44 protein-coding genes and 1 pseudogene are annotated in these 44983 nt (G+C 74.9%); 25 read left to right on the top strand and 20 right to left on the bottom strand.

Annotated elements, in window-relative coordinates; translation table 11 throughout:
* Positions 1-130: 130 nt before the first annotated feature.
* On the bottom strand, positions 131-1003 hold the full coding sequence (locus tag AB0L25_RS37440; RefSeq protein ID WP_500177930.1) for an alpha/beta fold hydrolase: 873 nt from the start codon (positions 1001-1003) through the stop codon (positions 131-133).
* Positions 1004-1059: 56 nt separating this feature from the next.
* On the opposite strand from AB0L25_RS37440, the gene AB0L25_RS37435 reads away from it, so the two are divergent.
* Complete coding sequence (locus tag AB0L25_RS37435; protein ID WP_500177928.1) at positions 1060-2994, top strand: AfsR/SARP family transcriptional regulator; 1935 nt, start codon at positions 1060-1062, stop codon at positions 2992-2994.
* Between the two features lie 17 nt (positions 2995-3011).
* Here the strand turns inward: AB0L25_RS37435 and AB0L25_RS37430 are convergent, their stop codons facing one another.
* A complete protein-coding gene (locus AB0L25_RS37430; protein ID WP_500177927.1) occupies positions 3012-3518 on the bottom strand; it encodes a nuclear transport factor 2 family protein in 507 nt (168 codons plus the stop codon).
* Positions 3519-3614: 96 nt separating this feature from the next.
* On the opposite strand from AB0L25_RS37430, the gene AB0L25_RS37425 reads away from it, so the two are divergent.
* On the top strand, positions 3615-4055 hold the full coding sequence (locus tag AB0L25_RS37425) for an archease (RefSeq protein ID WP_500177925.1): 441 nt from the start codon (positions 3615-3617) through the stop codon (positions 4053-4055).
* Positions 4056-4080: 25 nt separating this feature from the next.
* On the opposite strand, the gene AB0L25_RS37420 is transcribed toward AB0L25_RS37425, so the two are convergent.
* Genes AB0L25_RS37420 through lhgD form a run of 3 tightly spaced genes read right to left on the bottom strand, consistent with a single transcriptional unit; the run spans position 4081 to position 7430 of the window.
* On the bottom strand, positions 4081-5502 hold the full coding sequence (locus AB0L25_RS37420; protein WP_500177923.1) for an RtcB family protein: 1422 nt from the start codon (positions 5500-5502) through the stop codon (positions 4081-4083).
* Positions 5499-6161, bottom strand: a complete 663-nt coding sequence (locus tag AB0L25_RS37415; protein ID WP_500177921.1) for a dienelactone hydrolase family protein — start codon at positions 6159-6161, stop codon at positions 5499-5501. Before AB0L25_RS37415 ends, AB0L25_RS37420 begins: the two co-directional genes overlap by 4 nt.
* A gap of 60 nt (positions 6162-6221) precedes the next feature.
* Positions 6222-7430, bottom strand: a complete 1209-nt coding sequence (gene lhgD, locus AB0L25_RS37410; RefSeq protein ID WP_500177919.1) for an L-2-hydroxyglutarate dehydrogenase — start codon at positions 7428-7430, stop codon at positions 6222-6224.
* 278 nt (positions 7431-7708) lie between these two features.
* Here lhgD and AB0L25_RS37405 point away from each other — a divergent pair, with 278 nt between their 5' ends.
* The 5 genes from AB0L25_RS37405 to pgfA all read left to right on the top strand — a co-directional run bounded on the left by AB0L25_RS37405 (position 7709) and on the right by pgfA (position 12393).
* The gene (locus tag AB0L25_RS37405; RefSeq protein ID WP_500177918.1) at positions 7709-8518 is read left to right on the top strand and encodes a CoA transferase subunit A; all 810 of its coding nucleotides are present in this window, start codon (positions 7709-7711) and stop codon (positions 8516-8518) included.
* Entirely contained in the window at positions 8515-9261 is a 747-nt protein-coding gene (locus AB0L25_RS37400) for a CoA-transferase subunit beta (protein ID WP_500177917.1), read from the top strand. Before AB0L25_RS37405 ends, AB0L25_RS37400 begins: the two co-directional genes overlap by 4 nt.
* Positions 9262-9285: 24 nt before the next feature.
* The gene (locus AB0L25_RS37395; RefSeq protein ID WP_500177916.1) at positions 9286-10083 is read left to right on the top strand and encodes an IclR family transcriptional regulator domain-containing protein; all 798 of its coding nucleotides are present in this window, start codon (positions 9286-9288) and stop codon (positions 10081-10083) included.
* Positions 10084-10201: 118 nt separating this feature from the next.
* Positions 10202-10999: a class I SAM-dependent methyltransferase gene (locus tag AB0L25_RS37390; RefSeq protein WP_500177914.1), complete on the top strand. Its 798-nt coding sequence runs from the start codon at positions 10202-10204 to the stop codon at positions 10997-10999.
* Positions 11000-11403: 404 nt separating this feature from the next.
* Complete coding sequence (pgfA, locus tag AB0L25_RS37385; RefSeq protein ID WP_500177913.1) at positions 11404-12393, top strand: cell envelope lipid trafficking protein PgfA; 990 nt, start codon at positions 11404-11406, stop codon at positions 12391-12393.
* A gap of 40 nt (positions 12394-12433) precedes the next feature.
* On the opposite strand, the pseudogene AB0L25_RS37380 reads toward pgfA, so the two are convergent.
* Positions 12434-13257, bottom strand: a pseudogene (locus tag AB0L25_RS37380) (SDR family NAD(P)-dependent oxidoreductase).
* A gap of 124 nt (positions 13258-13381) precedes the next feature.
* Positions 13382-14050 (bottom strand): PaaI family thioesterase, encoded by a 669-nt coding sequence (locus AB0L25_RS37375; protein WP_500177912.1) that lies wholly within the window; start codon positions 14048-14050, stop codon positions 13382-13384.
* Between the two features lie 588 nt (positions 14051-14638).
* Here AB0L25_RS37375 and AB0L25_RS37370 point away from each other — a divergent pair.
* From AB0L25_RS37370 to AB0L25_RS37360, 3 genes are read left to right on the top strand one after another with little or no spacing between them, the layout of a single operon-like run.
* Positions 14639-15844 carry a cytochrome P450 gene (locus tag AB0L25_RS37370; protein ID WP_500177910.1) on the top strand — a complete coding sequence of 402 codons (1206 nt, stop codon included), beginning with the start codon at positions 14639-14641 and terminating at the stop codon, positions 15842-15844.
* Between the two features lies 1 nt (position 15845).
* The gene (locus AB0L25_RS37365) at positions 15846-16925 is read left to right on the top strand and encodes a TIGR03857 family LLM class F420-dependent oxidoreductase (RefSeq protein WP_500177908.1); all 1080 of its coding nucleotides are present in this window, start codon (positions 15846-15848) and stop codon (positions 16923-16925) included.
* Between the two features lie 4 nt (positions 16926-16929).
* Complete coding sequence (locus tag AB0L25_RS37360; protein WP_500177906.1) at positions 16930-17958, top strand: phosphotransferase family protein; 1029 nt, start codon at positions 16930-16932, stop codon at positions 17956-17958.
* Between the two features lie 12 nt (positions 17959-17970).
* On the opposite strand, the gene AB0L25_RS37355 is transcribed toward AB0L25_RS37360, so the two are convergent.
* Positions 17971-18450: a nitroreductase family deazaflavin-dependent oxidoreductase gene (locus AB0L25_RS37355; protein WP_500177904.1), complete on the bottom strand. Its 480-nt coding sequence runs from the start codon at positions 18448-18450 to the stop codon at positions 17971-17973.
* Between the two features lie 5 nt (positions 18451-18455).
* Positions 18456-19388 carry an SDR family NAD(P)-dependent oxidoreductase gene (locus tag AB0L25_RS37350; protein WP_500177903.1) on the bottom strand — a complete coding sequence of 311 codons (933 nt, stop codon included), beginning with the start codon at positions 19386-19388 and terminating at the stop codon, positions 18456-18458.
* 91 nt (positions 19389-19479) lie between these two features.
* On the opposite strand from AB0L25_RS37350, the gene AB0L25_RS37345 reads away from it, so the two are divergent.
* The 7 genes from AB0L25_RS37345 to mftR all read left to right on the top strand — a co-directional run bounded on the left by AB0L25_RS37345 (position 19480) and on the right by mftR (position 25443).
* The gene (locus tag AB0L25_RS37345; RefSeq protein ID WP_500177901.1) at positions 19480-20223 is read left to right on the top strand and encodes an SDR family NAD(P)-dependent oxidoreductase; all 744 of its coding nucleotides are present in this window, start codon (positions 19480-19482) and stop codon (positions 20221-20223) included.
* 27 nt (positions 20224-20250) lie between these two features.
* Positions 20251-21084, top strand: coding sequence for an SDR family oxidoreductase (locus AB0L25_RS37340; protein WP_500177900.1), 834 nt, complete (start codon positions 20251-20253; stop codon positions 21082-21084).
* 72 nt (positions 21085-21156) lie between these two features.
* Positions 21157-22281 carry an NAD(P)/FAD-dependent oxidoreductase gene (locus AB0L25_RS37335; RefSeq protein ID WP_500177898.1) on the top strand — a complete coding sequence of 375 codons (1125 nt, stop codon included), beginning with the start codon at positions 21157-21159 and terminating at the stop codon, positions 22279-22281.
* A gap of 166 nt (positions 22282-22447) precedes the next feature.
* On the top strand, positions 22448-22933 hold the full coding sequence (locus AB0L25_RS37330) for a fluoride efflux transporter FluC (RefSeq protein WP_500177897.1): 486 nt from the start codon (positions 22448-22450) through the stop codon (positions 22931-22933).
* Complete coding sequence (gene crcB / locus AB0L25_RS37325; RefSeq protein WP_500177896.1) at positions 22930-23304, top strand: fluoride efflux transporter CrcB; 375 nt, start codon at positions 22930-22932, stop codon at positions 23302-23304. The genes AB0L25_RS37330 and crcB overlap by 4 nt, the downstream gene beginning before the upstream one ends.
* 57 nt (positions 23305-23361) lie before the next feature.
* On the top strand, positions 23362-24783 hold the full coding sequence (locus AB0L25_RS37320) for an aldehyde dehydrogenase family protein (protein ID WP_500177895.1): 1422 nt from the start codon (positions 23362-23364) through the stop codon (positions 24781-24783).
* Positions 24784-24816: 33 nt separating this feature from the next.
* Positions 24817-25443 carry a mycofactocin system transcriptional regulator MftR gene (mftR, locus tag AB0L25_RS37315; RefSeq protein ID WP_500177894.1) on the top strand — a complete coding sequence of 209 codons (627 nt, stop codon included), beginning with the start codon at positions 24817-24819 and terminating at the stop codon, positions 25441-25443.
* 6 nt (positions 25444-25449) lie between these two features.
* Here the strand turns inward: mftR and mftG are convergent, their stop codons facing one another.
* A complete protein-coding gene (gene mftG, locus AB0L25_RS37310) occupies positions 25450-26982 on the bottom strand; it encodes a mycofactocin dehydrogenase MftG (RefSeq protein WP_500177893.1) in 1533 nt (510 codons plus the stop codon).
* 186 nt (positions 26983-27168) lie between these two features.
* On the opposite strand from mftG, the gene mftA reads away from it, so the two are divergent.
* From mftA to mftF, 6 genes are read left to right on the top strand one after another with little or no spacing between them, the layout of a single operon-like run.
* A complete protein-coding gene (mftA, locus tag AB0L25_RS37305; protein ID WP_500177891.1) occupies positions 27169-27282 on the top strand; it encodes a mycofactocin precursor MftA in 114 nt (37 codons plus the stop codon).
* Between the two features lie 3 nt (positions 27283-27285).
* A complete protein-coding gene (mftB, locus tag AB0L25_RS37300) occupies positions 27286-27561 on the top strand; it encodes a mycofactocin biosynthesis chaperone MftB (RefSeq protein ID WP_026401609.1) in 276 nt (91 codons plus the stop codon).
* Complete coding sequence (gene mftC / locus AB0L25_RS37295) at positions 27558-28808, top strand: mycofactocin radical SAM maturase (protein ID WP_500177889.1); 1251 nt, start codon at positions 27558-27560, stop codon at positions 28806-28808. Before mftB ends, mftC begins: the two co-directional genes overlap by 4 nt.
* Positions 28809-28829: 21 nt before the next feature.
* Positions 28830-30014 carry a pre-mycofactocin synthase MftD gene (gene mftD, locus AB0L25_RS37290; RefSeq protein ID WP_500177888.1) on the top strand — a complete coding sequence of 395 codons (1185 nt, stop codon included), beginning with the start codon at positions 28830-28832 and terminating at the stop codon, positions 30012-30014.
* 1 nt (position 30015) lies between these two features.
* Positions 30016-30789: a mycofactocin biosynthesis peptidyl-dipeptidase MftE gene (gene mftE / locus AB0L25_RS37285; protein WP_500177886.1), complete on the top strand. Its 774-nt coding sequence runs from the start codon at positions 30016-30018 to the stop codon at positions 30787-30789.
* A gap of 20 nt (positions 30790-30809) precedes the next feature.
* Positions 30810-32294 (top strand): mycofactocin biosynthesis glycosyltransferase MftF, encoded by a 1485-nt coding sequence (mftF, locus tag AB0L25_RS37280; protein WP_500177884.1) that lies wholly within the window; start codon positions 30810-30812, stop codon positions 32292-32294.
* Here the strand turns inward: mftF and AB0L25_RS37275 are convergent.
* The 5 genes from AB0L25_RS37275 to AB0L25_RS37255 all read right to left on the bottom strand — a co-directional run bounded on the left by AB0L25_RS37275 (position 32284) and on the right by AB0L25_RS37255 (position 38129).
* Positions 32284-33090, bottom strand: coding sequence for a mycofactocin-coupled SDR family oxidoreductase (locus AB0L25_RS37275; protein ID WP_500177882.1), 807 nt, complete (start codon positions 33088-33090; stop codon positions 32284-32286). The two genes, mftF and AB0L25_RS37275, sit on opposite strands and share 11 nt — an antisense overlap.
* A 206-nt stretch (positions 33091-33296) precedes the next feature.
* Complete coding sequence (locus AB0L25_RS37270; RefSeq protein ID WP_500177880.1) at positions 33297-34586, bottom strand: alpha/beta fold hydrolase; 1290 nt, start codon at positions 34584-34586, stop codon at positions 33297-33299.
* Entirely contained in the window at positions 34586-35671 is a 1086-nt protein-coding gene (locus tag AB0L25_RS37265) for a 2,5-dihydroxypyridine 5,6-dioxygenase NicX family protein (protein WP_500177878.1), read from the bottom strand. Before AB0L25_RS37265 ends, AB0L25_RS37270 begins: the two co-directional genes overlap by 1 nt.
* Before the next feature lie 14 nt (positions 35672-35685).
* Entirely contained in the window at positions 35686-37341 is a 1656-nt protein-coding gene (locus AB0L25_RS37260; protein WP_500177876.1) for an OPT/YSL family transporter, read from the bottom strand.
* 14 nt (positions 37342-37355) lie between these two features.
* Positions 37356-38129, bottom strand: a complete 774-nt coding sequence (locus AB0L25_RS37255; RefSeq protein ID WP_500177874.1) for an IclR family transcriptional regulator — start codon at positions 38127-38129, stop codon at positions 37356-37358.
* A gap of 223 nt (positions 38130-38352) precedes the next feature.
* Here AB0L25_RS37255 and AB0L25_RS37250 point away from each other — a divergent pair, with 223 nt between their 5' ends.
* Positions 38353-38991, top strand: a complete 639-nt coding sequence (locus AB0L25_RS37250; RefSeq protein WP_500177872.1) for a TetR/AcrR family transcriptional regulator — start codon at positions 38353-38355, stop codon at positions 38989-38991.
* Here the strand turns inward: AB0L25_RS37250 and paaE are convergent.
* The 5 genes from paaE to paaA are packed head-to-tail and all read right to left on the bottom strand — an operon-like array spanning position 38979 to position 42767.
* Complete coding sequence (paaE, locus tag AB0L25_RS37245; RefSeq protein WP_500177870.1) at positions 38979-40061, bottom strand: 1,2-phenylacetyl-CoA epoxidase subunit PaaE; 1083 nt, start codon at positions 40059-40061, stop codon at positions 38979-38981. The two genes, AB0L25_RS37250 and paaE, sit on opposite strands and share 13 nt — an antisense overlap.
* A gap of 1 nt (position 40062) precedes the next feature.
* Positions 40063-40575: a 1,2-phenylacetyl-CoA epoxidase subunit PaaD gene (gene paaD / locus AB0L25_RS37240; protein WP_500177868.1), complete on the bottom strand. Its 513-nt coding sequence runs from the start codon at positions 40573-40575 to the stop codon at positions 40063-40065.
* A complete protein-coding gene (gene paaC, locus AB0L25_RS37235; protein ID WP_500177866.1) occupies positions 40572-41501 on the bottom strand; it encodes a 1,2-phenylacetyl-CoA epoxidase subunit PaaC in 930 nt (309 codons plus the stop codon). Before paaC ends, paaD begins: the two co-directional genes overlap by 4 nt.
* 13 nt (positions 41502-41514) lie before the next feature.
* A complete protein-coding gene (paaB, locus tag AB0L25_RS37230; RefSeq protein ID WP_500177864.1) occupies positions 41515-41808 on the bottom strand; it encodes a 1,2-phenylacetyl-CoA epoxidase subunit PaaB in 294 nt (97 codons plus the stop codon).
* The gene (paaA, locus tag AB0L25_RS37225; RefSeq protein WP_500177862.1) at positions 41805-42767 is read right to left on the bottom strand and encodes a 1,2-phenylacetyl-CoA epoxidase subunit PaaA; all 963 of its coding nucleotides are present in this window, start codon (positions 42765-42767) and stop codon (positions 41805-41807) included. The genes paaB and paaA overlap by 4 nt, the downstream gene beginning before the upstream one ends.
* A 107-nt stretch (positions 42768-42874) precedes the next feature.
* Between paaA and paaZ the strand changes: the two genes are divergently transcribed.
* On the top strand, positions 42875-44926 hold the full coding sequence (gene paaZ, locus AB0L25_RS37220; RefSeq protein ID WP_500177860.1) for a phenylacetic acid degradation bifunctional protein PaaZ: 2052 nt from the start codon (positions 42875-42877) through the stop codon (positions 44924-44926).
* Positions 44927-44983: the final 57 nt, after the last annotated feature.

Genomic DNA, 44983 nt, shown 5'->3' with positions numbered 1-44983 from the left:
CGCCCCCCGCGCGGGCGGGGCCCCCCGCGCCGCCGCCCGCCCCCGCCCGGCGGGGGGCGGGGCCGGGGGGGGGGGGGGGGGCCCCCCCCCGGCCCCCGGCCGTTCCGTGCCCCGGCCTGAGGGCGCCGGGTCAGCGGGTGAGGAGGTCGCGGAGGGTCTTGGCGACCTCGGCGGGGGCCTCTTCGGCCATGAAGTGGCCCCACGGGACGGTCGCGTGGACGAGGTCGGACGCCCAGGGGCGCCAGAGGGCCTCGGCGTCGTAGCCGAGTGCGGTGCCCCAGTCCTGCTGGAGGACGGTGACGGGCATCGCGAGGCGGTTGCCCGCGTCGCGGTCGGCCTGGTCGTGGGCGATGTCGATGTTCGCGGACGCGCGGTAGTCGGCGACGATCGAGGGGATCGCGGCGCGGCAGGCGGCCAGGTAGGCGGCGCGGACGTCGGCGGGGATCGCGTCCGGGGAGCCGGCCCACAGGTCGAGGAAGTGGCCGAAGAACGCGTCGGGGTCGCCGGCGATCAGCCGTTCGGGGAGGCCGGGCGGCTGGGCCATCAGGTAGAGGTGGAAGCCGACGGCGGCGGAGACGCCGTGCATCGCGTCCCACATGTCGAGCGTGGGCAGGACGTCCAGGGTCGCGAGGTGCGTGACGGCGCCGGGGTGGTCGAGGCCCGCGCGGAACGCGACGAGGGCGCCGCGGTCGTGGCCGGCGAGCGCGAAGCGCTCGTGGCCGAGGGCGCGGGCGGCGGCCACCACGTCGGCGGCCATGGTGCGCTTGGAGTAGGTGTCGGGGGACGTCTCGGCGGGCTTTTCGCTGTCGCCGTAGCCGCGCAGGTCGGGGACGATGACGGTGTGGTCGGCGGCGAGGTCGGCTGCGACATGCCGCCACATCAGGTGGGTCTGCGGGAAGCCGTGCAGGAGGACGATCGGGGTGCCGGTGCCCGCGACGGCGGTGGTGAGGTGGACGCCGTCGGCGACGGCGATCCGGTGGTAGTCGAAGCCTTCGATCTTCACGTTCGGTCTCCTTCGTTCCGTGTGCCTCCAGGTTGGGCGGCGCGGATGAGCGATCGATGAGCAGCTATAACCGAAGGGTGCGGTTCGGGGTGCTGGGGCCGGTGGCGGCCTGGGACGACGCGGGGAACGCGGTCGGGCTGCGGGGGCCGCGGCACCGGGCGGTGCTGGCGCGGCTGATCGTGGCGCGACGGCGGGTGGTGCCGGTCGGGGTGCTGGTCGACGACCTGTGGGACGATCCGCCGCCGGACGCGGTGGGCGCGGTGCGGACGTTCGTGGCGGCGCTGCGGCGGGCGCTGGAGCCGGACCGGCCGCCGCGGGCGCCCGCGCGGCTGCTGGTGACGGAGGGGCCCGGCTACGCGCTGCGGGCCGAGGACGTCGACGCGTGGCGGCTGGAGCGGATGGTGGGCGAGGCGTCGTCGGCGCCCGCCGGGGAGCGGGTCGGGGTGCTGGACGCGGCGCTCGGGCTGTGGCGCGGTCCCGCGTACGCCGACTTCGCGGACGAGGACTGGGCACGGGCGGAGCGGAGCCGGCTGACGGAGCTGCGGCTGCACGCCGTGGAGCGGCGGGCGGAGGCGCTGCTCGAGGCGGGGCGCGCGGCGGAGGCGGTCCCCGATCTCGACGCGCACGCGGCGGCGCATCCGTGGCGGGAGGACGCCTGGCGGCTGCTGGCGCTGGCGCTGTACCGGACGGGACGGCAGGGCGACGCGCTCGCGGTGCTGCGGCGGGCGCGGGGGCTGCTGGTCGAGCAGCTCGGCATCGACCCCGGGCCCGGCCTGCGGGGGCTGGAGGAGGACATCCTCCGGCAGGCGGACCGGCTGGATCCGGCGGGGGCCGCGGAGCGGGTGTGGGCGGAGGCGGCGGCCGCCTACGACCGGACGGTCACCGCGCGGGCGCGGCTGGAGTCCACCGTGGGGCTGCTGCGGGACCTCGCGGTGACCGGCGGGGACGGGCTGCTCGCGGCGCGGCGGCACCGGGTGGACGCGGTCCGCGCGGCGGAGGAGCTGGGCGATGCCGAACTGACCGCGCGGGTGATCGGCCTCTACGACGTCCCGGCGATCTGGACGCGCGTGGACGATCCGGGGCAGGCCGCCCAGGTCGTCGCGGCCGCCGAGCGCACCCTCGGCGCGCTGCCGGACGGGCGGGACGCGACGCGGGCGCGGCTGCTGGCGACGATCGGGCTCGAGCGACGGGGCGACCGCGGCGGGCGGGGCGCGCGGGCGGCGCGGGAGGCGGCGGCGATCGCGCGGCGGCTGGACGATCCGGCCCTGCTGGGCTTCGCGCTCAACGCGGTGTTCATGCAGACGTTCGGGCGGGCGGGCCTCGCGCCGGAGCGGGACCGGATCGGGGCGGAGCTCGTCGGGCTGGCCGCGCGGAACGGGCTGGTGACCTATGAGGTGCTCGGGCATCTGGTCCGGCTGCAGGCGCGCGCCGCGCTGGCCGACTTCGCGGGGGCCGACGGGCACGCCGAGGCCGCGGACCGGCTGGCCGAACGGCACGAGCGTCCGCTGGTCGAGGTGTTCACCCGCTGGTACGGGGCGTTGAAGGTCGCGGCGGGCGGGGCACCGCCGGAGGAGGCCGAGGCGGCCTACCGGGACGCGGCCGCGCTGCTGCCGGGGGCCGGGATGCCGGGCATGGAGGCGGGCCTGCTGCCGCTCGCACTGCTGAGCGTGCGCGTGCTGCACGACCTCCCCGCGCCGGTCGACGTCGGCGACTGGGGCCCGTACGAGCCGTGGGCGCGCCCGCTCGTCCTGCTGGCGCTGGGACGGGACGCGGACGCGGCGGCCGCGCTGCGGCGGGTGCCCGAGCCGCCGCCCGACCTGATGCAGGAGGCGATGTGGTGCCTCGCGGCCCGGGCGGCGGTCATGGTGGACGACCGGGCGGCGCTGGCGCGGGCCCGCGCGGCGCTCGCCCCGGCGGCGGGCGAGCTGGCGGGCGCGTGCAGCGGGGTGCTCACCCTGGGGCCGGTCGCCCGGTACCTGGACGGGCGCTGATCACAGCCCCCGGGTGCTCAGGCGAACAGGCCCTGGAACGTGACGCCGTCGGGCAGCGGGCGGGCGATGCGCCACAGGACGGTCACGTGCGACGAGCGGATCAGCCACCGGCCGTCCTCGATCGCGTAGCGGTCGTCGTACTCGATCGCGCTGACGGCCTCGGTGCCCGCGACCCGGTCCACCTGCCGGAAGCGGAGGGTCCACGCGCCCTTCGCCCGGCCGTCGCCGAGCAGCTCGATCACCGGGTGCATCGCGTGGTGCATGTCCAGGACGACGTAGCGGCCGTCGTCGTCCCGGGCGAGCCCGACGTTCCGGAAGACCGCGGTGAGGGCGTCGCGGTCCTCGAAGGAGCCGGTCGGGCCGTAGTCCATGGTCGCGCCCTCGGCGACGAAGCAGTCCCGGAAGGCGTCGGCGTCCTTGCGGTCGCAGGCCCGCAGGTACCGGTACTTGAGCGCCTTGATCTGCTCGACGGCCTCGAGCGCGGCCACGCGCTCCTCCAGCGTCCGGGCGGCGGTGGTCTCCATCCCCCGGACGCTAGGCGGCCGGAACGCGGGGCGGGATCGGCGTTCCCGCCCAGCGGGACGGGGTTTCGCCGGCCAGTCCGCGGGTAGGCGACGCGGGTGGCTTGTGGCGGCCCGTCCGGGCGGGGGCATCGAGGCGTCCCGCACACCGCCGACCTGCGGATCGAGGCGTGGGCGCCGTCCCGCGAGGCCTGCATCGCCGAGGCGGTGACCGGGCTGGTCGAGGGCTTCGCCGACACCTCGGGCGTGCGGCGGCTGCGCACCGTCGAGTGGGCCGTCCCGCCGGGGCCGGACGAGGACCTGCTGGTCGCGGTGCTCGACGAGGTGATCTTCCGGCTGGAGGTCGAGGGCGACATCGTGCTCGACGCCGGGTTCGTCCCGGCGGACGGCGGCGGCCTCACGGCGCGGCTGACGGTCGGGGACGTCGTCGAGGCGACGGCGGTCGGGGCGGTGCCCAAGGCGGTGTCGCTGCACGGCCTGCGGTTCGGCGCCGATCCGGACACCGGCGGATGGTCCTGCGCCGTCACGGTCGACGTCTGATCCGGGGGCGTCCGAGCCGGGGCGGCTACCCCTTCACGACGCCCACGGGGACGAGCCGGGCGACCTTCCGGCAGAGGCCCGCGCCCTCGGCGGCCTCGACGACCGCCGACACGTCCTTGTAGGCGCCCGGGTGCTCCTCGGCGAGCCCGCGCCACGACGAGGCCCGCACGGCGATGCCGTCCCGCTCCATCGCGGTCCGCAGGTCCTTCCCGCTGACGCCGCGGGCGGCCTGGTGGCGGCTCTGCGCGCGGCCCGCGCCGTGGCAGGCGGACGCGAACGCGGGGGTGCCCGCGACGCCCGTCAGCACGTAGGACGAGGTGCCCATCGTGCCCGGGATCAGCACGGGCTGGCCCGCGCTCCGCAGGTCGTCCGGCAGGTCGGGGTGGCCGGGCGGCAGCGCGCGGGTGGCGCCCTTGCGGTGCACGCACAGCCTGCGGCGGCGGCCGTCGACGACGTGCTCCTCGAGCTTCGCGAGGTTGTGCGAGACGTCGTAGACGAGGTCGAGGCGGGCGCCCGTGGCACGGCGGAACACCGCGCGGGCCGCCTCGGCGAGCAGCTGCCGGTTGGCCCGGCCGTAGTTCGCGGCGGCGGCCATCGCGCCCAGGTAGGCGCGGCCCTCGGGCGACTCGACGGGCGCGCAGGCGAGCTGCCGGTCCGGCACCTCGATGCCGTGGCCCGGCATCGCCCGCTCCATCTCCCGCACGTGGTCGGTGCAGATCTGGTGGCCGAGGCCGCGCGACCCGCAGTGGATCATCACGCAGATCTGGTCGCGGCGGATCCCGAACGCCGCGGCGACGCCGGCGTCGTACACCTCGGCGACCCGCTGCACCTCCAGGAAGTGGTTGCCCGACCCGAGGCTCCCGACCTGCCGGGCGCCGCGCTCGACGGCCCGCTCGCTCACCCGTCCGGGGTCGGCGTCGGCGACCGCCCCGGCGTCCTCGCAGCGCAGCAGGTCGCGCTCGTCGCCGTGCCCGTGCTCGACCGCGTACCGGGACCCGCCGGTGAGGATGCCGGTCAGCTCGGCCCGCCCGGGCAGGTGCCAGACCGCGCCGCGCCCCATCCCGCGCGGGATCACCGGGTCGAGGCCGTCCATCACGTCCGTCAGGGCGGGCGCGAGCGCGGCCGCGTCGAGGTCGGCGGCCAGCAGCCGGACGCCGCACGAGATGTCGAACCCGACGCCGCCGGGCGACACGACGCCGCCGTCGGCCGGGTCGGTGGCGGCGACGCCGCCGATGGCGAACCCGTACCCCCAGTGCACGTCCGGCATGGCGTAGGACGCCTCCACGACGCCCGGCAGCGTGGCGACGTCCGCGACCTGCCCGATCGCCCGGTCGGCGGCGTCCACCAGCTCCCGGGACGCGAACACGACGCCGGGCACCCGCATGCCGCCCGTCGCCTCGATGCGGAACCGGTACGGCGCCTCCTGCACCAGGTCCACGGCGGTCATGCCGTGACGGGATGCTTCAGGTAGTGGCCGAACCAGCGGACGGCCATGTCCGTGGCCTGCTCGAGGGTGCCGGGCTCCTCGAACAGGTGCGAGGCGCCGGGGACGATCTCCAGCCGGTGCGTCGCGCGGTGCATCCGGTCGGTGGCCCGGTCGTTCAGCCGCAGCACCTCCGGGTCGCGGGCCCCGACGATGAGCAGCACGGGCGCGCCGACCCGTTCCAGCGCCGTCCCGGCCAGGTCGGGACGGCCGCCGCGGGAGACGACCGCGCCGATCAGCTCGGGGCGCTCGGCGGCCGCGGCCAGCGCGGCGGCGGCGCCGGTGCTCGCGCCGAACAACCCGATCGGGGTCCCGGCGGTGCGGGGTTCGGCGGCGAGCCAGTCGACCGCGCCGACGAGCCGGCGGGTCAGCAGGTCGATGTCGAAGCGCAGCTCCCGGGTGGCGTCGTCCGCCTCTCCCTCCCGGGCGGTGAGGAGGTCGATCAGCAGGGTGCCGATGCCCGCCCGGTTGAGGCCCGCGGCGACGGCCCTGTTGCGCGGGCTGTGCCGGGAGCTGCCGCTGCCGTGCGCGAAGAGCACCACGCCGCTCGGACGGTCCGGCAGGGCCAGATCGCCCGGCAGCGCGGCGTCCTCGAGTCCGAGTGTCACGTTCGCGGTTTCCATAGCGCGGGGCTACCCCCGGGCTCGCCGCCCATTCCACCGCCCGGCCGGGGACGCCGCGTCTTACGATCCCGCGCCGCCCTCGATGACGTCGAGGACGTGCTCGGCGATCGCCATCGAGGAGGTCGCCGCGGGGGACGGCGCGTTCCGGACGGTCGTGACCGGGCCCAGCCGGTTGATGCGGAAGTCGTCCACCAGCGACCCGTCGCGGTCCAGCGCCTGCGCGCGCACCCCCGCACCCGCGCGCACGACGTCCCCGGCACCGATCTCCGGGACGTAGCGCCGCGCGGCACGCATGTAGGCGCGCTTGGACAATGACCCGTACATCTCGCGGGCGCCGGTGCGCCAGTGCCGTGCCGCCATCCGCCACGTCCCCGGCCAGCCGACGATCCCGCGCAGGTCCCGCGGCGAGACGTCCGAGCGCCGATACCCCTCCCTGGCCAGCGCCAGGACGGCGTTCGGGCCGACCTCGACCTCCCCCGACACCCGCCTGGTGAAGTGCACCCCGAGGAACGGGTAGCGGGGGTCGGGCACCGGGTAGATCAGCCCCCGCACCATGTGCGCCTTCTCCGGCACGATCGTCATGTACTCACCCCGGAACGGCACGATCCGCGGGCTCGGCTCGTCACCGACCAGGCGGGAGACGGCGTCGGCGTGGACGCCCGCGCAGACGATCAACTCGTCGACCCGCTCGGTCCGCTCCCCCGACCGCACCTCCAGCCCCCCGCCCGCGAGCCGGGCGACGCCGGTGACCGGGAACGATGTGCGGACCTCACCGCCCGCCGCGACGATCTCGTCCGCGAACGACCGCGCGATCAGCGCGTAGTCGGTGATCGCGGTGCGCGGCGAGTACAGGGCCGCCAGGCCCGTGCCGTGCGGCTCGATCTCACGGATCTCCGCAGGTCCGACGCGCCGCATGCCGGGCACCGCGTTCACGCCCGCCCGCCGCTCCAGCTCGTCGAGCCGCGCCACGTCCTCGCCGGTGACCGCCACGACGAGCTTGCCGCACTCCTCATACGGCAGACCCTTCTCCGCGCAGTAGTCACGGATCATGCCGCGGCCGCGGGCGCACAGCCCGGCCTTGAGGCTGCCGGGCGCGTAGTAGATCCCCGCGTGCACGACACCGGAGTTCCGCGCCGTCTGGTGAACGGCGACCCGGTCCTCCTTCTCCATCACAACGACCCGCGTCCCGGGACGCCGCCGGGTGATCTCCCGCCCGATCGCCAGCCCGATGATGCCCGCCCCGACAATGCCGGTGACCTGGTCAGCCATACGCGTCTTCCGTTCCTTCACGATTCCTTCTGGGGGATACCCGCTCAGCCTCGAGAATTGATCACGAAGGTCTTGGCCCGGGTGCAGCACCCCTGTCTACACGTCGGGCCTCGTCACCCGCACCGGCGCCGCCGTCGAGCATCTCTCCTCGGAAGACCGGTTAGGCGGCCGCCCGTAGCCTCGGTGCTGGATTTGACGGGGCCGCGCACGCGTTCGTATGTTCGTATAGCGCACACGCGTGTGCGATGCGAACGTCGAGCGTGGGAGGGACGGCGGGAATGGCGGAGATCGTCTCGCTGGACGAGGCCGTCGGGGAGCTGATCCACGACGGGGACGAGGTCGCGCTGGAGGGGTTCACCCACCTCATCCCGGTGGCGGCCGGGCACGAGATCATCCGGCAGGGGCGCCGCGACCTGACGCTCGTCCGGATGACGCCCGACATCGTGTACGACCGGCTCATCGGTGCGGGGTGCGCGCGCAAGCTGGTGTTCTCGTGGGGCGGCAACCCGGGCGTGGGCTCGCTGCACCGGTTCCGGGACGCCGTCCAGAACTCGTGGCCGGTCCCGATCGAGATCGAGGAGCACAGCCACGCCGGGATGGCGAACCGGTACGTGGCGGGCGCGTCCGGGCTGCCGTTCGCGGTGCTGCGCGGGTACCGGGGCACCGACCTGCCCGCGCACACGGCGAACATCAAGCCGATCACCTGCCCGTTCACCGGCGAGGAACTGACGGCGGTGCCGGCGCTGAACCCGGACGTCGGCGTGGTGCACGCGCAGCGCGCGGACCGGCGCGGCAACGTCCAGCTGTGGGGCATTCCCGGCGTCCAGAAGGAGGTCGTGCTCGCCTCGAAGCGGTCGCTGGTCACCGTGGAGGAGATCGTGGACGAGCTGGAGGAGCGGCCCGGCGCGATCACGATCCCGTCGTGGGTGATCACGAAGGTGGCGGTGGCGCCCGGGGGCGCGCGGCCCTCCTACGCGCACGGCTACTACGAGCGCGACAACGACGCCTACCGCGCGTGGGACCCGATCGGCCGAGATCGGGACAGGTTCCGGTCGTGGCTGGAGAGCGAGCTGGGGGTGCGGGCATGACGTACACGTCGGACGAGATGATGACGGTCGCCGCCGCGCGGGAGCTGCGCGACGGCACCGCGTGCTTCGTGGGGATCGGCCTGCCGAGCACCGCCGCGAACCTGGCGCGCCGGACGCACGCGCCGGGGCTCGTGCTCGTGTACGAGTCGGGGACGCTGGGCGCCAAGCCGGAGCGGCTGCCGCTGTCGATCGGCGACGGCGAGCTCGCCGAGACGGCGGACACGGTGGTGAGCGTCCCCGAGGTGTTCAACTACTGGGTGCAGCCGGGACGCATCGACGTCGGGTTCCTCGGCGCCGCGCAGATCGACCGGTTCGGCAACATCAACACCACGGTCATCGGCGGCTACGACGACCCGAAGGTGCGGCTGCCCGGCGCGGGCGGCGCCCCGGAGATCGCCGCGCACTGCGGCGAGGTGTTCGTGATCGTCCGGCAGTCGCCGCGGACGTTCGTGGACCGCGTCGAGTTCGTGACGTCGGTCGGGTTCGGTTCGGGTCCCGGCGACCGCGAGCGGTTCGGGCTGCGCGGCGCGGGACCGAGGTTCGTCATCACCGACATCGGCGTGCTCGAGCCGGACCCGGAGACCTGCGAGCTGACGCTGACGCGGCTGCATCCCGGATCGACCGTCGAGCAGGCGCGGGAGGCGACCGGCTGGGACCTGAAGGTCTCCCCCGGGCTGCGCACCGGCGAGCCGCCCACCCCGGACGAGCTGGACGCGCTGCGGGCGCTGAAGGCCGCGGGCTGAGCCGTCCGCCATAATGGTGCGCTGATGACCACCGAGGACGAGCGCGGCGCGCACTTCGTGCAGTCGCTGGAGCGCGGCCTGGCCGTGATCCGGGCGTTCGGCGCGGACGCGCCGGAGCTGACGCTCAGCGACGTCGCGCGCGCGACCGGCCTCACCCGGGCGGCCGCCCGCCGGTTCCTGCTCACGCTCGCCGACCTCGGCTACGTGCGCACCGACGGGCGGCTGTTCTCGCTCACGCCGCGCGTCCTGGAGCTGGGGTACGCGTTCCTGTCCGGGGTGTCGCTGCCGGAGATCGCGCAGCCGCACCTGGAGCGGCTCGCCGCGCGGGTGCACGAATCGACGTCGGTGTCCGTGCTGGACGGCGCCGACGTCGTCTACGTCGCGCGCGTCTCGGTGTCGCGGATCATGGCGGTCGGCATCAACGTGGGCACCCGGTTCCCCGCGGCGGCCACCTCGATGGGGCGCGTGCTGCTGGCGAACCTGCCCGACGCGGAACGGGACGCGCTCGTCGACGCGTGGGACCCGGCGCCGCTCACCCCCCGTACCGTCCTGTCGAAGGACGCGCTGCGCGCCGAGCTCGGGAAGGTGCGCGAGCTCGGGTGGGCGATGGTCGACCAGGAGCTCGAGGAGGGGCTGCGCGCGGTGGCGGCGCCGCTGCGGGACCGGGACGGCCGGGTGGTCGCGGCGGTCAACATCTCCACGCACGCGAGCCGCACGCCCGTCGCGTCCGTCCGGCGAGACCTGCTGCCGCCGCTGCGGGACGCGGCGGCGGCCATCGAGGCCGATCTAGCGTCGGTGCCCGCGGCACGGCGCGTCGTCTAGCCGGAGCGCCGCCCGGCGCCGTGTCCCGCGGGCTTTGCCGGGCGGCGGCGCGGTCCTGGGTTTAGTCCGTGGCCCCTCGGGTCAAATTTCCCGAAACCACGCACCGAGGACGAGGCCGATGACCGATCCGCTGCCGCCGACGCGCCGGAACCGCGCGAGCCTGACCTACAAGCTGCGGTACGCCGCGCGGAACCCGGACAAGATCAGGGCCTACCTGTCCCGCATGTCGCGGGACCTGAAGCTGCGCGCGGTCTCCCGGGACCACGTCGCGTACTACCGGGCGGTGATGCGGTCCGACACCGCCCGGAACCCGGAGGCCGCCGTCGGGAGCCGCAGCCACGAACGCTGGCTCGCGCTCGGCCTGATGCAGTTCGACTACCTGCGCGAGCACGGCCTCAAGCCGGACGACCGGATGCTGGAGATCGGCTGCGGCAACCTGCGCGCCGGCTGGCGGTTCATCGACTTCCTCGACGCCGGCAACTACTACGGCATCGACATCTCGCCCGACATCCTGCTCGCCGCGCAGAAGACGCTCGTCCGGCACGGGCTGCGCGACAAGATGCCGCACCTCGCACTCGTCGACGACCTGAAGCTGGAGTTCCTGCCGTCCGAGCGGTTCACGGTCGTCCACGCGCACAGCGTCTTCAGCCATTCCCCGCTCGACGTCATCGACGAGTGCCTCGCCAACGTCGGCCGCGTCCTCGCGCCCGGCGGCTTCTTCGACTTCACCTTCGACCGCACCGAGGGCGCGGAGCACCACGTCCTGCGCGAGGACTTCTACTACCGCACCGAGACGCTGACCCGGCTCGCGGAGCGCCACGGCTTCACCGCCCGCTTCATGGAGGACTGGGAGGAGCTGCCGCACGGCCAGTCCAAGATCCGCGTGACCCGTCCGGAATCCCGGCCGGAGTCGTGACGGCGACGCCGCGGCGCCCGCGATCACCCGGTCAGGATATGCCCTGCCTTAGCAGCAGACCGCGCACCGATTTTCGCTCCCCCGAGGCAGCAGACTTTTGCATGCAACCGCTCTAGAACCGAACCGACGTACCGACAAAGCCCTCGCGGAGAATGAAGTCCTCATCCCCGCCAGTCGTCACTGCGTGCGCCGCGACGCCGTCCGATCGAGCTCGCCGCCCGTCCCGTCGGCATCACCACCGTGTTGTTCACCGTCCGCCGTGCCGGAGGAACGTTCCGGAAGGCATCGGTACCGTGCGGGCACGGTTCGCCTGTGGCGGCGCACAGTCCCGTGAAGAGACGCTGGTGTGCGCGACGGGAGAAGCGCATAATCAAGGCTTCTCTCGGGCGGTCGAGGAGGCCCAGATGCGCGGTGCGGCGGTCGTCGTTCTGGCCGGGTTCGGCGTGTTCCTGCTGGCCACCGGCGTGCTCGTGCGGACGTACGTGGCGCCGGCGGTGGTGCGCGCGCCGACGGACATCTACAAGGTCCAGCGGCTGCGGGCCGAGAACGCGACGTACTTCGACGCCGGGGCGCTGCGGGTCCGGACGGGCGCGCGCGTCGTCGCGACGGCGACCGTGCGCGGGGACGTCGAGGCGAGCGGCGACGACGTCGCGGTGTGGGACATGACCACGGTGATCCAGGACCTCGACCGCGGCTACCTCATCGACGTCGCGACCCGGCGGCTGGCCTTCGACCGGCGGAGCGGCGAACTCGTCCGCTGCTGCCGTGCGGCCGTCCAGGGCGACACGTCCGTGCGGCAGTCGGGCCTCGGGGTGTTCTGGCCGATGGACGTGCGGAAGCGGACGTACCAGATGTTCGACGCCCAGACGCGGCGGACCTGGCCCGTCGTGTTCAAGGGGGTCGAGGAGGCCGGCGGGGTGGATGCCTACCGGTTCGAGTTGCACGTCCCGCCGACGAAGGTGCCCGGCGAGGCGCCCGCCGTACCCGCGCAACTGCTGGGGCTCGACGGCGACGGGGCGGTGCCGGTCGACCGCTACTACCAGGGCGACGCGGTCTTCTGGATCGACCCCCGCACCGGCGCCCCGGTCGACCAGCGGCAGAAGGTGCATTCGACGCTGCGGGCGCGGTCCGGCGCCGGCACCCTCGTCGTGGCCGACCTGGAGATGCGGATGACGTCCGAGGCGCAAGCCGCGCTGGCCGAGACCGCGAACGACGCCGCCGCGCAGGTCCGGCTCCTGGAGACGATCGTCCCGCTGGGCGCGGCGGCGCTGGGAGCCGCGCTCCTGGCGGCCGGCATCGTCCTGGACCGGCGCGGCGGGCGGACGCGGCGCCGCACGGCGCCGCCCGCGGACGGCACGACGCAGCGGCTCCGCCCCGGCACGTCGAGTCCCTGACGCGGTCGAGGCGTGGCCCGCGCGCCCGCCGCGCCGACCGTCAGAGCCCGGCGAGCTGACCGCCGTCCACGACGACGCTCACGCCGGATTGGAAGGCCATGTCCGGCGAGGCCAGGGCGAGCGCGGCCTGGGCCATGTCCTCCGGTTTCGCCATCCGCTTCATTCCGTCCACGTTGGCCTTGCCCCATTCGGTCTTCTGCCGGTCCCACTCGGCGTCGCTCATCGGCGGGTAGAAGGCGCGCTGCGCGTCGACGATCGCGGTGTCGGTGGTGCCGGGCGCCAGCGACACCACCCGGATGCGCGGTCCCAGCTCGATGGCCGCGCTGCGGACGATGCCGCTCACCCCGCCCTTGCTCGCCGAGTACGAGCTGAGGCCCGGACGGCTGACGAACTCGTGCGTCGATCCGGTCACCAGGATGACGCCGCCTCCCCCATGTGCGCGATCTCGTACTTGATCGACAGCCAGACGGCGCGGGTGTTGGTGTTCAGCGTGTCGTCGAACTCCTCCAGGGTCTGCTCGGTGATCGGCTTCATCGTCTGGATCCCGGCGTTGTTGAGCGCGACGTCCAGCGCGCCGTACCGGCGGGCGATCCCGTCGACGAACCCCTTGCGCTGCCGGGGGTCGCGCACGTCCGCGCGGACGTACGTCGCCTCGCCGCCCGCGCGCCGGATCTCCCGCTCCACCTCGCGCCCGAGCCGCTGCCGGCGCCCGCAGAAGCCGACCCTCGCCCCCTCCCGCGCGAACGCGATCGCCGCCGCGCGTCCGATCCCGGACGTGGCGCCCGTGATCAGCACGGTCTTACCCTCGTACCGGCGCTCCCGGCGCGGCGCCGGGGCGGCCGCCGCGGCCGGTCCCGCCGCCATCGTCATGCCGGCCACGCCCGCCGCCACCGCCGCCGCGGCACGGGGCGGCCGGGCGTTCTCCCCGCCTACCGGCGGCCTACCGCTCGATCATGGTGCGGCGGCACGTCGACGGTCGTTCGAGCGGTCAGGGACGGCCGCTCAGCCGGGCGATGTCGGCGCGGTCGAGCATGACGAAGTCGCCCGTGGCCTCGACCGTCACGCGGTCCTCCTGGATCAGCCGGCCGACCGTGCGGATCCGGCGGCCCTCGTGCGACTCGACCTCGCCCTCGAACAGGCACGGCACGTCCAGCAGGGTGGGCCGCCGGTACCTGATCTCGAGGCGGGCCGTCGGGCCGGGCAGTCCCGCGATGACGTTCGCGGCGGCGCAGACGAGGTCGAAGGAGGCCGCGAGCACGGCGCCGTGCACGCAACCGGGCGGGCCCTGGTAGGGACGGGTGAACGTGCCGCGCAGAAGGGCCTTGGGCGGTTCGAACTCGACGGACAGCGGCAGGGCGAGCGGGCTGTGGCGACCGACGACGACGTCGTAGGGCATCCGGGCGGCGAGGTCGGGCGCCTCGTCATCGGCCGTGATCGCGGGGGCCAGCAGCATGGTCATCGGGTGCGGCGGGTCCGGGACGTGGCGTTCCAGCCGGTCCGCGACGGCGTTCAACTCGCGCGCGGCGGCACGGGTGACGTCGGCCGGGGCCGTGGTGGAGGTGCACAGCGCGATGAGGCGCCGCACGGCGTCCGCCAGCTCCTCCGATTCGCGCTCCCGGCCCGCCAGCGCAGGCGGAAGACTGCTCTCAGCCGACATATGCGTCACGTCCTTCGATTTCGGTCACCCTGCTGTCGATCATCGCGGATTTCCGGTGTCCGAGGCCAGGGTTGCGATCCACGGTTCCGTCGGGAACGAGGCGGGCGGCGGACGCGCCCGCCGAGGGGTTCGCGGCAGGGCGCGGTGGCCCATCGGCTCGAGGCGCGGGGCGTTCGCCACCGCAGTCCCGCTCACCGGGCGGGCCCCCTTGCAGAAGGGAGATCGTATATATCATCCAGCCTTCGAAGCGGGCCCCGGCGGCCCCGCACGGTGCTCGGGCGAGCTTGCTGGAGGCGGCACATGCCGGACGACGACACCGGGGGTTCCGGGCGCCGGCGCCCCCGCGCCGTCCGCGCGGAGCCGTGGCGGGGCGATGGCGGGCCCGTCGCCGGGCCCGCACGCGGTGCCGTCCGGCCGGAGACGCGGATTGCGTTCATCGAGCCGCCGATGCGCTTCTTCGACTTCGGTTCCGACGAGACGGGCTCCGGACGGCATCCCGCGTCCGGCGCCCGGAGGCGATCGAGCCCGCGGCCGGCCGGGCGGTCCCCCGGCGGCTGAACCCAGACTCCCGCGACGAAAGGTGCGCGCATGCCCGACCACGCCGTCAACGAGTCCATCAACCTGATCAGCGGGGAGTTCTGGGGGCGGAACCCGCACGACGAACTGCGCTGGATGCGGGAGAACGCGCCGGTCTACCGCGACGAGAACGCCGGGGTGTGGGGCGTCTCCCGGCACGCCGACGTGAAGCGGGTGTCGCGGACGCCCGAGGTGTTCTCCAACGCGCACGGCATCCGGGCCGACGCCCCCGCCCTGCCGATGATGATCGACATGGACGACCCGGAGCACAAGGTGCGCCGGAAGCTGGTCAGCGCGGGGTTCACGCCGCGGCGCGTCGCCGGGCAGGAGGACTACCTGCGGCGGGTCTGCGACGAGATCATCGACGGGGTGTGCGAGCGCGGCGAGTGCGACTTCGTCGCCGACGTCGCCGCGCTGCTGCCGCTCATCGTGATCGGGGACGCGCTGGGCGTGGCGCCCGAGGACCGCGCGATGCTGCTGACCTGGTCCGACGACATGCTGCGGGCCCTCACCGGCGGCGACGACCCGGAGCTGATGGTCCGGGCCGCGGACGCGTTCGCCGGGTTCACCGAGTACGCGACGCGGGCGGCCGAGCGGCGCCGCGACGACCCGTCCGACGATCTGCTGAGCGTCCTCGTGCACGCGGAGATCGACGGGGACCGGCTCGACCTCGCGTCGATCGTGCAGGAGTCGCTGCTGATCCTCATCGGCGGGGACGAGACGACGCGGCACGTGATCTCCGGCGGGATGTACCAGCTGTGCCTGCACCCGGAGCAGCGGCGGGCGCTGATCGACGACCCCGGGAGGATCCCGGTGGCGGTCGAGGAGATGCTGCGCTGGGTGTCGCCCATCAAGAACATGGCCCGGACGGCGCTGCGGGACGTCGAGCTGGGCGGGCAGCGGATCCGCGAGGGCGACAAGCTGCTGCTCCTGTACCCGTCGGCGAACCGGGACGCGGAGGTGTTCGACGAGCCCGACCGGTTCGACGCCGGGCGGACCCCCAACGACCACATCGCGTTCGGCAACGGGCCGCACTTCTGCCTCGGCAACAGCCTGGCGCGGCTGGAGCTGAAGGTGATGTTCGAGCGGCTGCTGGCGCGGCTGCCCGACATCGAGCCGGTGGACGAGGCCGAACCCGCGTACCGTCCGGCGAACTTCGTGTCCGGCTACGACGCGTTCAAGGTGACGTTCACCCCGGCCGCGCGGAAGGCGGTCTGACATGGCGGACGATCTGCCGGAGCTCGGCTTCTACGGGCTGCCGGGGCATTCCGGGTCGCCGCGCGACCTGCTGGACCAGGTGCGGGACGGCGAGCGGCTCGGCCTCGGGTCGGTGTTCCTGTCCGAGCGGTTCACCACCAAGGAGGCGGCGACCCTGTCGGGCGCGGCGGGCGCGGTGTCCGAGCGGCTCGGGGTCGCGACCGCCGCGACCAACCACAACACCCGGCATCCGCTGCTCACCGCGACGTTCGCGACGACGATGCACCGGCTGACCGGCGGACGGTTCGCGCTGGGCCTCGGCCGCGGCTTCGACATGCTGTTCGACGTCATGGGGCTGCCCCGGGTGACGACCGCGCAGCTCGAGGACTTCATCGGCATCGTGCGCCGGCTGTGGCGGGGCGAGGCGGTCGTCGACCATCACGGCCCGGCGGGCGACTTCCCGTACCTGAGCCAGGACGCGTCGTTCGACGAGGACGTGCCCGTCCTGCTCACCGCGATGGGCGGGCGGACGCTCGAGTTCGCGGGGGCCGTCGCGGACGGCGTCGTCCTGCACACGTTCTTCACCGACGAGACCCTCGCGCGGTCGGTGGCGGCGGTGCGGCGCGGCGCGGAACGGGCCGGGCGGGACCCGGCGAAGGTGCGGGTGTGGTCGGTGCTGGCGACCGTCGGCGACCACCTCGACGAGGAGGCGCGGCTCCGCAAGCTCACCGGGCGGCTCGCGACCTACCTGCAGGGATACGGGGACCTGCTGGTCCGCGTGAACGGCTGGGACCCGGCGGTCCTCGCCCGGTTCCGCGCGGACGAGCTCGTCGCCGGGTTCCCGGGGGCGTTCGACGCCGTCGCGACCCCCGACCAGCTCCGCCGGGTCGCGGAGCTGCTGCCCGCCGACTGGTTCGGCGCGGCGGCGACCGGCGACGCGGACGCCTGCGCGCGGCGCGTCGCGGACCAGTTCGACGCCGGGGCCGACGGGGTGATCCTGCACGGCGTGACGCCGGCCGAGGTCGAGCCGGTCGTGGCGGCGTACCGGAAGGTCAGGCCCGCGCGGGTCGCCGGGCTCCCCCGCAACCCGGGGAGGTGCTGACGGCGTGCGCGTCATCGACACGGCCGACGGGCTGACGCCCGAGGCGCTCGGCGAGGTCCTCGGCGTCCCGGTCACGGCCGTCCGGTGGGAGAAGGTCGGGTCGGGGCAGATCGGCGCGTGCTACCGGCTCCGGCTGGACTGCGCGGACGGCGTCCGGCGCCGGCTCGTCGCCAAGCTCGCCGCCGAGGACGAGGGCGCCCGCGCGTTCCTCTGGCCGGTGTACCGGGCGGAGGTGGCGTTCTACCGGGACCTGGCCGCCACCGTGAAGGTGCGGACGCCGCGCTGCCACTACGGGGCGATCTCCGCCGACCACACCCGTTTCGTGCTGCTGCTGGACGACCTCCACCCGGCGGTGCAGGGCGACCAGCTCGCGGGCTGCGCGCCGGACCGGGCCGCCGCCGCGGTCGCGAACCTCGCCGGGCTGCACGGTCCCCGCTGGTGCGACCCGACGCTGCTCGAGGTGCCGTGGCTGAAACCCGTCGGGGCGGAGGACGCGGCGCAGCTCGGCGAGGTGTTCGGCCCGGCGGTCGACACGTTCGTCGAGCGGTTCGCCGGGCGGCTGGACGACCGGGACGTCCGGACGCTGCGGGAGTCGGCGGACGCGATCGCCGCGTGGGTCGTCGGGCGCCCGGACGTCTTCGGGCTCGTCCACGGCGACTACCGGCTCGACAACCTGCTGTTCGGCGACGACGGGCGGGTCACCGCGGTCGACTGGCAGACGATCGGCCTCGGGCATCCGCTGCGGGACCTGGCGTACTTCCTCGGCACGAGCCTGCTGCCGGACGACCGCGCCGCCCGGGAACGCGAGCTCGTCGGCGTCTACCACGCCGAGCTGGAGCGGCACGGCGTCACCGGCTACGACCTCGACGCCTGCTTCGACGACTACCGGTTCGCGGCCCTGCAGGGCCCGCTGATCACCGTCCTCGGGTGCGCGTACGGGACGCCGACGGAGCGCGGCGACCGGATGTTCCTGGCGATGGCGACCCGCTCCTGCGCCGCGATCCGGGCGCTGGGCACCCTGGACCTGATCTGACCGGCGCCCCGCTCAGGCGGGCTCGCAGATCACGACGGGGATCTCCCGGTCCGTCCAGGACTGGTAGTTGTCGTAGTCGGCGTACACCTCGACGAGGCGCGGCCAGAGCGCCGCGCGCTCGTCCGCGTCGGCGGTGCGGGCCCGCATGCGGCGGACGTCCGACCCGATCCGCACCACGACCCGCGGGTCGGCCCGCAGGTTGAGGTACCACATCGGATGCCTCGGCAGGCCGCCCTGCGACGCGACGATGACGACCCGGTCGCCGTCCCGCATGTACAGCAGCGGCAGCGTGCGGGGCCGCCCGGTCTTGCGGCCGCGGGTGGTGAGCAGGCAGATCGGCACGCCGCGCCGCAAGGCGGACCCGACGCGCCACGTCCCGCCGACCCGGCCGTTCGTGAGCCGGTACGTCTCGACGTGCAGCCGCGACGCGACCTTCATGAACTTCGGGACGAACGGCGAGTCGAGCCCCTTCGGCGGCACCTTCGACGGCATGGTCCTCACTTCCATTCGGCATCGGGCAGGGGCGGCAGCCGTCCCGCCGTGAGGGCCGCCGCCTGCTCGGCGAGGCCCGGTTCGTACTCCGGGTGCGTCAGCACGAGGAAGCGCCGCTCGCGCACCGCGCCGACGACCCGCGCCGCGACGTCCTCGGGGGCGATCCCGCCCGCGACCGTCGCGGCGATCATCTCGTTCATGAACGCGACGTCGTCCCCGGGCGCGCCCTCGAGCCCGGCCGGGCGCGTCCGCTCGGACTCGTGGATCCGCGTCGCCACACCGCCCGGGCACAGCGCCGACACCCCGATGCCCGATCCCTCCATCGCCAGCTCCTGCGCGAGACTCAGCGACGCCGCGAACGCAGCCCACTTCGAGACCGTATAGGGCGCCGCACCCGGCCCGACGAACAATCCGGCGACCGAGCACGTATTGACCACGTGCCCTTCGCCGCCCTGCTCCAGCATCCGGGGGACGAACGCCCGCACACCGTGCAGAACGCCCCACAGGTTCACGCGCAGCGCCCACTCGAAGTCGGCCGCGGGCCGAGTCCACATCCGGCCGCCCGTGTAGACGCCCGCGTTGTTGCACAGCAGATGGACCTCGCCCATCTCGGCGAACACCCGATCGGCGAACCGCAGTACCGCCCCCTCGTCCCCGACGTCCACGATCTCCGTGAGAACCACCGCCCGCCCCGCCGTCCCCGCCCCGCTGCCGGCATCGGCGTCCGCGCCGTCCGCTCGGCTCGGGCCTCGGTCGGAGGTGCGGGGGGTGGGGCGGTGGGCGGCTCGGGTGAGGGCGGCGGTCTCGCGGAGGCCCTCGGGGTCCACGTCGGCCAAGGCCAGGTGCATGCCCTCGCTCGCCAGGCGCACGGCCAGCGCGCGTCCGATCCCGCTCGCCGCGCCGGTCACCACCGCGACCCGTCCGCCCAGTTCGCGCATGGAGCCTCCCGCGTCAGGCCGTCCGCCCCTGTCGGCGAGCCGATCAGCACGCTAACCTCGCCCGCACGACGTATTCAATATGAGGAGCGCGATGCCTCGAACCGCGGTCGTCGTCACCGGCGGCGCCTCCGGCATCGGCGCCGCGTGCGCCCGGGCGCTCGCCGAGCACGGCAGGCCCGTCGCCCTGTGGGACCGCGCCGACGCGGCGGACGTCGCGCGCCGGATCGGCGCGGACACCGGGACGGCCGCGATCTCCGTGGTCGTGGACGTCACCGACGCCGCCGCGTTCCCCGCGGCGCTCGACGCGTCGCGCACGGCGCTCGGGCCGCTCGGCGGCCTGGTGCACGCGGCGGGGATCGCCGGCCCGGCCGCGGTCGGCGACCTGGACGAGGCCCGCTGGGACGCCGTCCAGCACGTCAACCTCCGGGCCCAGGCGCTGCTGGCGCAGGCGATGCTGGACGACCTGCGCGCGCAGGAGGGGTCGGCGATCGTGGGCATCTCGTCGATCGAGGCGTTCGTCGGGCAGATGTTCATCCCCGCGTACTGCGCGTCGAAGGCGGGGCTGCTCGGCCTGACGCGGGCGCTGGCGCACCAGCTCGCGGGCGACGGGGTGCGGGTGAACGCGGTGTGCCCGGGCTACATCGACACTCCGCTGCTCGCGGCGGCGGCACCGGCGGAGATGCGGGCGGAGTTCGCGGCGAAGGCGCCGGTCGGGCGGCTCGGACGGCCCGCGGAGGTCGCGGCGGCCGTCCGGTTCCTGATGAGCGACGAGGCGTCGTTCATCACCGGCACGCACCTGACGGTCGACGGCGGCACCACCGCGGTCGACCGCTGACACGGCCGACACGAGCGGGAGGGCACAGTGGGAACCCTGGACGGGACGGCGGCGCTGGTGACCGGCGGCGGCAGCGGCATCGGGCTGGGCTGCGCGGTGCGGCTGGCCGCGGAGGGCGCGGCCGTCACGATCTGCGGACGGACGGAGGCGCGGCTGCGCGACGCCGCCGAGCGGGCGCGCGAGGACGGGTTCGACATCGGCCACGTGGTCGCCGACGTCACCGACGATGCGCAGGTGGCGGAGGCGGTGCGGGCGGCGGGCGAGCGCGGGCCGCTGCGGACGGTCGTCGCGAGCGCGGGCGGGTCCAGCTCGATCGGCCCCATCGGCGACCTCGACCTGGACCAGTGGCGCGCCACCCTGGAGTTGAACGCGACGGGGACGATGCTCACGATCCGGCACGCCGCCCGGGCGATGGCGCGCGGCGGCGGCGGGTCGATCATCGCGATCTCGTCGATCGCGTCGTCGAACACGCACCGCTGGTTCGGCGCGTACGGGGTGTCCAAGGCGGCCGTCGACCATCTGGTCCGGCTGGCGGCGGACGAGCTGGGCGGCGTCGGCGTCCGGGTCAACGGCGTCCGCCCGGGGATCGTCCGCACCGAGCTCGTCGCGGGCATCGCCGACACCGGGCCCGTCCTGGAGGACTACCTGTCGTGCATGCCGCTGTCCCGGGTCGGGGAACCCGAGGACATCGCGGGGGCCGTCGCGTTCCTCGCGGGGCCGGAGGCGTCCTGGATCACCGGCCAGGTGCTGAACGTGGACGGCGGGCACCATCTGCGGCGGGGGCCGGACTACTCGTCGTTCTTCGAGCCGATGTTCGGCGCCGACGCGCTGCGCGGAGTCCCGCCGGAGGACGCCGGGTGAGCGGCCCGGAGTGACGGCCGGAGTGACGATCCCCGGCGCGCGCGGGCGGCCGGCACCTGCGACCCTGTGGTCATGCGCATCGTCATCGTGGGCGGCGGGATCATCGGCGCCGCCCTGGCCGACCGTCTCGCCCGCCCCGGCACGGCGGAGGTGACGCTGGTCGAACGGGACCGGCCGGGCGCGGGGGCCTCGGGCGCGAGCTACGCGTGGCTCAACGCCAACGACCCCGCCGACGCCCGCTACCACGCGTTTCGCGTCGCCGCGCTGGACGTCTGGCGGCGGGTCGCCGCCGAGTTCGGCGGGCCGGACTGGGTGCGGTTCGCGGGGAACACCGAGTGGGCCGTCGCCGAGCCCGCCCGGGACGCCCTCGCGGAGCGGGTCGCGCGGCTGCGCGACCTCGGCTACCCCGCGACGCTGACCACCGCCACCCGGCTCCGCGACGACGAGCCGGCACTGCGCCCGCCCGCCGGCGCGGTCATCGCCCGCTTCCCCGGCGAGGGGCACGTGCACGGGCCCGCCGCCGTCGACGCGCTGATCGCCCGCGCCCGCGAGGCGGGCGCCGGGATCCGCGCCGGGACGCCCGTGACCGGGCTGCTCGGCCGCGGCGACCGCGTCACCGGCGTCCGCACGCCCGCCGGGGACCTGTCCGCCGACGTCGTGATCTGCGCCGCCGGGTGGCGGAGCCCCGCCCTCCTCGCGACCGCCGGTCTCGCGCTCCCCCTCGTGGACGCCGAGGCGCCCGGTTCGTCCGCGCCGGGCCTCACCGCGGCGACCACGCCGGTCCGGGAGCCGGTCAACGGCCCGGTCCACACGCCCGGCCTCGACCTGCGGCCCGCCCCGGACGGCGGGCTCCTGCTGGAGGCCGCCGACCTCGACGCCGCCACCGATCTCGCGACCCCGCGGGCCGACCTGGACGCCCGCGCGGCCGAGCTGCTCGACCGGGCGCGCGTCCTGTTCCCCGGCCTGGACGCCCGCGTCGACCGGGTGCGCCGCTGCGTCCGGCCGCTGCCCGCCGACGGCCGCCCGCTCGTCGGCCCGCTGCGGCCCGGCCTCTACACCGTCGTCACGCACAGCGGCATCACGCTGGCCCCGTACCTGGCCGGCCTGGTCGCCGGGGAGATCCTGGGCGAGGCGGCCGAACCGGCGCTGGCCCCCTACCGCCCCGACCGGCCGTCGCCGGCCCCGGATCGCCCCTGACCGGCCGCGGACCCGCCGGTATGCTGGACGGCGGCCGTCCCGTCCGGGACCGGCCGAGCGGCGGTGGGGCCCGCCGTACCCGAACCGCGGCGCCGACGCCGCCAACGGTCCCTGCTCGTAACGAACGCGCCCGGAACCGGGCACGCACGAGTAGGAGACGGACACGATGACGACCCCACGCGACCGGACCGACCGCACGGCGGCGGCCGGCGGGACCGGCCTCTCCCCCGCGCGGTCGCGCGCCCGCGGGGAGGCGGCCGTGATCGCGGCGATCTCGGTCGGCGGCGGGCTCGGCGCGGCCGCCCGCCACGGCGCCGCGCTCCTGTGGCCCGCGCACGGCCACGCCTTCCCCTGGACGATCCTCGCGGTCAACGCGCTCGGCTGCGCCCTGATCGGCGTCCTCATGGCCGTCCTCGCCCGCGCGCGGACGGCGCACCGGCTGATCAGGCCGTTCCTGGGCACGGGCGTGCTGGGCGGGTTCACGACCTTCTCCACGTACGCGGCGGACGTCCGGGGCCTGCTCGGGGACGGCCACGCCCGCCTCGGCATCGCGTATCTGGTGGCCACGCCGGTCATCGCGGTCACGGCCGCGTGGGGCGCCGCCGCCCTGACCCGCCGCTTCCTTCCCGCGCCGCGAGGGGAGGCCGGATGAGCTGGCTGCTCGTCGTCGCCGGGGGGATGGTGGGCGCGCCGCTGCGCTACCTCACCGACCGTGCCGTGCAGGCCCGCAACGGGACGGCGTTCCCCTGGGGCACCTTCGCCGCCAACATGCTCGGCTGCCTGGTGCTGGGCGTGCTGACCGGCGCGGCGGTGCGGGGCGCGGCCTCGGACCCGGTGCGCCTGCTGGTCGGCACGGGGCTGTGCGGTGCGCTGACGACGTACTCGACGTTCTCGTACGAGACGGTGCGGCTGGCGGAGTCGGGCGCGCGGCTGCTCGCCGTCGCGAACGTGGCCGCCGGCGTCGCCGCCGGGCTCGTCGCCGTGGCCGCGGGCGCGGCGGCGGCCGGGGTGTTCTGGGCCTGACCCTTCGAGAATACTATTCTTGCGATAAGAGAGTCTTCATGTCGCAAGGAGGACGGCGTGCCGGTTCGCCACGACCACTGGATAGGCGGCGGGAACGAGCGGCCGGCGGGCGGCGCCTACCTGCCCACGGTGGACCCCGCGACGCGGGACCCCGGCGACGAGATCGCGGCCGGCTCGGCCGCCGACGTCGAACGGGCGGTGGCGTCCGCCGCGGCCGCGCAGCCGGAGTGGGCGCGGCGGTCCGGGGCGGACCGCGCCGGGACGCTGCACCGGATCGCGGACGCGATCGAGGCGGACGCCGAGACCCTGATGGAACTCGAACGGGCGTGCACCGGCAAGACCCCCGCGCAGCTCCGCATGGAGGCCGACATGTCGGCCGCCTACTTCCGGTACTACGCGGGCGTGCTGCGCGCCCACGGCGGCCGCACGATCGACCAGGGCGCCCGGCACCACACCTACACACGGTTCGAGCCGTACGGGGTCATCGCCGCGATCACCCCGTGGAACCTGCCGCTGAACCAGGCGTGCCGGGCGCTGGCCCCCGCGCTCGCGGCCGGGAACGCGGTCGTGGCGAAGCCGTCGGAGTTCACCTCGACCTCCACGCTGCACCTGGCGCGGCTCGCCGGGGAGGCCGGTCTCCCGGACGGCCTGCTCAACGTCGTGACGGGCACCGGGCCCGACGCGGGCGCGCCGCTGGCCGCCCACCCGGGCGTCCGGCGGATCACGTTCACCGGGTCGGTCGCCACCGGGCGGCGGCTGGCCGGGGTGGCGGCCGACCGGCTCGTCCCGGTGACGCTGGAGCTCGGCGGCAAGTCGCCGCTGGTGGTGTTCGCCGACGCCGACCTCGACCGGGCGGTCGCCGCCGCGGTCGCGGCCGTCGCGACGAACGCGGGGCAGGTGTGCTCGGCCACCGCGCGGCTGCTGATCGAGTCGTCCGTGCACGACGACGTCGTCGCGCGGATCGTCGAGGCGGTGGAGAAGCTCGCGCCGGGCGCGGACTTCGGACCGATCATCACCGAGGAGCAGTTCCGCAAGGTGCTCGGCCACTTCGACGCGGCCCGCGCCGCCGGGCTCGCGCCCGTGACGGGCGGGTCGGCGTACGAGGACGGCCCGGCGGCGCGGGGCCGCTACGTGCGCCCCACCGTCTACGCGGGGGTCCCGCCGGACGCGCCGGTCGCCCGGGAGGAGCTGTTCGGGCCCGTCCTGGTCACCATGCCGTTCACCGGCGAGGACGAGGCCCTCGCCATGGCGAACGACACCGACTACGGGCTCGTCGCGGCCGTCTGGTCCGGGGACGTCGCCCGGGGCCTGCGGCTCGCCGAGGGGATCCAGGCGGGGCAGGTGTCGGTGAACGGCGGCGCCCTCACCATCGAGACGCCGTTCGGCGGGTTCAAGGACAGCGGGCACGGGCGGGAGAAGGGCGTCGAGGCGCTGCACGAGTACGGGCAGACGAAGGCGATCAGCCTGTCGCTGGACTGAGCGGGCCGCGCCCCGGCGTGGGACCCTGGTGGCGTGACGTCGTTCAGTGAGAGCCGCCGGGTGATGGGACGGCCGCGGGTGACCTCGCGGCCCGCCCTGGAGCGGCTCGCGTTCGAGCTGTTCGCCCGCCGGGGGTTCGACGAGACGACCGTGGACGACATCGCGGCCGCGGCCGGGATCGGGCGGCGCACGTTCTTCCGGTACTTCGCGTCCAAGAACGACCTGGTGTGGGGCGACTTCGACGCCCAGCTGCGGCGGCTGCGCACGCTGCTGGACGAGGCCGACCCGCGGGCGCCGATCATGGACGCCGTCCGCCGCGCCGTCGTGGAGTTCAACCGGTTCGACCCGCAGGAGGTGCCGTGGCACCGGCAGCGGATGGAGCTGATCCTCACGGTGCCGACCCTGCAGGCCGACGCGACGCTGCGCTACGCGTCCTGGCGGCGGATCGTCTCCGAGTTCGTCGCCGCCCGGACCGGGCAGCCGGTGTCGGCGATGGCGCCCCGGCTCGCGGGCAGCGTGATCCTCGCCGCCGCCGTCACCGCCTACGAGCACTGGCTGTCCGCCGAGGAGGGGACGTCCCTGGCGGACCTGCTGGACGAGACGCTGCGGCGGGTCGAGGCCGGGTTCGCGGAGATCGGGCGGGCCCCCGCGCCCGGGTAGGGCCCGTCAGCCGCGCCGGACGGCGTCCGCGACGATCTCGCCGATGAGGACGGCCGTCGCGGCGGGGCCGCGCAGCGGCGCGGTCGGCAGGATGGAGGTGTCGGCGACGCGCAGCCCCCGCACGCCGTGGACCCGCCCGACGCCGTCGACGGCGGGTCCCATCGGGACGGTGCCGCACGTGTGCTGCGACGTGCCGAGGCGCGCGCGGATCCACGCGTCCAGCACGCGGTCGTCGTCCACCGGCACCGGTTCGACCGGGCCCGCGCAGACCTCGCCGAACGCCCCGGACTCCACGATCGCGACCGCCGCCCGCACGGCCTCGCGCATCCTGCGGCGGTCGGCGCCGGTCTCCAGGTAGCCGTAGTCGATGCGCGGCGGGACGTCCGGGTCGGCCGACACGGTGCGCAGGCCGCCGGACGTCCGGGGCGTCAGCACGGACGCGAGGAACGCCAGGGGCATGCCGGGGACGGCGGCCTTCCCCCCGACGAGCCCGGCCATCGGCACGAGCGACTGCAGGATCTCCAGGTCGCCCGCCGCGGGGCCGTCCGACGACGGCAGGTGCAGGGCGCCGCCGAGCCACGAACCGGACGGCTCGTCCATCGGCCGCCGGGGCGTCCACTCGACGACGATCTGCGGGTGGTCGCTGAGCGCGGCGCCGACGGCGGGGAGGTCCAGGGCGACGGGGATCCCGGCGCGTTCGAGATCCGCCGCGGACCCGACGCCCGACAGGTGCAGCAGGTGCGGGGTGGAGAGGGCGCCCGCGCACAGCACGATCTCGCCGGCCTCCAAGACGGTCCCGTCCTCGGCGACGACGCCCGCGGCGCGCCCCCGCCGGACGACGACCGAGCGCACCGGGCGGTCGCCCAGCAGCGTGAGGTTCGGGCGCCCGGCCGCCGCGCCGAGCAGGTAGGCGAGCCCGGTGTTGACGCGGCGGCCGCCGGCCGTGTTGGACGGCACGGGGCCGAACCCCGGCGCCCCCTCGGCGTTCTTGTCGGGTTCGTCCGGATATCCGAGTTCGCGTGCGGCGGCCCGGAACGCGGCCGCGGCGGGATGCCGGAGGTCCGTCCGGCGCACCGGGACCGGCCCCCGGCCGCCGTGCGGCCCCGCCTCCCCGTGGTCGAGGTCGGTCTCGAGCGCGCGCATGAACGGCAGCGCCCGCTCGTACGACCAGGCGTCGCCGCCGGCGGCCGCCCAGCGGTCGAAGTCCGCACGCCGGGCGCGGACGAAGTAGCCGCCGTTCACGGTCGTCGAGCCGCCGAGCACCCGCCCGCGCGCCGCCATGTACGGCATGCCGGAGGTGAGCCGCGCCGGGAACGTCCGGACGGCCGGATGCCCCGGCCGGGCCCCGGGCACGAGCCGGGCGTCCAGCAGGTCGGCGGGGAAGGCGGACGGCACCGGCCCGGCCTCCAGCACGAGCACCTCGCAGCCCGGGTCCTCGCCGAGCCGGGCCGCCAGCGCCGCGCCGGCCCCGCCCGCCCCGACCACGAGCACGTCCGGCCTGCGCCGCCCGCCCGTGCCCGGACCGTCGCGTTCGTCCATCACCGCACCCTCCGCCGCACCCGCCGGGCGAACTCTACGCGCGGGGGCGTGCGGCCCTGTTCGTCCGTCCCGCCCCCTTCCTTTTTGACACTCGATGCACTTAGTATCCCCTCAAGCCGGGCGGTCGTGACATGGGTCACCGGAAACGGGCCCCGCGGCCGCCGTACGCGAACGAAGGAGGACGCCATGGACAGCGCCGCCACCGAGAACCAGAACGCCGACGAGCGGACCGAGGACGTCGTGGCCGCCGAGTCGCTGATCGAGGAGGTCTCGATCGACGGCATGTGCGGCGTCTACTAGGCCGTGCCGGCGATCGATCTGGACCGCGCCTGGGACCTGCACCCGCAGGTCTCGGTGCGGCCCGAACCCTTCGGCGCGCTGCTCTACCACTTCGGCACCCGCAAGCTGTCGTTCCTCAAGGACCGGCGCCTGCTGGAGGTCGTCCGGGGGCTGCGGGACGCGCCCACCGCCCGGGACGCCTGCGCGGCCGCCGACGTGCCCGCGTCCGACCTGCCCCGGTACGGCGCGGCGCTCGGCGCGCTCGCAAGCTCGTCCATGCTCGTGGAAAGGACGCCGTGACCACCGACGCCGCAAGCCAGGCACCGCAGACCACCGGCACCCGGCTGGTCGACCTGTTCGAGCACGGGCTCGACGCGCCGATCTGCCTGACCTGGGAGCTCACCTACGCGTGCAATCTCTCGTGCGCGCACTGCCTGTCCAGCTCGGGACGGCGCGACCCGCGCGAGCTCTCGACGGACGAGGCGAAGGCCGTCATCGACGAACTGGAGGCCATGCAGGTCTTCTACGTCAACATCGGCGGCGGCGAGCCCACGGTCCGGTCCGACTTCTGGGAGCTGCTCGACTACGCCACGGCTCACCACGTGGGCGTGAAGTTCTCCACGAACGGCGTCCGGATCACGCCCGAGGTCGCGCGGCGGCTCGCCGCCAACGACTACGTCGACGTGCAGATCTCGCTGGACGGCGCGACGCCCGAGGTCAACGACGCCGTGCGGGGCGCGGGGTCCTACGACACCGCGCTGCGCGCCATGCGGAACCTCGCCGACGCGGGCATGAAGAACTTCAAGCTGTCGGTGGTTTGCACGCGGCACAACATCCCGCAGATGGACGCCTTCAAGGCGATCGCCGACGAGTACGGCGCGCAGCTCCGGCTGACGCGGCTGCGCCCATCCGGTCGCGGGGCGGACGTGTGGGACGAGCTGCACCCGACGCAGGCGCAGCAGCGCGAGCTGTACGACTGGCTCCTCGCGCACGGCGACCGGGTGCTGACCGGCGACTCGTTCTTCCACCTGTCGGCCTACGGCCAGTCGCTGCCGGGGCTGAACCTGTGCGGCGCCGGGCGCGTGGTGTGCCTCATCGACCCCGTCGGGGACGTGTACGCGTGCCCGTTCGCCATCCACGACGAGTTCCTCGCGGGGAACGTCCGCGAGCCCGGCGGCTTCGCGCGGGTGTGGCGCGAGTCGGACCTGTTCGCGGGCCTGCGGGAGCCGCAGACGGGCGGGGCCTGCGCCTCGTGCGGCTTCTACGACACCTGCAAGGGCGGCTGCATGGCCGCGAAGTTCTTCACCGGGCTGCCGCTGGACGGGCCCGACCCCGAGTGCGTGCAGGGGCACGGCGAGAAGCTGCTGGCCGGGCGGCCCGAGGACCGGTCGGGCATCCCGAAGCCGTCCGGCGACCACTCGCACCGGACCTCCCCGCCCCGCCCCCGGGAACCGGTCCTCGTGCAGCTGGGGCGGCGCGCCGACATGGACCGCCCGCCCGTCAGCGCCTGCGAGGAGAACCCCCTCGCCGGGCTGCGGATCACCTGACCATTCCCTCCAGGAGACGACATGTTCCAGAATCCGTGGTTCGAGACCGTGGCCGAGGCGCAGCGCCGCGCCAAGCGGCGGCTGCCCCACATGGTGTACGGGGCGCTGGTCGCGGGCTCGGAGCGCGGCCGGACGGTCGGCGACAACTGCAAGGCGTTCGGCGACCTCGGCTTCGCGCCCCACGTCGCGGGCCACCACGCGGAGCGCGATCTGTCCACGAGCGTGATGGGTGTGGAGACGTCCATGCCGGTGGTCATCTCCCCCACCGGCGTGCAGGCCGTGCACCCCGACGGCGAGGTCGCGGTGGCGCGCGCCGCCGCGAACCGGGGAGTGATCATGGGCCTCAGCTCGTTCGCGAGCAAGCCCGTGGAGGAGGTCGCCGAGGCCAACCCGAACGTCTTCTTCCAGATGTACTGGAGCGGCGACCGGGACGCGATGGTGCAGCGCATGGACCGCGCGCGCCGGGCCGGGGCGAAGGCGCTGATCGCCACGCTCGACTGGTCGTTCTCCAACGGGCGGGACTGGGGCAGCCCCATGATCCCGGAGAAGGTCGACCTGAAGACGATGGCGAAGCTGGCGCCGGGCGTCCTGCCCTACCCGGGCTGGCTGTGGCGGTTCGCCAAGACCGGCCGCATCCCGGACCTGACGACCCCCAACCTCCAGGCGCCGGGCGGCCCCGCGCCCACGTTCTTCGGCGCGTACGGCGAGTGGATGCAGACCCCGCCCCCCACCTGGGAGGACGTGGCGTGGCTGCGCAAGGAATGGGGCGGCCCGTTCATGCTCAAGGGCGTCACCCGCGTGGACGACGCGAAGCGGGCCGTGGACGCCGGGGTCACGGCGCTGTCGGTGTCGAACCACGGCGGCAACAACCTCGACACCACGCCCGCGACGATCCGGGTGCTGCCGTCGATCGCCGCGGCGGTCGGCGACCAGATCGAGGTGCTGCTGGACGGCGGGGTGCGGCGCGGCGGGGACGTCGCCAAGGCGCTCGCGCTCGGGGCGCGCGCCGTGCTGATCGGCCGCGCCTACCTGTGGGGCCTCGCGGCGAACGGGCAGGCCGGGGTGGAGAACGTGCTGGACATCATGCGCGGCGGGCTCGACTCCGCCGTGCTGGGCCTCGGCCACGCGTCCGTCCGCGAGCTGTCCCCGTCCGACCTCGTGATCCCGCCCGGGTTCGCGCTGACGCTGGGCGGCGAGGAGAGCTGACGTGCGGGACCTGGCCGGGACCGCGTGGCCGGAGGTCCCCGAGCGGCCGCCGGTGCTGGTGCCGGTCGGGTCGACCGAGCAGCACGGCCCGCACCTGCCGCTGAACACCGACACCGTGATCGCCCGGGCCGTCGCCGAGCGCGCGGCCGCGGTGCTCGGCGACACCATCCTCGTCGCGCCCGCCGTCGCGTACGGGTCCAGCGGCGAGCACGCGGGCTTCCCCGGCACGGTCTCGATCGGACGGGACGTGCTGGAGCTCGTCCTCGTCGAGACCGTGCGGTCCCTCGCGCTGTGGGCGGGACGGGTCGTGTTCGTCAACGGGCACGGCGGCAACACGGCGGCGCTCGACGCGGCCGTGGGCCGGATGCGCGCCGAGGGGCACGACGCGGGCTGGGTCGGCTGCGGCGTCCCCGGCGGCGACGCGCACGCCGGGTTCACCGAGACGTCGGTCATGCTGCATCTCGCCCCGGAGCTGGTCCGGTCGTCGCGCGCGGTCGCGGGCGACACCCGGCCGATCGCCGAGCTGCTGCCCGAGCTGGTCGCCCGGGGCGTCCGGGAGGTGTCGCCGTCGGGCGTCCTCGGCGACCCGGCGGGAGCGTCGGCCGAGCGGGGACGGGAGATCGTGGACGCGATGACGGCATCGACCGTCCACCGCATCCACGCCTGGCGCGCGGACGCCCGCGGCCGCCTCGCACCTCCCGGAACGGAACGAGAGCGTGAGCCTGGCCGCGCGGGCGCGCGGGGCGGCGTCCTCGATCCCGGGGCGGCGACGTGAGCGGGGCGTCCCGGTTTCCGTTGCCGGCCGACTTCCCGATCGCGCTGGACGAGGGGACGTCGCTGTGGTCGGGCGGCCGCGTGGCGACCGGGGGCGCGCCGTGGAAGGTGGTGCGCCTGGCCGACGCCGCCCGCCCGCACCTGGCGGCGCTGCGCTGCGCGGGCGGGCGCGGGCTCGCCGACCCCTCGCCGGTCGGCCGGGCGGTCGCCCGGCTGCTGCTCGACCACGGGCTGGCCCGTCCCGTTCCGGCGCCGCGCCTCGGGCCGCACGAGGTGACCGTGGTGATCCCCGCGTACGGGCGGGCCGACGAGCTGGCGCGGTGCCTGGCGGCCGTCGCGGGCCTCCCGGTGATCGTCGTGGACGACGCCTCGCCCGATCCCGGGCCGCTGCGCCGGGCCGCCGAGGCCGCCGGGGCCCGGCTGGTGCGGCATCCCGTCAACCGGGGCCCGGCCGCCGCCCGCAACACGGGCCTGCGGCTGGTGGAGACGCCGCTCGCCGCGTTCGTCGACTCCGACTGCCGCCCGGAGGCGGGCTGGCTGGACGTGCTCGTCCCGCACTTCGACGATCCGCGGGTGGCGGCCGTCGCGCCGCGCGTCCGTCCGGACCCCGGCGACGACCGGCTGCTCGCCCGCTACGAGACCGCCCGGTCGGCGCTCGACATGGGCGTCCGGCCCGCGCTGGTGCGTCCGGGCGGCCGGCTCGGGTTCGTGCCGACGGCGACGCTGCTGGTGCGGGTCGCGGCGGTGCGCGGCCTCGGGTCCGGCGGGGCGTTCGACGAGGGGCTGCGGCTCGGCGAGGACGTCGACTTCGTCTGGCGGCTGGGCGACCTGGGGTGGAACGTCCGGTACGAACCGGGCGCGCGGGTCGCGCACACGTCGCGGCTGCGCCCGGTGGACTGGGCGCGGCGGCGGCACGAGTACGGGACGTCCGCCGCGGACCTGGCGCGGCGGCATCCGGGCCGGCTCGCCCCGGCGCGCCCGTCGGCGTGGAACCTCGCCGTGCTGGGCCTGCTCGCGCGCGGACGTCCGGAGATCGCCGCGGCCTGCGCGGCGGTCGCGGCGGCGCTGCTGGCGCGCCGGCTGGCGCGGCTGCCCGCCGACTGGAGCCTGGCCGCCGCGATCGTCGGGAAGGGCGTGCTCGCGGACGCCGCCGCGCTGGGGCACGCGCTGCGGCGCGAGTGGTGGCCCGCCGGGCTGCTCGTCCTGGCGGCGGCCCCGCGCAGCCGCACCGCCCGCGCGGCGGCGGCGGCCATGCTCGCGCCGATCGCGCTGGAGTGGCTGCGGGAGCGTCCGGACGTCGACCCGGTCCGGTACGCGGTGCTGCGGCTCGCCGAGGACGTCGCGTACGGGTCGGGGGTGACGGCGGCGTCGGCGCGCGCGCGTTCGGCGGCGCCGCTGCGCCCGGACGTCCGGTTCCCCGAGGGGCTCTCGGCCGCCCGGGCGGGCGGGCGGGCGAGAGCGGCGGTGCGAACGGCGGTGCGGCGGGCGCGCCGGATCAGCGGTTGATGTTGCCCATGTCGACCCGGAGCTGCGAGCCGGTGATGAACTTGCCCTCGTCGGACGCCAGGAACGCCACCATGTTCGCGATGTCCTCGGGCTGGACCACCTGGTAGGGCAGCGCGGGCATGTAGATGGGGCCGAGCATGGGCGACTGCTCGAGGTAGTCGCTCATCGAGTCGTCGGTCATGCCGGTGGCGACGCCGTGCGGGTGGATCGTGTTGACGCGGATGTCGTGCTCGCCCAGCTCGTTGGCGAGGACCTTGGCGAGGCCGACCACGCCGTGCTTGGAGCTGGCGTAGTGGGCGAGGAACGGCAGCCCCTTCGAGCCCGCCACCGAGCTGGTGATGATGATCGAGCCGCCCTGCCCCTGCTCGATGAGCGTCGGCACCGTGGCCTTGACCGTCTTCCACACGCCGGTGAGGTTGACGTCGATGAGGTCCTGCCACTGATCCTCGGTGATCTCCCAGGTGCGGCCGTAGTTCACGATGCCCGCGTTGGCGACCACGATGTCGAGGCGGCCCAGCTCGGCGACGCCGTCCCGGACGGCCGCCTCCAGCGCGGGCAGGTCGCGGACGTCGGCCTTGCGCGCGACGATCCGGCGGCCCCGCTCCTCGACGAGCTTGACCGTCTCGTCCAGTTCGGCCTGCGTGGCGGGCGCGTAGCGGACGTACGGGCTGGCCGACTCGGCGAGGTCGATCGCGATGACGTCGGCGCCCTCGGCGGCGAGCCGGACGGCCTCCGCCCGGCCCTGCCCGCGCGCGGCACCGGTGATGAAGGCGACCTTGCCCGTCAAACGTCCCATGGGAAACCTCCAGATCGGGCGGCCCGGCGACGCGCGGCGTACGGCCATGGGGTCAGGTCGCGCACCGGTGGAAGGCCGGGCCGAAAAGCGGTACGAGCATGATGGCACTCGGTGCCAAAAAGAGCAATGGTCCGCCCTTCGCCGCCCGGATACGGCGAAGGGGAGGCGGCCGTCGCGGCCGCCTCCCCGATCCGGGTCGTCCGTCCCTAGACGCCGTCCTCCTCGGCCATGCCGAGGAGGCGGTCGAGAACGGCGGTGCCCTCCTTCAGCCCGTCGTGCTCGTACTCGTTGGTGATCCACGGCCGCAGCCCGCGCACCGCGCGCGCCGTCTCCAGGGAGAACTCGCGCGGGACGAACATGTCGTCGTGGTAGATCGCCGCGTACACGGGCACCTCGTTGCGGGCGAGCCGCTCGACGTCGTACAGGTGCGGCCAGTCGTCCTTCGCCGCCAGCAGGTCCGCGGTCTCGCGCAGCGGCACGAGCGCCGGGTCCTCGGCGAAGTTGAACGGGTAGTACGTCTCGCCCGTGAAGGCGAACGGCGCGCCGCCGTCCAGGTCGAACTCCGGACGCCGCCGGTACACGCGCTCGGCGGCCCAGTTCGTCGCCCGGCCCTGCGCGTAGATCAGCTCCTGGAACAGCGCGTAGAGCGGGCGGGCGGCGAGGCTCGTCGCGTCGTGCACGCCCGCGAGGAACGTGTCCGACAGTTCCGGGCCCTCCGGGCCCTCGACGAACGCCTCCTCGAGGAGGAAGTGCAGCGTGTCGAAGCCGGCCCGGGTGCCGAGCCCGAGGCCGAGGCCCTGGAACCGGCGCGGCGACAGCCGCTCCCCCGTGGGCATCCGCACGTCGCGCGTCCGCAGGTGCTCGACGATGCGGACGCACAGCTCCCGGTCGCCGGGGTGGCGGGCGAAGTACTCCTCGTTCTTCTCCAGCATCCGGTCGAACGTCAGCCGGTACACGTCGTCCGCCGTCCCGGTCAGCGTCGGCAGCCCGCCCGTGACGAACGACCGCCGCAGCCCCTCGGGCGCCAGCGACAGGTACGCCATCGTGATGAAGCCGCCGTAGCTCTGCCCGAGCGTCGTCCACGGACGTCCGCCGTTGAGCTCGCGGCGCAGGACCTCGGCGTCCCGGACGATCGCGTCGGCGCGGAAGTGCGCGAGGTACGCCGCCTGCTCGGCGGGACCGCCGACGCGGGCGAGGGTCCGCCGGTTCACGGGCGTGGAGCGGCCGGTGCCGCGCTGGTCGAGCAGCACGACGCGGTGGTCGTCCAGCGCCCGCCCGACGAAGCCGCTCTTGGACGCGGGCCGCACCGCCTTGCCGCCGGGGCCGCCCTGCAGGAACAGCAGCCGGGGCAGGTCGGCGCCGGCCTTGGCGGCCGTGACGACCTCGCGCGCGTACACCTCGATGCGCGGGCCGTCCGGACGGTCGTGGTCGAGCGGGACCTCGACGACGTGGTCGGTGTAGACGAGGCCCCGCTGCCGGAACGTTCCAGTGATCATCAGTAGCCCGGGATCCCGAGACGGCGGCAGATCTCGACGAGCTCGGGGTGCACGTAGCGGCCCTCGACCTCGATCGCCTCGCCGTCCAGGTAGATGGACGGGTTGAGCAGGCTGCCGTCGGTGTGCGCGGGGGCGAGGAACGGGTCGCCGCCGATCCAGGCGCCCTTCGTGCCGAGACCGAGCTCGACGCAGCCGAAGATGCGCTCGTCCTCCACGATCCGGCCGGTCGGCTTGGTCACGCCGGGGTTGAACCCGAGCGACCAGTGCGCGATCCGGTACATGTTGCGGCCGATCTCGGGGTCGTCCGCGGACTTCGCCTGGTCCTCCATCCAGCGGCGGAAGATCGTCGCGTCGGTGCCCTCGCCCTCGATCGAGGTGACGGTGCCCTCGCCGACCTCCATCCGGATGGGCGAGCGGATCAGCCCGAGGTCGTTCGGCGGCCACACGGCGCCGTCGAACACCAGCACGCCCTCCTGGGTCTCCTCGAGGGGGTTCCAGGAGATCTGCCCGGCCAGCATGACGGTCTCGCCCGGCTTCTCGGCGGGCTTGCCGCGCAGGTTGATCGACCGGCCGCCGTTGCGGGCCCGCAGGTCGGTGCCCGCCGGGGTGGTGATCCGCACCTCGTCGGCCTTCTCCAGGAGCCCCACCAGCGCCTTGCCCAGGTCGATCGTGCCCTGGAAGTCGACGCGCGCCACGGTGTCGACGAGCATCTGGACGTCCATGCCGGTCAGGTTCGCGTAGCGGGTGCCCTGCGCCATCGCCGCGCGGAACGCGTCCGAGTGCATGATGTACGCCAGCGCGTACTCGATCCACACCTGCGACCGGGCGACCGCGCCCGCGACGGGGCCGGGCGGCTCCATCGCCGAGGACGGCCGCGTCGGGTACCACACGACCGTCGGCGTCGCCCCGGCCGCCGCGACGGCCTGCGCGGTGACGTCCACGACCCGCGAGTCGGTGGAGCTGTCGGCGGTGATCACCACGTCCTCGCCCGGCTTGACGAGCATGATCTCCTCGACGAGCTTGCGGGCGCCGAGCGCGGCCTCGTACGACAGGTACTCGGGCCGGGACTCGATCCGGCTGGTCACTTCCACTATGCGCCTTATCCCTTCACTACGCGGCTGACATCGGTGAGCGAGCTTCCGGCGATGAGACCCGAACCGATCAGGTTCAGCTCGCCGCTCGCGGCCTCGGGTCCGCGCACCCGGGCCCAGATGATCCTGAAGGCCAGTGCGCCGAGCACGAACCAGCAGGCGTACGGGGTGAGGATCAGCAGTCCGGTGGCCAGCAGCACGCCCATCTGCCGCTCCGGCCCGCCGATGAACTGGATGAGCGCCCCGGGGACCGCCCAGATCAGGATGTTGGTGAGCGTGGAGGTGTCGGTGAGGCCGCCCGCGACGGTGTCGGCGTACACCTTCGACACCGGCGGGATCTCACCGCCCTCGAAGTACGACCGCCAGGTGATCGCGACGACGGCGAGCGCGACCGCGAACCCGACGAGCTGCGCGATGTACTGCTGCTTGCGCCCGGCCCGCTCGACGAGCCGGTACGGGGTGCCGCCCTGCCGCAGGATCCAGCCCGCCTTCAGGTCGTAGCCCATGTCGGCGAACGCGGGGCCGGTCGCGGCGATGTAGGCGACGAACAGCGCCAGCGGCACGGTCGGGATCCCGATGACCAGGCCCAGCACCATGAAGATGAGCGTGACCGCGAACGCCGGGAACCAGCCCGAGTGCATCGCGGCCAGGCCGACGATCAGCTGGTGCACCAGCGCGGCGAAGCCCGCCAGCAGGCACCACCCGATCAGCTCGATCACCGACAGGTCGCCGAGGATCCCGCCGGTCAGCGCGACCGCCAGCGAACCGAGCACGAACAGGACGTAGCCCTGGGTGAGCGCGCGCCGCAGCCCGTTCTCGTCCACCGTGGTCTGCATGGCCTCGCCGGTCTGCGCGCCCACGGCCGTCCGGCCGCCGTCCCCGTCGCCGTCCTGCTGCCTGCGGATGAGCAGGATCACGGCCTGCAGGAGGGCGACGAGCCCCGCCCCGACCATGAAGCCGTGCGGGATGTACATCTCGTTGAGGTCGATGTCGAACCATTCCTGGCCGTACTGGTTCACGCCCAGCCCGACGCCGAACATGGCGAGCGCCCAGATGTTGCCGATCAGCGCGACGCCCGCCGCCGAGAACGGCAGCGCGTTGCCGGCGACCTTGACGAACGAGCCGAGGAAGCCCACCAGCCCGCCGATGCCCAGCACGATGGCCTTGCGGCCGCCCTCGTCCCCGGCGACGATCGTCTCCGCCGCCGCGACGCCGGGCGGCCAGGTGGAGCGGGCCGGGAACAGCTTCGAGTCGAACACCCGGTACAGGACCAGGGAGTCGACGAACAGGCCGATCCCGGCGCCCAGCAGCATCGGCCAGACCAGGTCGGGGCGGCCGAGGACGAACGGGACGCCGATCGGCACCAGCAGCGAGTTCGCGGCGGCGAACGTGGCGCCGGAGATGGCGCTCTGCACCAGGTTCTGCCGGTGCACCGACCGCATCTCCCGCAGCTTGCGCGCCGGGATCCGGCCCACGAGCATCGCGATCAGCGCCCCGATGACCGAGGTGTTGGCCGAGATGCCGAGCGTGGTCACCAGGTGCAGGCCGATGAGCGCGCCGAGCACCGACAGGACGATGGTGAGGATCAGGACGACCGGCTCGTGCGCGCGGGGGTGCGATTCCGGCCCGTGCAGGGCCGCCCCCTTCAGCGATTGCGTGGTCACAGGACTCTTCCTCGCTACTCTTCGGCCCCGCCGCCGTCGAGCAGGCGGGTCAGCGACTCCGCTGCCCCGCGCACCCTCGCGATGGTGGTGTCGATCTTCTCCGTGACGTTGTGGTGCGGGCCGATCACGACCAGCGAGCCGACGACCTCCCCGGCGGCGAACACCGGCGCCGCGACCGAGGTGACGTTGAGGTCGTACTCGCCGTGCGAGATCGAGACCCGGTCCCGGCGGACCCGCGCGTACAGCGCGCGGAGCTCGTCCGGGTCGGTGACCGTGGTGTCGCTGAACCGCTCCAGCGGTCCCGCGCCCAGCAGCCGCCGGACGTCGTCGTCCGGGTAGAACGCGAAGATGGCGTGCCCGGCGGCCCCGCCGTGGGCCGGGAGCGTCTCCCCCACGATCGCCGAGTACCGCATGGGCCCGGTGGCGTCGACCGCCAGGGCCGTCCGGTATCCGGCGCCGTGCGGCACGTTGAGGATGGCGCTCTCCCCCAGCTCGCGGGCCAGCGCGGTGAGCAGCGGCCGGGCCGCCGCCTCCAGCGTCCCGCCCCGCTCCGCGGCCCGGGCGAGCACGCCGACCGCGGCGCCGAGCCGGTACCGCCGGGTGTCGGGGTCGGCGAGCACGAACCCGCGGTGCGCGAGCGTGGTCAGCAGCCGGTGCGCGACGGCCTTGTCGAGCCCCAGTTCCCTGGCCAGCTCGCTGACCCCCCACTCCGTCCGATGCTGGAAGGCCAGCAGCACCAGCAGACCCCGATCGAGGGTCTTGGCCGTACCGCGTCCCGGCTCGCCCAACGCGACCACCTTTCTGTTGCGTTTATCGCAACAGCGTTGCTATTTCTGAGCCGCACTGTATCCGCTCTTGGCTCATTACGGTCAAGCCGGAAAGGGGGAAGTAACCAGCTTTTTACGTGCGCCCCCTGCCCCGACCAGCACGAAACGCCCGCCCCGTCTGCGCTGGAGCAGGCGGGCGTATGCGGGAGGGCGGGCGCCCGGGCGGGCGTCATATGCTGCCCGGATGACGACGACCGGGCCCGACGGAGCGGCGCCGCGCCGCCGGCGCGGGCGTCCCGGGTACGACCAGGCGGCGATCCTGCGCACCGCGGTGGACCTGTTCAACCGCAAGGGGTACGACGCCACGAGCATGGGCGACCTGGCCAAGGAGCTGGGGCTGACGAAGCCGGCGATCTACCACCACGTCACGAGCAAGGAGCAGCTCCTCGGGCGGGCCCTGGACGACGCCCTCGACGAGCTGACGGCGGTGGTCACCGCGGCGGCGGAGGAGCGGGCCGGCGGGACGGCGTACGAGCGTCTGCGCGAGGTAGTGCGGCACAGCGTCGAGGTCCTGGTGGCGCACCAGCCGTCCGTCACTCTGCTGCTGCGGGTGCGGGGCAACAGCGGCGTCGAGCTGGCGGCGCTCGACCGGCGGCGCCGGCTGGACGAGCGGCTCGCCGCGCTGGTCGCGGACGCCGCCGCCGAGGGCGCCCTGCGCGCCGACCTGCCGCCGCCGCTGGTGAGCCGGCTGCTGTTCGGCATGGTGAACTCGCTGGTCGAGTGGTACCGCGCGGAGGGGGCGTACGACCCGGCGACCGTCGCGGACGCGATCACCACGATCGCCTTCGACGGCCTCCGGCCGCGCGGCGGTCAGGCGTCGTAATCGACGGTCACGCGCTCGCCCACCGGGAACGTCTGGCAGGTGAGGACGAACCCGGCGGCGACCTCGGACGGTTCGAGCGCGTGGTTGCGGCGCATGTCGGTCTCGCCCTCGCGGACGACGGCGCGGCACGTCCCGCAGACGCCGCCCTTGCAGGCGAACGGCAGGTCGGCGCGCGTCGCCTGGGCGCCCTCGAGGATCGTCGTCTCGCGGGAGACGGTCGAGGTGGTGCGCAGCCCGTCGAGGACCGTGGTCAGCTCGGTCGTCGCGCCGGACGGCGTCCCGGCGGCCCGCCGGGGCTCGGGCGGGGGCGCGTCCACGTAGAACAGCTCGACGTGGACGCGGTCGGGCGGGACGCCGAGGCCGGCGAGGACGGCTCGGGCGTCCTCGACCATCGGGAACGGCCCGCAGAGCCAGACGTGGTCGAACACCTCTGCGGGGACGAGGTCGGTGAGCAGGCGGTGCAGCCGGTCGCGGTCGAGCCGTCCGGAGAACAGCTCGGCGTCGCGGGGTTCGCGGGACAGCACGTGGACGAACTGGAGCCGGGGCCCGTACCGGTTCTTCAGGTCGCCGAGCTCCTCGGCGAACATCACGGTGCGGCTCGTCCGGTTGCCGTAGATCAGCGACACCTGCGCGGAGGGGTGGGCCAGGACGGTCGAGGCGACCGACAGCAGCGGGGTGATGCCGGACCCGGCGGCGACGCACAGGTGCCGCTCCCCCGTCGCGGGATCGGCCCGCCAGGACCCCGTCGGCGGCCCCACCTCGATGCGCGTCCCGGGCGTGACGTCGTGCACGAGCCAGGACGAGAACAGCCCGTCGGGGATCTCGCGGACCCCGATGCGCGGGGCCGCGCCGGCCGGCGCGCAGATCGAGTACGTCCGGCGGTGCTCCCGTCCGTCCACGACGCGGCGCAGGGTGAGCGACTGCCCGGCCCGGAACGCGTAGGCGTCGCGCAGCTCCGCCGGCACGTCGAAGGTGATCGCCACGGCGTCCTCGCACAGGCGGTCCACCGCCGCGACGGTGAGCGGGTGGAAGACGGCCGCCCGGGCGGGCGCGGGCGCGGTGGCGGGCATCTCAGATCTCCTTGACGTGCTCGAAGGGCTCGAGGCAGTCGGTGCAGCGGTAGAGGGCCTTGCAGGCGGTCGAGCCGAACTCCGAGGTCGGCCGGGTGGCCGTCGAGCCGCAGCGGGGGCAGGCGGGCGCGCGCCGGGGCGGTCCGAGCGTGAGCGCCACCGGGCCGGACGCGCGGCGGGCGGGGCCGGGCGGGGAGAGCCCGGCCTCCCGCAGCGCGGCCCGGCCGCGCTCGGAGATCCAGTCGCTCGACCAGGGCGGGTCGAGGACGACGCGCACCTCGACGCGGGGGAAGCCCGCGTCGTTCAGCCGGTGGACGAGGTCGTCGCGCATGGTCGCCATGGCGGGGCAGCCGGTGTAGGTGGGGGTGATCGAGGCGACGACGGTCTCCCCGCCCCGCCCGTCCGGGATCACCTCGACGCCGCGCAGGATCCCCAGGTCGGCGAGGGTGAGCATCGGCATCTCCGGGTCCCGCACCCCGGCGGCGGCCTCGGCGGCGCGGTCGCGGGCGTTCACCAGAGCCCCATCGGGTGGGCGCGCGCGACCTCCTGCATCTCGGCGAGCAGCGGGCCGAACGCGGCGGTGTGGTCGCCGTCGCGCCCCGACGGTCCGGGCGCGGGCGCTGCGTCCGGACGGTCGACGCCGCTCACCGCGAGGACCTGCGCGAGGACGGCGTCCACCTCGTCCCCGATCGAGGCGGGGTCGACGCCGACGCCGGTCGCCGCGAGGGACGTCTCGACGGGATGGGGCGCGAACAGCTCGGGCAGGAGCGGCCACAGGGCGCCGAGCGCCGCGACCAGCCTGCGGCGCGACTCGGAGGTGCCCCGCGCGAGGGTGAGGAACCAGCGGCCCGCCCAGTCGCGGTGGTAGGCGACCTCCTTGACGCCCTTCGCCGCGACCGCCGCGAGGACGCCGTCCCGGCTCCCGCGGAGCCGTTCGAGCAGCGCCAGCCGGGCCGTGGCGAACAGCAGGAGGCGGACGACGACGTGCGCGAAGTCGCCGTTCGGGACCTCGGCGAGCCGCACGTTGCGGAAGCCCCCGGCGTCGCGGAAGAACGCGAGCGCGTCCTCCGCCGGGACGGGCGAGCCGGCCGGGAGCGCGGGGACGGCGCCCGGATCGGCGGCGGCGGCCCGCGCCAGCAGCAGGCGCGCCTGCCCGAGCAGGTCGAGGGCCATGTTCGCGAGCGCGATGTCCTCTTCGAGGTCGGGGGCGCGGCTGCACCACTCCGCCAGCCGCTGGGACATGATCAGGGCGTCGTCGCCGAGCATGAGGCAGTACGCCGCGAGGGCCGCCGGGGCGGCGCCGTCCGGGACGGTCGTGTCGACGCCGGCGAGGGGGTCCTCGAAGCCGGTGCCGAAGGCCCATTGCGACGAGTCCCCGCCGGCCTCGACGAGGCCGTCGAAGACGCTGCCCGGCGTCCCGGTCGTCTGATCGTCGTTCATGGTCGGTCCGCCCTCACATGTGCGGCACGTCGCCGGGGATGTCGTAGAACGTGGGGTGCCGGTAGACCTTGTCGCCGTTCGGGGCGAACAGCGGGTCCTTCTCGTCCGGGCTGGACGCCGTGATGGCGTCGGCGCGCACGACCCAGATGCTCACGCCCTCGTTGCGCCGCGTGTAGACGTCGCGCGCGTGGCGCAGGGCCAGCACGTCGTCCGGGGCGTGCAGCGACCCGACGTGGACGTGGTTGAGGCCGCGCTTGCCGCGCACGAACACCTCGTAGAGGGGCCATTCCCGCCGGTCGGTGCTCATCGCGCCGCCTCCCCCGCGTCCGCGGCGGACCGCTCCGCGAACGCGGTCGCCGCCTCCCGCACCCACGCGCCGTCCTCGTGGGCGGCGCGCCGGTGGGCCATGCGCCGCGCGTTGCACGGCCCGTCGCCGCGCAGGACGGCCGCGAACTCGTCCCAGTCGGGCTCGCCGAAGTCGTAGTGGCCGCGCTCGGCGTTCCAGCGCAGGTCCGGGTCGGGGAGGGTGACGCCGAGCGCCTCGGCCTGCGGGACGGTCATGTCGACGAACTTCTGCCGCAGCTCGTCGTTGGAGTTGCGCTTGACGCCCCACGCCATCGACCGCGCGCTGTTCGGCGAGTCCGCGTCCGGCGGGCCGAACATCATCAGCGACGGCCACCAGAACCGGTCCACCGACTCCTGCACCATGGCGCGCTGCTCGTCCGTCCCGCGCATCATCGTCATCAGCAGCTCGTAGCCCTGCCGCTGGTGGAACGACTCCTCCTTGCAGATGCGGATCATCGCGCGGCCGTAGGGCCCGTAGGACGTCCGGCACAGCGGCACCTGGTTGCAGATCGCGGCGCCGTCGACGAGCCACCCGATCGTCCCGACGTCGGCGTAGGACGGGGTCGGGTAGTTGAAGATCGACGAGTACTTCTGCTTCCCGGCCAGCAGCAGCTCCGTGAGCTCGGCGCGGGACACGCCGAGGGTCTCGCAGGCCGAGTACAGGTACAGCCCGTGCCCCGCCTCGTCCTGCACCTTGGCCAGCAGGATCGCCTTGCGGCGCAGGGACGGCGCCCGCCCGATCCAGGCGCCCTCGGGCTGCATGCCGATGATCTCCGAGTGCGCGTGCTGGGCGATCTGCCGGACGAGCGTCCTGCGGTAGGCGTCCGGCATCCAGTCGCGGGGCTCGATGCGGTCGCCCCGCCCGATCGTTTCGTCGAACGCCGCCTGGAGCGCCGCGTCCGGCTCCGCCCGTGTCGTCACTGGTCCTCCCGGCGTATTTACTTACCGTTCGATCAGTAATAACGTGACACGAGACCGCCGCTCGGCGCAAGAGGGGGTGGCCGGCCCGCCTCGGAGAGGAGACAGGCGTGAGTCCACTGCTGGAGAGCTACGCCGCCGGACGCTGGTTCCGCGCGGACGGCGAGGGCGAACCGCTGCTCGACGCCGCGACCGGCGAGGAGGTCGCGCGGCTGGCGCGGCGCGGCCCGGACGTCGCGGAGATGGTCCGGCACGCCCGCGAGACCGGCGGGCCGGCGCTGCGCGCGCTGACGTTCCACGAGCGGGCGGGCCTGCTGAAGGCGCTCGCCAAGCACCTGACCGAGCGCAAAGAGGAGCTGTACGCGCTGTCGGTGCGGACCGGCGCGACGTCCCGGGACACCGCCGTCGACGTCGACGGCGGCATCGGGACCCTGTTCGGTTACGCGAGCAAGGGCGTGCGCGAGCTGCCGAACGACACGATCGTCCTGGACGGCGGCGTCGAGCGCCTCGGCAAGGGCGGGACGTTCGCCGGGCGGCACGTGTACGCGTCCCGTCCGGGCGTCGCGGTGCAGATCAACGCGTTCAACTTCCCCGTCTGGGGCATGCTCGAGAAGCTCGCCCCGGCGTTCCTCGCGGGGCTGCCGTCGATCGTCAAGCCCGCGAGCCAGACCGCGTACGTCACCGAATGCGCCGTCCGGCAGATCATCGAGTCGGGCATCCTGCCGGAGGGGGCGCTGCAGCTCCTCGCGGGGAGCCCCGACGGGCTGCTCGACCGGCTCACCGTCCAGGACTCGGTCGCCTTCACCGGCTCCGCGCACACCGCCGGCATCCTGCGCCGCCACCCGAACGTGCTGGACGGCGGCGTCCGCCTCGGCGTCGAGGCCGACTCCCTCAACTGCTCGATCCTCGGGCCGGACGTCCGTCCGGACGATCCCGAGTTCGACCTGTTCGTCAAGGGCGTCGTCACCGAGATGACCGTCAAGGCGGGGCAGAAGTGCACCGCCATCCGGCGGGTGCTCGTCCCCGCGCCGATGGCGGAGCCGGTGATCGAGGCGCTCGCCGCCCGGCTCGCGAAGATCACCGTCGGGGATCCGCGCAACGCCGACGTCCGGATGGGCGCGCTCGCGAGCCTCGGGCAGCGCGCCGAGGTCCGCAAGGCCGTCGAGGCGCTGCGGGCGGCGGCCGAGGTGGTCGCCGGGGACCCGGCGGGCGCGGGCCCGCTGCTCGACGGCGACCCCGAGCGCGGCGCGTTCATGACGCCGGTGCTGCTGCGCGCGCGTCCGGGCGCCGCGGAGCCGCACGACGTGGAGCCGTTCGGGCCGGTGAGCACGGTGCTGACCTACGACGGCGTCGACGCGGCGGTCGAGCTGGCCGCGCGGGGCCGCGGCAGTCTCGCCGCGTCCGTCGTCACGCACGATCCCGACGTCGCCCGCGCGGTCGTCCGCGGGCTGGCGCCGTGGCACGGGCGGGTGCTCGTCCTGGACCGGGACGACGCGAAGGAGTCCACCGGGCACGGGTCGCCGCTGCCCGCGCTCGTCCACGGCGGCCCCGGACGCGCGGGCGGCGGCGAGGAGCTCGGCGGGATCCGGAGCGTCCTCGGCCACATGCAGCGCACCGCGGTGCAGGCGTCGCCCGACCTGCTCACCGCGGTCACCGGCACGTGGACGCCCGGCGCCGACCGCACCGCGTCCGGCGTCCACCCGTTCCGCAAGTCGCTGGCCGAGCTGCGGCTCGGCGACACCATCGCCTCCGAGCCGCGCACGGTGTCGCTCGACGACATCGCCCATTTCGCGGAGTTCACCGGCGACACGTTCTACGCGCACACCGATCCGGAGGCCGCCGCCCGCAACCCGCTGTTCGGCGGCATCGTCGCCCACGGGTACCTCGTGGTGTCCCTCGCCGCCGGGCTGTTCGTCGACCCCGCGCCCGGGCCCGTCCTGGCGAACTTCGGCGTGGACGGGCTGCGCTTCCTCACCCCGGTCAAGGCGGGCGACTCGATCGCGGTGACGCTGACCGTCAAGCAGATCACGCCGCGCACCGGCGCCGACTACGGCGAGGTCCGCTGGGACGCCGTCGTGACGAACCAGGACGGCAGGCCGGTCGCGACCTACGACGTGCTCACGCTCGTGGCCAAGACCTGGCCGCAGCCCTCCGAGGCCTGAGCGGCCGCCGCCCGGGCCGCCGCCCGCGCCGTCCCGCAGGGGCGCGGGCGGCGGCCC

The sequence above is a fragment of the Spirillospora sp. NPDC052242 genome, assembly GCF_040679555.1.
In the GTDB taxonomy this organism is placed as follows: domain Bacteria; phylum Actinomycetota; class Actinomycetes; order Streptosporangiales; family Streptosporangiaceae; genus Spirillospora.
Note: the sequence above shows the minus strand (reverse complement) of the source record. Positions and strands in the feature narration are given on the sequence as shown.

Coding starts and splice junctions, on each gene's coding strand:
- AB0L25_RS37435 (WP_500177928.1), top strand. CDS start 1,060: ATGAGCAGCTATAACCGAAGGGTGCGGTTCGGGGTGCTGGGGCCGGTG.
- AB0L25_RS37430 (WP_500177927.1), bottom strand. CDS start 3,518: ATGGAGACCACCGCCGCCCGGACGCTGGAGGAGCGCGTGGCCGCGCTC.
- AB0L25_RS37420 (WP_500177923.1), bottom strand. CDS start 5,502: ATGACCGCCGTGGACCTGGTGCAGGAGGCGCCGTACCGGTTCCGCATC.
- AB0L25_RS37415 (WP_500177921.1), bottom strand. CDS start 6,161: ATGGAAACCGCGAACGTGACACTCGGACTCGAGGACGCCGCGCTGCCG.
- lhgD (WP_500177919.1), bottom strand. CDS start 7,430: ATGGCTGACCAGGTCACCGGCATTGTCGGGGCGGGCATCATCGGGCTG.
- AB0L25_RS37405 (WP_500177918.1), top strand. CDS start 7,709: ATGGCGGAGATCGTCTCGCTGGACGAGGCCGTCGGGGAGCTGATCCAC.
- AB0L25_RS37400 (WP_500177917.1), top strand. CDS start 8,515: ATGACGTACACGTCGGACGAGATGATGACGGTCGCCGCCGCGCGGGAG.
- AB0L25_RS37395 (WP_500177916.1), top strand. CDS start 9,286: ATGACCACCGAGGACGAGCGCGGCGCGCACTTCGTGCAGTCGCTGGAG.
- AB0L25_RS37390 (WP_500177914.1), top strand. CDS start 10,202: ATGACCGATCCGCTGCCGCCGACGCGCCGGAACCGCGCGAGCCTGACC.
- pgfA (WP_500177913.1), top strand. CDS start 11,404: ATGCGCGGTGCGGCGGTCGTCGTTCTGGCCGGGTTCGGCGTGTTCCTG.
- AB0L25_RS37375 (WP_500177912.1), bottom strand. CDS start 14,050: ATGTCGGCTGAGAGCAGTCTTCCGCCTGCGCTGGCGGGCCGGGAGCGC.
- AB0L25_RS37370 (WP_500177910.1), top strand. CDS start 14,639: ATGCCCGACCACGCCGTCAACGAGTCCATCAACCTGATCAGCGGGGAG.
- AB0L25_RS37365 (WP_500177908.1), top strand. CDS start 15,846: ATGGCGGACGATCTGCCGGAGCTCGGCTTCTACGGGCTGCCGGGGCAT.
- AB0L25_RS37355 (WP_500177904.1), bottom strand. CDS start 18,450: ATGCCGTCGAAGGTGCCGCCGAAGGGGCTCGACTCGCCGTTCGTCCCG.
- AB0L25_RS37350 (WP_500177903.1), bottom strand. CDS start 19,388: ATGCGCGAACTGGGCGGACGGGTCGCGGTGGTGACCGGCGCGGCGAGC.
- AB0L25_RS37345 (WP_500177901.1), top strand. CDS start 19,480: ATGCCTCGAACCGCGGTCGTCGTCACCGGCGGCGCCTCCGGCATCGGC.
- AB0L25_RS37335 (WP_500177898.1), top strand. CDS start 21,157: ATGCGCATCGTCATCGTGGGCGGCGGGATCATCGGCGCCGCCCTGGCC.
- AB0L25_RS37330 (WP_500177897.1), top strand. CDS start 22,448: ATGACGACCCCACGCGACCGGACCGACCGCACGGCGGCGGCCGGCGGG.
- crcB (WP_500177896.1), top strand. CDS start 22,930: ATGAGCTGGCTGCTCGTCGTCGCCGGGGGGATGGTGGGCGCGCCGCTG.
- mftG (WP_500177893.1), bottom strand. CDS start 26,982: ATGGACGAACGCGACGGTCCGGGCACGGGCGGGCGGCGCAGGCCGGAC.
- mftA (WP_500177891.1), top strand. CDS start 27,169: ATGGACAGCGCCGCCACCGAGAACCAGAACGCCGACGAGCGGACCGAG.
- mftD (WP_500177888.1), top strand. CDS start 28,830: ATGTTCCAGAATCCGTGGTTCGAGACCGTGGCCGAGGCGCAGCGCCGC.
- AB0L25_RS37275 (WP_500177882.1), bottom strand. CDS start 33,090: ATGGGACGTTTGACGGGCAAGGTCGCCTTCATCACCGGTGCCGCGCGC.
- AB0L25_RS37270 (WP_500177880.1), bottom strand. CDS start 34,586: ATGATCACTGGAACGTTCCGGCAGCGGGGCCTCGTCTACACCGACCAC.
- AB0L25_RS37250 (WP_500177872.1), top strand. CDS start 38,353: ATGACGACGACCGGGCCCGACGGAGCGGCGCCGCGCCGCCGGCGCGGG.
- paaE (WP_500177870.1), bottom strand. CDS start 40,061: ATGCCCGCCACCGCGCCCGCGCCCGCCCGGGCGGCCGTCTTCCACCCG.
- paaC (WP_500177866.1), bottom strand. CDS start 41,501: ATGAACGACGATCAGACGACCGGGACGCCGGGCAGCGTCTTCGACGGC.
- paaB (WP_500177864.1), bottom strand. CDS start 41,808: ATGAGCACCGACCGGCGGGAATGGCCCCTCTACGAGGTGTTCGTGCGC.